The organism is Sinomonas sp. R1AF57 (assembly GCF_002224485.1).
GTDB classification, from domain to species: domain Bacteria; phylum Actinomycetota; class Actinomycetes; order Actinomycetales; family Micrococcaceae; genus Sinomonas; species Sinomonas flava.
This window is the reverse complement of the sequence record NZ_CP022463.1, coordinates 1,226,464-1,282,490: the sequence shown is the minus strand read 5'-3', so window position 1 is coordinate 1,282,490 and position 56,027 is coordinate 1,226,464. Positions and strand designations below refer to the sequence as shown.

Below are 56,027 nucleotides of genomic sequence, written 5' to 3'. Positions count from 1 at the left end.
CACGCGCATGCGCTGACCGCCTCGTCGTCGTAGGGTTGTGACGCAGTGCACCGCAACCCGGGAGGAAGGCGCGGCCATGGCCAAGGAGCTCAACAACATCGCGATCCCCGTGACAGACCTCGACGCGGCGAAGAAGCTGTACACCGCGCTGCTCGGCGCGGAGCCGTTCGCGGATTCCCCGTACTACGTCGGCTACATGGCGGAGGGCGTTCAGATCGGGCTCGACCCCAACGGCCACGCGCACGGCCACGCCGGCCCGATCGCGTTCTGGAAGACTTCGGACATCGCGGCCGAGGTGGCCACGCTCACGGCCGCCGGGGCGGAGGTGCTCGACAGCCCGAAGGACGTCGGCGGCGGCGCCCTCGTCGCGGTGCTCAAGGACGGCGACGGGAACCTCATCGGCCTCGTTCAGGGTTGAACCCGCCGGTTACCGGTGAGGGTCTTCACGGTCGGCCATTCGACGCGCGAGTTCGAGGAGCTGCTCGCCCTGCTGCGCCCCTACGGGATCACGCATCTGGTCGACGTGCGCTCGTTCCCGGCGTCGCGCAAGCATCCGCAGTGGGATCAGGACGCGATCGTCGAGGCCCTCCCACCCAGTCTGGAGTACCGGTGGATCCGTGCGCTCGGCGGGCGGCGGCACACCCCCGCCGGTGTCCCGAGCCCGAACGGCGGGTGGCGTGTGAAGGGCTTCCGCGACTACGCCGACTACATGGCGACGCCGCAGTTCGCCGCCGGGCTCGCGGAGCTGGCGGAACTGGCGCAGGAGTCCGTCCCGGCCATCATGTGCAGCGAGGCGGTGCCCTGGCGGTGCCACCGGAGGCTCATCACGGACGCCTTGATCGTCGCCGGGATCGAGGTCACGCACCTCATCTCCGCCACCTCGGCGGCACAGGCGGAGCTCACGCCCTTCGCCAGGGTGGCCGACGGCGGGATCACCTACCCTCCGGCGTGACGGGTGCCTACCCGAGGGTGCCGTGGGCCACGACCACCGCGGGTCCCGCGAGCTCGACATGCTCGCGGCCCTCGGGACCGGGCACGAAGGCAACCTCGACCCTGCCGCCGGGGACATTCACGTGCCATCGGTCCGGCGCCCCCGCGCCGGCCCAGTGGCGGATTGCGACGGCTGCGGCACACGCGCCCGTCCCGCAGGACTGCGTCTCCCCCACGCCCCGCTCGTGGACGCGCATCGTGATGGTGCCGGCGCCGTCGGCCACGAGCGGCTCCGCAGGGACCACGAACTCGACGTTGGTTCCGTGCGGAGGCGTGGGCTCGACCGCCGGCGCCGTGTGGAGGCCCAGCCCCACGAGCTCGGCAGCCTCGGCGAGCGCGACGACCGTGTGCGGGTTGCCCATGCTCACGCTCAGCGCGGGGCGCGCGACGTCGAGCCCGACCGCCTCGACCGTCGAGTCCGCGGCCTCCGTCTGGGCCTGGGCGGGGAAGATGAACTCCCACGGACCCATGTCTACGGCGAAGCCCTGGCCCCGCCGCTCCACCCGCTTCACTCCGGCCCGCGTCCCGATGGGAAGCACTTCCCCGGGTGCGAGGTGCACGAGCCCCTGGTCGAGGAGGAAGGCGACGAAGACGCGGACTCCGTTGCCGCACATCTCGGACAGGGACCCGTCCGCATTGCGGTAGTCCATGAACCACTCCGCGGCCGGCTCCTCGGCGAGGACAGCGCGGCCTTCGGGCAGTGCACTCGAGCGGATGGCGCGGATGAGCCCGTCGGCGCCGATGCCGAGGTGGCGGTTGCACAGGGCCGCGGCCTCGGCCTCCCCCAGCACGCGTCCACCGTCGGGGTCCGCCACGAGCACGAAGTCGTTGCCGGTCCCGTGGCCCTTGGCGAACGGCAGCCCGGCGAGGCGTTCGAGGGCAGCGATGGCGTCGGCGGCGGCCGTGGTGGCGGGTGGAGTCATGGTCCCAGCCTACCGGCCGGCCCTCTGCTGCAGCGGCGCGTGCCCGCGGGTGGCCGGCTGGTCGGGGCCTTCGCCCTGCGCGGCGGCGCGGTCGGCCTCGCGCACGACGGCGAGCGCCTCCTCCGCGAGGTGCGGCGAGAGGGCATCGAGCCAGTGCACCCGGGGGTCTGCGCGGAACCAGGTCAGCTGGCGGCGGGCGAACTGCCGCGTCGCGACGATCGTCTCCTCGGCGGCCTGTTCCGGGGTCGACTCCCCGTCGAGGACACGCAGGAACTGCCCGTAGCCCAGCGCCCGCGACGCCGTCCTGCCCTCGCGCAGCCCAGCCTCGGCGAGCCTCGCCACCTCGGCGGGGAGGCCGGCGTCGACCATGCGGCGGACCCGCGCCGCGAGACGTTCATGGAGGACCGCGCGGTCCAGGTCGAGCCCGATCTGGACCGCGGGTGCCGCGTACTGCCGCTCGGGCATGAAGGAGCTGAACGGCCGGCCGGTGAGTTCGTGGACCTCGAGCGCGCGGACGATCCGCCGCAGGTCCCCGAGACGGCCTGCGGACACGGGGTCGACCGACTCCAGACGGGCGCGGAGGGCTGCGATGCCGTCCCGCTCGGCCTCGGCCTCGAGGCGCGAACGCACGGCCGGGTCGGTGCCGGGAAACTCGAGGACATCGAGCGCCGCGCGCACGTACAGGCCCGAGCCCCCGGCAAGGATGGCGCGCCTGCCGCGGCTCTGGATGTCCGCGATCGCTGCGCGCGCCCAGCTCTGGAACGTCGAGACCGAGGCCTCCTCGGTCACGTCGAGGACGTCCAGCAGGTGGTGCGGGAGACCCCGGCGTTCCTGAGGCGTGGCCTTGGCAGTGCCGATGTCCATTCCGCGGTAGAACTGCAGCGCGTCGGCGTTGACCACCTCCCCGCCGAGGGCGAGCGCGAGCTCGACGGCGAGGTCGGTCTTGCCCGAGCCGGTCGGCCCCACGACGGCGACGATGGGCAGAGCCACGGGCTAGGCGGTGCGGACCGGAAGCGAGGGCATGCCCAGGCTCACGGAGCCCGCGCCTGGACCGGCCGCCGCGGGGCCCGGGACGCCGCACGAGTCCGCCTGCGCCCGATCCCAGGCGTCGCCGGCCCGGGAGCGGCGGAGCGCGTAGTCGGAGGCCGTTGCCGGGTCGGCGATCAGGTGGAAGGGCGCGGACTCGGTCACGGTGACGGTCACGAGGTCCCCAGGCCGGGGCGGTTCGGCGCCGGCGGGGACCGAGAAGTGGACGAGCCGGTTGTCCCGCGCCCGGCCGGACAGCCGATGCGTCTCACCGGCTTTGCGGCCGGCCTGCGCGGTCGCCATGACCTCGATGGTCCGGCCGACCTGCTGCGCGTTCTCCTCGGCGGCGATGCGGTCCTGGAGGGCGATGAGCCGCTCGTACCGCTCCTGGACCACCGCCTTGGGCAGCTGGGCCGGCAGCGACGCCGCAGGCGTGCCCGGCCTCTGCGAGTACTGGAAGGTGAAGGCGTTCGAGAAGCGGGACCGCTCGACCACGTCGAGGGTCGCCTGGAAGTCCTCCTCGGTCTCGCCGGGGAAGCCCACGATGATGTCCGTGGTGATGGCTGCGTGCGGGATGCGGGCCCGGACCTTGTCGAGGATGCCGAGGAACTTCGCGCTGCGGTAGGAGCGCCGCATCTCGCGCAGGATCCGGTCCGAGCCGGACTGGAGCGGCATGTGCAGCTGGGGCATGACGTTGGGCGTCTCGGCCATGGCCTCGATGACGTCGTCGGTGAACGCCGCGGGATGCGGGCTCGTGAAGCGCACTCTCTCGAGGCCCTCGATCTCCCCACACGCCCGCAGGAGCTTGCCGAACGCGAGCCGGTCGCCGAACTCCACGCCGTAGGAGTTGACGTTCTGGCCGAGCAGGGTGACCTCGATCGCGCCGTCGTCCACGAGCGCCTGCACCTCGGCGAGGATCTCCCCGGGGCGGCGGTCGCGCTCCTTGCCCCGCAGGCTCGGGACGATGCAGAACGTGCACGTGTTGTTGCAGCCGACCGAGATCGACACCCAGCCGCTGTAGACGGAGTCGCGCTTGGTGGGCAGGGTCGAGGGGAAGACCTCGAGCGACTCGAGGATCTCGAGCTGCGCTTCCTCGTTGTGGCGCGCACGCTCGAGGAGGGCAGGAAGGGCCCCGACGTTGTGGGTCCCGAACACGGCGTCCACCCAGGGCGCCTTCGCGAGGATCGTGTCCCGGTCCTTCTGCGCGAGGCAGCCGCCGACGGCGATCTGCATGCCGGGATGCTTCTCCTTGACAGGCCGGAGCTGGCCCAGATGCCCGTAGAGCCGGTTGTCGGCGTTCTCACGCACCGCGCAGGTGTTGAACACGACGACGTCCGGCTCGCTTCCGTCCGCGGCCTTGACGTAGCCGGCGGTCTCGAGCAGGCCTGACATGCGCTCCGAATCGTGCACGTTCATCTGGCAGCCGAACGTGCGCACCTCATAGGTGCGGGGAGCGGCGGTGGCAGCGGACGAGGGGGTCGCGGCGGGCAGGGTGGAACTCACCCATCAAGGGTACCGGGATCCGGGTGTGCTCGCCCTCGTCAGTACCAGCCGACCGCGTTCGAATGATCCCACGCGCGGCAGGGAGTCCCGTACCGGTCGGCGATGTAGCCGACGCCCCAGGACACTTGGGTGCGGTAGTTCGTGAGCCAGTCGCTGCCCGCCGAGGCATACTTCGATGCCGGCAGTGCCTGGGCGATCCCGTACGCCCCACTGGACGGGTTCGTCGCGTCAGTGAGCCAGTTCGACTCGCGCGTCCACAGCTGGACGAGGCATCCGAACTCTGCCTGGTCCCATCCGCGGCTGCCCATGAGGGACGAGGCAAAGGCCTGCGCCCCGGCTGGGTCGTTCACGACGCCCGCGCCTGAGCTGACGGGGTTGGTGGCGAGCAGCGCGGCGCCTGAAAGCCCTCCCTGCGCCTGCGCCGCGAGGCTCTTCGCCTTCTGCGCCGCCTCATAGGCTGCACGCGCCTCGACCCCCTCGCGGTACTTCCGCTCGACATCTGCCGAGGTGCCCTTGAGGTCGGCAAGCTGGGCGAGCAGCGTGGTCTCCTTGTCCTGGGCCTCGGCCACCGCCCGCTGCGCGGCCCGCTGGGCGGACTGGGCGGCCTGGAGGTCGCGTTCGGCCTTCGCTGCGAGCTGGGCTAGTTCGTCCCGTGCGGCCTGGGCGGCCTGATGGGCTGCCGAGGCCGCGTTCGCTGCCACGCGGTAGTCGGCCAAGGACTGCGCGGCCTGCTCGTTGAGGATCTGGAGCGCTTGCAGCTCATCGATCGAATCGGGGCGACTGAGCAGGCTGAACGTCTCGAAGGGGCCGATGCCGGGCCCGCCCATGTAGGCGGCAGCTGCGAGCTGCCCGGCTGCGTCCTGGGCGGCGTCGCGGTCGGTCGCCTGGCGGTCGGCCTCGGATTCGAGCCGCTCGACCACCCGTTCCTGGGAGCGCACGTCCTGCTGGGCTCTGGCGGCCGCGGCCCCTGCCGTGACTGCCGCGGCCGAGGCGTCAGCTGCGGTGGCCTTGACCTGCGCCAGCAGCGCCGAGATGCGATCGGCCTGAATCCGTGCGGCCTCCGCATTCGCCTTGGCGGCCTCCACGTCTGCCCACGTGGGAAAGCCCGACGGCGGGGCGTCATCCGCGGCGACCGCCATGGAGCCGGAGAGCGCGAGGGCAACGACAGCGGTGACGAGCGCGGCCACCACGCGGAGGGCCACCACGCGGATGACCATGGCGCCGAGGGCCACCCCGTGGACCATTGCCCCGCCGGACAGGTCCCCGCCGGGTGCTCGTGGGGCTCGGATTCGTGACATCCTGCGGGGAGTATCGGGGATGCACGGCATCCCCGTCTAGCACCAGCGCCGGACCCGTGGGATCCACGCCGTCGGCGCCGCGCAACCCGGGAAACGATGTTCTCCCCGTGCCGCCTGGTCCGTCCCGTGCGGCCTGGCGGCCGCGTCACTGGGGCGGTGCACCGCCGCCGGCGTCGAGGACCTCGGCTGCAATCCGGAACGCGGCTCCCGGTGAGTGCCCCTTGCGGGCGAGCATCCCGACGAGGCGCCGCAGTTCCCGGTCACGCGCCGCAGGATCGGAACGGTCCACGGCGCGCACCCGGCGTTCGAGCAGGCGCCTCGCGGCCGCCGCCTCGTCTTCGTCGCTGACCGCGGAGAGCGCATCCTCAGCGACCTCCCCCAGGATCCCCTTCTCACCGAGCTCCCGCCGCAGCGCCGCACGGCCCAGCGATTTGGACTCCCCGCGGCTGCGGACCCACATGCGGGCGAACTCCGCATCGTTGATGAGCCCCACGTCCTCGAAGCGTGCGAGCACTGCATCAGCGGTCTCTTCGGGGACATTGCGCTCGCGCAGCTTCCGCTCGAGCTGGAGCCGCGTCCGTGGACCGAGGGTGAGCTGCCGCAGGAGGATGGCGCGCGCCACCGACTCCGGGTCCGCCTCCGGATCCTCCTCAGGAGGCGGACCCGGGCGGCTACTCGCCGTCAACGGCCTTCAGGCGCGGCTGCTCTTCTGTGGCGGCCTTCACGCCCACGCCCAGCTTCTCCTTGATCAGGCGCTCGAGCTCCTCGGCGAGCTCAGGGTTGTCGCGGAGGAAGCGACGGGAGTTCTCCATGCCCTGGCCGAGCTGGTCGCCGTCGTAGGTGAACCACGAGCCAGACTTCTTGATGATGCCGTGTTCCACGCCCATGTCGATGATGCCGCCCTCGCGGGAAATGCCCTGGCCGTAGATGATGTCGAACTCGGCCTGCTTGAAGGGCGGTGCCATCTTGTTCTTGACGATCTTCGCCTTGGTCCGGTTTCCGACCGAATCGGCACCCTCTTTGAGGGTCTGGATACGGCGGACATCGATGCGCACCGAGGCGTAGAACTTGAGCGCCTTGCCACCGGTGGTGGTCTCAGGCGAGCCGAAGAAGACGCCGATCTTCTCGCGGAGCTGGTTGATGAAGATCGCCGTCGTCTTCGTCTGGTTGAGCCGGCCTGTGACCTTGCGGAGGGCCTGGCTCATGAGCCGGGCCTGGAGGCCCACGTGGCTGTCGCCCATCTCACCCTCGATCTCCGCGCGGGGGACGAGCGCGGCCACCGAGTCGATGACGATGATGTCGAGGGAGCCGGAGCCCACGAGCATGTCCATGATCTCGCGACACCAGGAGCGCGTCGGTGTCGACACCGAGCTTGGCCGCGTACTCCGGGTCGAGGGCGTGCTCGGCGTCGATGAACGCCGCGATCCCGCCGTTGCGCTGCGCATTCGCGACGGCGTGCAGGGCCACCGTCGTCTTACCCGAGGATTCCGGGCCGTAGATCTCCACGACACGGCCCCGCGGCAGGCCGCCGATGCCGAGAGCGACATCCAGGGCGATCGAACCGGTGGGGATGACCTCGATCGGTGCACGGGTGTCGTCACCCAAGCGCATGATCGATCCCTTGCCGAACTGCTTGTCGATCTGGGCGAGGGCCGCTTCGAGCGCCTTCTCGCGGTCTGGCGTTGCCGCCATGGTGCACCTCCGGTCGATTGGTACGGGCTCTGGCGTCCCCTGGTGACGAGGTGCGCCGTTAGATCCAGTCGCTACGCTACCGAGGCCCACCGACACTTCACGCAGCGCGCGGGCGTATGTGGACAACCCAGGCAGAAAGGCTGAATTCTCTCCTGTGGAGGAGAATACCCCTCCCCCGAACACATCTTCGAACGTTCGGCGGCGTGTCGCGGACGAGCGGGCCCCGGTGCGCACGCCTAGTCCCGGATCGGCCTGTCCCGGCCGAGGCGCCGCTCGTGGGGCACGTCCTGGAGGTCGCACACCGCAAACCACACGTCCCGTGGGTCGACGCCCGCCCGGAGCGCCTCTTCTGCCGTGCGGCCCCCCACCGCAGCCAGGACCGCAGACGACGCCAGATGGTAGGCGTAGCCGCTGCCGAACTCGTCCTCCATGAGGAGCCAGAAATCGCTGTTCCGCACTGATCCATTCTCCTGTAGAGGCGCCGGACAGTTCGCCCCCGCGCCTATGATGGGCCCATGCCCCCCTCGCACAGCGACTTCGATGCCGCCCTGCTCGACGTCGAGCAGCAGATCGCCCTCCTGTGGCGCCGCGGACGCGCGGCGTCACAGGCGCTCTCGAGGACGCTCCACCCGGACCTCGACTCGGCCGCATACGGCCTCCTGTCCATTCTGGACCGCGAAGGGCCTCTCCGCGTCACCGACCTCGCCGCAACCGTAGGGGTGGGCAAGCCCACCGTGAGCCGGCAGATTGCGCTCCTCACAGACCTCGGGCTCGTCCGCAAGGAAGCCGACCCGCACGACGGCCGCGCCCACAATGTCACGCTCACCGACTCGGGGACCGAGCATGTCGCATCCCTGCGCGTGCACCGGCACGAGTTCTTCCGCGACCGGCTCGCTGACTGGACCCCCGACGACATCCACGCCCTCGCGTCCTATCTCGGACGGCTCAACGAGGCCATGTCACCGCGCCAGTGACGCCTCCGGGAGCGAGGCCGCAGCGGCACACGAAAGGGGGCCGGGCATGATGCCCGGCCCCCTCAGGTCGGAGATGCCTCAGCTGACCTTGCTCAGCTCGGCATCGAAGTCGGCGTTGATGTCCCGGCCGTAGCGCTGGGCGAACTCCTGCGGCACGGTGTCCGGGATGGTGATGCCCTCGGCCACTGCCACCCTGTCGCTCACTTCACGCAGCATGACGGACAGCGGCACATCGAGCGCGCCGCAGATCGAGGAGAGCAGCTCCGAGGAGGCCTCCTTCTGTCCGCGCTCCACTTCGCTCAGATATCCGAGCGACACCCGGGCGTTGTGCGAAACCTCGCGGAGCGTGCGGCCCTGGCGCTGGCGAACGTCACGGAGGACGTCTCCGATCTCATGACGCAGAACAACCATCTTGCGCTCCTTCTGATCTGGCTTCGCGATTCCGGCCAAGCCCACATCGCGCCAGCGGACCACGCCATTGACGGACACGGGCTGCTTAACCATCTGTATCGACTCGCTCCTCAACTGGGGTTCCCCGGCTCCCCGGGGCTCCGGTCTGACTCATCTTAGTTGTGCCGCCGTTGGATGACGACACTATCCACAACTCGCTGTACAGGTGGTTTGTTCCCACCCAGTAACGACCCTACGCGGATTCACAGGGCGCTCCCAGCTTGGGGCTCTCCCGCCTCAGGGCGTGTCGGCCACCACAGCGCTGCGCAGAGCAGCCAGCGCGGCCTGCGTCGCGGCGGACCGGATGTCAGCGCGGCCTCCATGGAAGAGATGCTCCCGGACGCTGGTCGAGTGCGGGCCGGCGACGGCCACGAAGACCGTTCCCACCGGCTTCCCGTCGTGCGGCTCGGGACCAGCGGCTCCGGTCGTGGCGACGGCGTAGTCGGCGCCGCACGCCGCTCGGGCTCCCTGGGCCATCTGGCGGGCGACCTCGGCGTCGACGGAGCCGGCCTCTGCGAGCAGTTCCGGGGAGACCCCGAGCAGGGCGGCCTTGACCTCGCTGGCATAGCTCACCACGCCGCCCCGCAGCATTCCCGACGCCCCGGGCACCTCGGCCAGCGCCGCGGCGACCAGGCCTGCGGTAAGGGACTCCGCGGTGGCGGCTGTCGCCCCGCGGTCGAGGAATGCTGCCACGACCTCCTGCGGCGCCACAGCCGTCTCCGCCGCGTTCACGCCCCTCCCCCGAGCGCCGACGTGCGGAGGCGGATGGCCTTGACCACGTAGTCGACGCCGGTCACGACCGTCACGGCGAGCGCGAGCAGCATCACCACGAAAGCGATCGCGGTGAGCACAGGATTGCCGGGCGTGAGCGGGAACAGGTAGAGCAGGAGCGCCACCGTCTGCAGGATGGTCTTGAGCTTGCCGCCGCGCGAGGCAGGCATGACCCCGTAGCGGATGACCACGAACCGCAGGGCAGTGATCCCCCACTCGCGGCCGAGGACGACGACGGTGATCCACCAGGGCAGCTCGCCGAGCGCGGACAGCAGGACGAACGCCGCGCCGGTCAGCAGCTTGTCGGCGATCGGGTCCGCGATCTTGCCGAAGTCGGTGATCAGGTTGCGCTTGCGCGCGATCGCGCCGTCGAGCTGGTCGGTGTAGATCGCGACGGCGAACACGGCGAATGCGAGCCAGCGCAGGACTCCGTACCCGGAAGCGTCGGCCAGGAGGAACCACACGAAGAACGGCACGAGGACGATGCGGACCATCGTGAGGATGTTCGGAAGGTTCCACAGCTGCGAAGGCGCAGCCGCCGGCGGGGTTGTCACGGAGTCAGCCTAGCGTCCGGTGAGCTGCCACGCGTCCTCGCCGCCGCCGTCGTCCTCGCCGTCGTGGTAGTCCACGGCCTGCGGGCGGGCGTCGAGGTCACGGGCCACGAGGTCCTCGGCGTACGGCGAGTCGTTCTCGTACTCGCCCGTGCGGTGGTTGGCGCTGGCGTTGTCGGCCAGCGCGGCATCGGTCGGGTTGGATGCGGACGACGGCGCGTCGTCGCCACGGAGCGCGGCGAGCACGGCGGGCAGGTCGTCGGGCTTGACGAGGACGTCGCGCGCCTTGGAACCCTCGGAGGGGCCGACCACGCCGCGGGATTCGAGGAGGTCCATGAGGCGTCCCGCCTTGGCGAAGCCGACGCGCAGCTTGCGCTGGAGCATCGACGTCGAACCGAACTGGGTGGTGACGACGAGTTCCGTGGCCTGGATGAGGACCTCGAGGTCGTCGCCGATCTCCTCGTCGATCTGCTTCTTCTCGGGCTCGGCGGCGACGTCGTCGCGGTAGGTGACCTGCAGCTGTCCCTTGACGTGGTCGACGACCTTGTGGATCTCCGATTCAGAGACCCAGGCGCCCTGGACGCGCATGGGCTTCGAGGCGCCCATCGGGAGGAAGAGCGCGTCGCCCTGTCCGATGAGCTTCTCGGCGCCCGGCTGGTCGAGGACGACCCTGGAGTCGGTGACGGACGATGTCGCGAACGCCATGCGCGAGGGCACGTTCGCCTTGATCAGTCCCGTGACGACGTCGACGGAGGGACGCTGGGTCGCGAGCACGAGGTGGATGCCTGCAGCGCGGGCGAGCTGGGTGATGCGCACGATGGAGTCCTCGACGTCGCGCGGGGCGACCATCATGAGGTCGGCGAGCTCGTCCACGATGATGAGCAGGTAGGGGTAGGGCTTGACCTTGCGCTCAGACCCGGGCGGCGGAATGACCTTTCCCGCGCGCACTGCCTTGTTGAAGTCGTCGATGTGCTTGAAGCCGTAGTTGGCAAGGTCGTCGTAGCGCGCGTCCATCTCGCGGACCACCCACTGGAGGGCCTCGGCGGCCTTCTTCGGATTCGTGATGATCGGTGTGATGAGGTGCGGCACGCCCTCGTACGCGGTCAGTTCCACGCGTTTCGGGTCCACCATGACCATGCGGACTTCGTCCGGGGTGGCACGCATGAGGATCGAGGTGATCATCGAGTTCACGAACGAGGACTTGCCCGCGCCGGTCGCGCCCGCGACGAGCAGGTGCGGCATCTTGGCGAGGTTCGCCACGACGAAGCCTCCCTCGACGTCCTTGCCGACCCCCATCACCATCGGGTGGTCCGTGCGGCGCGCGTTCTGGCTGCGCAGGACGTCGCCGAGCGAGACCGTCTCCCGGTCGGTGTTGGGGATCTCGATGCCGATCGCGCTCTTGCCCGGGATGGGGCTGAGGATGCGCACGTCTGAGCTCGCCACCGCGTAGGCGATGTTCTTGCTCAGGGCGGTGACCTTCTCGACCTTCGTCCCCGGCGCGAGCTCGATCTCGTACCGGGTGACCGTGGGGCCACGGGAGAAGCCGGTGACCTCCGCGTCGACGTTGAACTGCGTCAGGGTGTCCGTCAGCGCGGCCACGACGGCGTCGTTCGCCTCGGTGCGCTCCTTCGGCGCGCTGCCCTGGACGAGGAAGTCCGAGGTCGGCAGCGTGTAGGCGACGTCGCCGGAGAGCTGGAGCTGCTCGGTGCGCTGCGGGATCGGGGTGGGCGGCGGGGTCGGCGCCACCGGGGTCGAGGGGACCTTGGGCACTGCGCCCGGGTTCGGCGTCGGGAGCCCGACTGTGGGAATTGCCTCGGTCGCGCCCTCGGGCGCCTTCTCCGGCTGCCCCGGCCGGCCCTGCGCGGCCCGGATCTTCTCGATTGCGGCCTCCGCCTGGGACCGGCCCGCGGCGGGAGCAGGCATCGCGGCCGTGGCGTCGTGGTCCTCCTCGTCCACGACCGCGCGCTCGTACGGCTCGTCGCCCGCGAATCCGTCGAGCGCCTCGGTGGGCTGCTCCTCGTCCTTCCCGAAGAGCCTGCGCTTCTTCTTGGGGCGCCCGGCCTTCGACGCCGCCTCGGCCCGGCGGTCGGAGTCGTAGAGGTAGCTGCGGTCGTGCCCGTCGCCCTGCTCGTCGCGCGGAAGGTCGACCCCCATGAGGTGTTCCCAGCCCTCGCGGATGCGGCGCGGAATCGCCGCGAAGGGGGTGGCGGTGACGATCAGCACCGAGACGAACGCCAGCACCGAGTACACGACGACGGGCACCGCCGGGTGGACGACGGCGAGCAGGGAGGACGCGAGGAATCCCAGCATCCCGCCGGCCCTGCGGAGCCCTTCGAACCCGGCAGAGGCCGACGGCAGTCCTCCGAGGACGTGCGCGAGTCCCGTGGCCGAGAAGGCCATGACGAGGAAGCCGATCCCCACGCGGTTGTTGCCGCGGTGGTCCGCCGGCTTCCGGAACAGGCGGAAGGCGCACACCCCGAGCATGAGCGGCAGCAGGAGGGAGACCCAGCCGAACGTGCCGTTGACCACTGCGTAGACGGCGTCCGGGAACCACCCCTGCCAGCCCCACCACGCGAAGGTCGCGATGAAGACGGCCAGCACCAGGTTGAACAGGGCGGCTCCGTCGCGGCGGTCCTCGGGCTCGAGGTCGCTCACGTCGGTGCCGATGCGCCGCACGCCGCCGCCCACCGCGTGTGCGAGGGCGAGCCAGGCGCCCCCGATCACCCGGGAGAGCCACGGCTGGCCGGCGTCGGTGCTCGTGACCCGGCCGCGCGCCGTCGTGCCTCCCTTGGCCGTGCCGCGTCCCCTGGCCGCGGCAGCACGGGAGGACCCGGAGCCGCCCGCACGGGACGAACCCGTCTTGGAGGCGCTGGCTTTAGAGGCGCTGGCTTTAGGCGTGGAGGAGGTGCGAGTCGCCATACTCGCCACCGTACCGCGAAAGGCCGCCGATTCCGCGGATCACCACGGAGTCGGCGGCCCTTCCGGCCTCAGGCGCCCGGGGGCGCCGAACGCGTCACGCCTCGAGCACCACGGGGATGATCATGGGGCGGCGGCGCAGCTTCCGGCTCACCCACGTCCCGATGACGCGGCGGACAACCTGCTGCAGCTGGTAGGCATTGTGGTCGGCCTTGGCGAGGATCGCCTCCTCGAGTGCGGCGTTGATCTTGGGAATGATGTCATCGAACACCGCGTCGTCCTCGGCCACGCCGCGGGCGTGGATCTCGGGTCCGGTCACCACCTTGCCGGTGGAGCGGTTGACGACCGTGATGACCGAGATGAAGCCCTCCTCGCCCAGGATCCGGCGGTCCTTGAGGTCGACGTCGGTGATCTCGCCCACGCTCGATCCATCCACGTAGACGAAGCCAACCTCGACCTGTCCGACGATCTTCGCGACACCCCCGGCCAGGTCGACCACGGTCCCGTTGTCGGCGAGGATCACGCTCTCGGGCTCCATGCCCGTCTCGAGCGCGAGGTTCCCGTTGGCGATGAGGTGCCGGGTCTCGCCGTGCACGGGCATCGCGTTGAGCGGCTCGATGATGTTGTAGCAGTAGAGCAGCTCGCCGGCAGCGGCGTGGCCCGAGACGTGGACCTTCGCCGTGCCCTTGTGGATCACCTTCGCACCGAGCTTGAGGAGCCCGTTGATGACCCGGAACACGGCGTTCTCGTTGCCCGGGATCAGGGACGACGCGAGGATGACCATGTCGTCCTCCCCCACCTGCACGCGGTGGTCGCCGTTGGCCATGCGGGACAGGGCCGCCATGGGCTCGCCCTGGGAGCCGGTCGACATGAGGACGAGACGGTGGTCGGGGATGTCGTCGATCGCCTTGATGTCCACGAGGATGCCCGGCGGGATGTCCAGGTACCCGAGCTTCGCGGCGATGCCCATGTTGCGCACCATGGAGCGTCCCACGAAGGCGACCTTGCGGCCGTGGTGGTGGGCGGCGTCGAGCACCTGCTGCACGCGGTGGACGTGGGAGGAGAAGCTCGCCACGATGATCCGCTTCCGCGCCTGGCCGAAGAGCCGGTCGAGGGTGGGGCCGATCTCCTTTTCCGCGGTCGTGAACCCCGGGACGTCGGCGTTGGTCGAGTCCGCCATGAAGAGGTCCACGCCCTCCTCGCCGAGGCGGGCGAAATGGCGCAGGTCGGTGATGCGGCCGTCCAGCGGGAGCTGGTCCATCTTGAAGTCGCCCGTGTGCAGCACCGTGCCGCCCGCGGTGCGGATGAACACGGCGAGGGCGTCCGGGATCGAGTGGTTGACGGCGACGAACTCGGTCTGGAACGGACCGAAGTCCAGCACCTGCCCTTCCTCGACGACACGCAGCCGCGGGGTGATGCGGTGCTCCGCGAGCTTGGCCTCGACGAGCGCGAGGGTCAGCTGCGAGCCGACGAGCGGGATGTCACGCCGGTGCCTCAGGAGGTAGGGCACGGCGCCGATGTGGTCTTCGTGGCCGTGGGTGAGGACCACGGCCACGACATCTGCCAGCCGGTCCTCGATGTACGAGAAGTCGGGCAGGATGAGGTCGACGCCGGGCTGGGTCTCCTCTGGGAACAGGACGCCGCAGTCCACGATCAGGAGCTTGCCGCCGAATTCGAAGACGGCCATGTTCCGTCCGACTTCGCCCAGCCCTCCCAGCGGGACGACCCGCAGTGACCCCGCGGGCAGCGGGGGCGGTGTGGTGAGGACGGGCAGGGCGCGTTGGGTCATGCTGTGCTTCTTCCTAGGCGAAGTCCATTCCGGCTTCGGCCAGATCGTTGCGGATAAGGGCGAGCTCCGCCTCACCGGGCTCCACGAGCGGGAGCCGGACGACGGAGTTGGGCAGGACACCCTGCCACTTGAGAACCTGTTTGGCTGCGACGGCACCCTGGACGCGTGTCATGATGCCGCGGATCGCGGGCTCGAGCTCGAAGTGGACCTTGCGCGCCGCCGCGAAGTCCCCGGCGAGCCCCGCGTCCACGAGCGCGCGGAACTGCTGGGTCGCGACGTGGGCCGTGACGGAGACGACGCCGAGCGCGCCGGCGGCCATCCACGGCAGCGTGAGACCGTCGTCGCCGGAGTAGACGGCAAGGTCCGTCTTGGCCAGGACAACCGAGACGGCGCCGAAGTCGGCCTTCGCGTCCTTGAGGCCGACGATGTTGGGGTGCTCCGCGAGGCGGAGCATCGTCTCGGTGGCGATCGGGATGCCCGACCGGCCGGGAATGTCGTAGAGCATGACCGGGAGGTCCGTCGCGGAGGCGATCGTCTCGAAGTGCGCCTGGACGCCGGCCTGGCTGGGCTTGTTGTAGTACGGGGTGACGAGCAGGAGTCCGTCGACGCCGATCTCCGCCGCACGGCGGGACAGGCTCACCGAGTGGCGGGTGTCGTTCGTCCCGGTGCCTGCGATGACCTTTGCGCGGCCGCCGACGGCGTCGAGGACCGCCTTGAACATGCCGAGGTTCTCCTCGTCGGTCAGGGTCGAGGTCTCCCCGGTGGTGCCGGTGACGACCAGGCCGTCGCAGCCGTCGTCGACGAGCTTGGCGGCCAGCTTGCCCGCTGCATCGTAGTCGACATCGCCGTCTGCAGTGAACGGGGTGACCATCGCGGTGAGGAGGGTCCCGAAAATGCGCGTGCGAATGTCCGTGTCAGCCATGCAAAGAACGTTACCCTGTGCGGCGCCGCTTTGGGCAACGCGGGCGGTTCAGGCGGAGCGGCGCTGGTGTTCGAGCGCTGAGCGGAACAGGAGCGCCGAGACGACTTCCGTTCCCGTCCCCGAAGCGCGCGAGATCCGGTGCCCGTCCGGCCCCCAGACCCCGCTCAGGCCGCAGGACCGGCCGAGGGCGCTCTCGCCGCCGGCGTTGGCGAGGAGCGCGAAGAACCGGCTGTCCATCGCGCGCGCCCCGAAGTGGAGGTCGAGCCTCCGCTCCTCGCCGACGACGTAGACCGCCGACGCCGCGTACAGGTCGGCGCCCGCGGCGGCCGCCTCGGCCGCGTGGCTGGGCTGGGCGACATCGAAGCACACCGCGAGGGCGAGGGACCAGCCGTCGACGTCGACGAGCGTCGGCTGGTCTGCGGGTTCGAAGAGCTCTGCCTCGGCGCCGTGGAGGTGCACCTTCCCGGCGATCAGGGGGGCGGCGCCGGGCCGGACGAGCACCGACGCGAGGCGCGGCGTGCCGTCGGGCTCGCGGACCGCGGCGCCCACGACGGCGATGATGCCCATGTCCTCGCAGGCTGCCTGGAGCTGGGCGAGCTGGGCGGAGGGGCTCGTCAGCCAGTTCGCCTCGTCCGAGAGGAGGGACAGGTCGTAGCCGGTGAGCGAGAGTTCGGGGAAGACGGCGAGCCGGGCGCCGTGGTCGTCCGCGTCCTCGAGGAGGCGGATGTGCTCGTCGATGTTCGCGGCGATCCCTCCCGGCAGGGGGACGGACTGCACTGCGGCCACGGTGAGCTCGGCGGACATAGGGCCCATCCTAGGACACGCTGCCGGGCAGCCCCCGGACCTCCTTCCCGGCTGCCGCCCTGCGGCCGCGAGGCGGTCGTCCGCCGCCCCGGGGGACAGGACCGGGGCGGCGGACGGGACTCTGGCCGTCCCGGCGCGGCATCCGGGATGACCATGCACCGCAGCCTACTCGAACATATATACGAACATCAAGGGTCTCCCTCGAAGGCGCGCAGCCCTCGCACATGCGCTCATGCGCTCATGCGCTCATGAGACGATCCCTGCATGGGTGGAAGGGGCACGGGCGCACGCGCGCCGCTCCCGGGCAGGCGCGGACCTGCCGCGGGCGCCTCGGGCACCCGTCTGGTCGGGCTCGACATGGCCCGGGGCACCGCACTCGTCGCGATGATGACGACGCACATCCTGCCCACCTTCCAGCAGGACCCCACGACGCTGCTCTGGTCTGCGACGTGGGTCGGCACTTCCCTGTCCGGGCGCGCCGCCGCCCTGTTCGCCGTCCTGGCGGGGGTCTCGCTCACGCTCGGCCGCGTCCCGGCCGCCCGCAACCGCCTCGGACTCGCGCTGCGCGCTGGGGTGATCGCCGTCGTCGGGCTCACGCTCGGCCTCGTCGAGGTGAACGTCGCGGTGATCCTCGTGCACTACGCGCTCCTGTTCTGGTGTGCGCTCCCGGTGGTCGGGCTGGGGCGCCGCGCGCTCGGGCTGCTTGCCGGGGCGTGGATCCTCCTCTCGCCGGTCGTCGCGTTCCTCGTCCGTCCGGTGCTCCTGGGTCCGGGGCCCTCCCCGCACCTCTCGCACAACCCGACCTGGGAGGACCTCGGGGACCCGGGTCGGCTCCTCGCGGACCTCATGGTGACGGGGTACTACCCGGTCCTCCAGTGGTTCTCCTACCTGCTTGTGGGCCTGTGGATCGGCCGCGCTCCCCTGGCCCGCGCGTCCACCCAGATCGGGCTGCTCGTGGGCGGCGCGGCCGTGGCGGTGGCGGCCAAGACCGCAGCATGGTCCTTCCTCGTGCCCCTCGGGGGGATCAACGCCCTCATGGCGACCGACCAGGCCGCAATCTGGCCCCTGCGGGCGATGCTGGAGGCGAACCTGAGCGGCGTCGACCAGCTGGGCACGTGGTGGTGGCTCACGACGGCGGCACCGCACTCGGGGACACCCCTGGACCTCCTGCACACCTCGGGGACCTCGGCGGCGGCTATCGGGGCGTTCCTGCTCGTGGCCCGCGTGGCACCGCTCATGCGTACCGGGTTCCTGGCCCCGCTCGCCGGGGCGGGCGCCATGACGCTCACGCTGTACTCGCTGCACGTCTGGGCCCTCTCGTGGCCCGCCGTGCAGGACGCCGGTCTGGAGCGGGAGCCCCTGCTGGCGGTGCACGTCGCTGCGGCGCTCGCGCTGGGCCTGCTCGTCCAGGCCAACGGGTGGCGCGGACCGCTCGAGGCGCTCGCCCACCGGGCCGCGCGCCTGGGCCTGGCCGCCGGGCGCACGACGGCGCGCGGCGGCCAGCGCGGGGCGCCCCCCGGACGCTCGGGCTAGTCGGCCTTGCGGTGCAGCGCGATCGCCTGGCGCATGGCTGCACGCGCCTGCTTCCGGTCGCCGGAGGCGTCGTAGGCCAGTCCGAGGCGGTACCACGCGCGCCAGTCCTCGGGCGCTGCCTCGGTCTCGGCGCGGTAGCGGCCGAACTCGGCGTCGGCCGCCGAGCGCACGATCCGGCCGCCCGGGGTACGCGGGAGGGTGTCCTCGGGCAGCGCGCCCTCGGCGTCGAGCTGGCGGCCGAGCCGCTCGAGGCGGGCCCCGAACATCAGCTCGCGCGCGAGCGCCCACGCCCCGACGACGGGGAGCACGAGGTAGGCCGCACCGATCGCCTTCGCGACCGGCTCCGGATCCGCGAGCAGGAGCCGCGCCCGGTCGAAGGTGACGACCAGGTAGAAGACGAGCAGGAGCGTGACGGCGGCGACGCCGACCTTGGCACGGTTCGCACGGAACCAGTCCGCGAGCCCTGACCCGGTCACAGGCCCAGATCCAGGTAGCCGTCGAGGCCGACCGTGAGGCCCGGGTGCGCGGCGACCTCGCGCAGGCCGAGGAGGACTCCGGGCATGAAGGAGGCGCGGTCGAACGAGTCGTGCCGGAGCGTGAGCTGCTCGCCGGGGCCGCCGAGGAGCACCTCCTGGTGGGCGACGAGGCCGCGCAGCCGCACCGCGTGCACGCGCACTCCCTCGACGTCCGCGCCGCGGGCTCCGTCGAGCTGCTTGACCGTCGCATCCGGGGACGGGCCCACGCCCGCCGCGGAGCGCGAGGCGGCGATGAGCTGGGCCGTGCGGACGGCAGTGCCGGAGGGCGCGTCCACCTTGTCCGGGTGGTGGAGCTCCACGATCTCGACGGACTCGAAGTACTTCGAGGCCTTCGCGGCGAAGGCGGAGGCGAGGACGGACCCGAGGGCGAAGTTCGGGGCAATGAGGACCCCTGTGCCGGCGTGCTCGGCGAGGAGGGCCTCGAGGGAGGCGAGCCTCTCGGCGGTCCATCCGGTCGTGCCGACCACGGCGTGGAGGCCGTGCTCGACGGCGAAGCGGACGTTCTCCTCGGTGGAGTCCGGAACGGTGAGGTCCACCACGTAGCGCGCGCCGGCGTCGAGCACGGCCTCGAGGGAGTCGCCGCGGCCGAGCGCCGCCACGAGCTCCATGTCGGGCGCCGCACCGACGGCCTTGACGGCCTCGGAGCCCATGCGCCCATTCGCGCCCAGCACTGCCACGGGAAGTCGTTCTGCCATGCCGCCAGAGTACCGGCGGCTGGGCGCCCCCTCAGAATCGGGGGATGCGCGGCCCGGTGCGCGGGGCTGGCCCCGCCGGTCCACGCCGCGACGTCAGCCGAGCGCCGCGACCCACTCGGTGCCGCCATCGTCGAAGAACTGCTCCTTCCAGATCGGCACCTCGGCCTTGACCCGGTCCACGAGGTCGGAGCAGAGGCGGAACGCCTCCCCGCGGTGGGCGGCCGAGACCGCGCACACGAACGCCGCGTCCCCGACCTTGAGGTCGCCGACCCGGTGCGCGATCCACACGCGCATCGCACGCTCGGAGGCCGGCTCCGAGGCGCGGTGCTCGGCGATGACGGTCTCCACGACCGTGCGCAGTGTGTTCTGGGCCGTGGGGTGCGCCGTGTAGGACAGCCGGCTCACGCCGCGGCCGCCGTCGTGGTCGCGGACCACGCCGGAGAAGAGGACGACGGCGCCGGCGTCCGGGGCGTCGACCGCGCCGCGCGCCGTGGCCTCGTCGAGCGGTTCGGTGCCGACAGCCGCGTGGACGACGTCGACGGGGTACGCGTGCTGGTCAGTGGCCATGGCCGGTGCCTCCGTGGTTGTGCTCGGCGCCGTCCTTTGCGCCTTCCGCCTGGTCGCAGATGTGCCCGATCAGGGGGTCGAGGACGGTGAGCCCGTCCATGACCCCGGAGGGGGATCCCGGCAGGTTGACGATGAACGTGCGCCCGGCGGTTCCTGCGTGGCCCCGGCTCAGGGGTGCGAGCGGCGTCTTGGCCGCGCCGGCCCGGCGAATCGCCTCCATGATGCCGGGCACCTCGCGGTCCAGCAGGGGGAGGGTCTCCTCGGGGGTGAGGTCGTCGGGGCTGAGGCCGGTGCCCCCGCTCGTGACGATGACCGCGGGACCCAACGCCAGGAGCGCGCGGACCGCGGCCCCCACGCTCGGCCCGTCGGGGACGACGGCGGCCGGGATCACCTCGAAGCCGTGGTCGGCGAGCCAATCCGCGATCACCGGCCCCGACCGGTCCTCGTAGACCCCGGTGGCGGCGCGGGTCGAGGCGATGACGATGCCTGCTCGCCTCATCGCGGCTCCGCTCCCCCGTGGCGCGGCACCCCTTGGCTGCCCTCCTCGAGGGCCCAGTCGCCGCTCTTGCCGCCGGACTTCGCGAGGACCCTGATGTCGGAGATGACCGCGTGCCTGTCAACCGCCTTGACCATGTCGTACACCCCGAGCGCGGCGACGGAGGCGGCCGTCAGGGCCTCCATCTCGACCCCGGTCACGCCGCGGGTCCTGACGCTCGCGACGACCCGCACGGACCCGGTGCCGAGTTCGAAATCGACCGTGACCTTGGAGATCGGGAGGGGGTGGCAGAGCGGAATGAGCTCGGGGGTCTTCTTCGCGGCCATGATTCCGGCCACGCGCGCGACGGCGAGCGCATCGCCCTTGGGAAGCCCGCCCTCGGCCAGGAGCTCGATGACCTGTGGAGTGGTCGTCAGGACCGCCTGGGCCGTCGCCTCGCGCGTGGTCTCGGGCTTGGCGCTGACGTCGACCATGTGGGCGCTGCCGTCGGCGCGGACGTGGGTGAGCCCGGAGGGGGTGCCCGCCTCCGGGTCGCTCTGTGGGATGTCTGTCACGTGAGCCATACTTCCACGTCGGCTCCGGCGGCCAGATCCGTGACGTCCTCGGGGACGAGCACGAGGGCGTCGGACACCGCGAGCGCTCCGAGCAGGTGGGAGCCCGGACCGCCTACGAGCGCGACGGACCCGTCCTGGCGGAGGCTCGCCCGGCGCACCTGGAGCTTGCCGTGGGGGGACTCGAGCGGCGCGGCGAGCGGCGCCGTGAGGCGCCTCCGGCACCGCGGCGCGCCGACCAGCTCGGCGAGCACCGGCCTCAGGAGCACCTCCCACGAGATCCAGCAGCTCACGGGGTTGCCGGGGAAGGCGACAACGGGGAGCCCCTCGAAGGAGCCGAGCCCCTGCGGGCCGCCGGGCTGCATCGCGAGGTGCGCGAACTCGACGTCGTGCCCGTCGAGCGCGAGCTTCGTGGCCTCGAACGCCCCCTTCGAGACGCCGCCCGTGGTGATGACGAGGTCGAGGCGGCCCTCCTCGGCCGCGCGGGCGGCCTCCGCGAGCTCGAGCCGGAGGGACGCGGGATCGTCCGAGCGGGAGACGGCGTTCTCGGCCTCGAGGCCGTCCTCACGCAGGGCCGAGGACAGGAGCCAGCCGTTCGCGTCGTAGATCTGGCCCGGCCCGAGACGGTCGCCACCGGGGGCCAGCTCGGCGCCGGTGCTGATCACCAGGACGCGCAGCGGGGCCCGCACCGGCAGCGCCGTGAAGCCGAGTGCCGCGGCGAGGCCGATCTGCCGCGCGCCGATCGGAGTGCCTGCGGGAAGCACGACGGCGCCCGCGGCCACGTCGCTCCCGGCCCGCCGCACATAGGTGCCCGCCTCGACCGCCGGCAGCGCCACGGTCGCCCCCGCCTCGGGGAACCGGGACGGGACGGCCCGCTCGACAGGGACGACGGCGTCCGCGCCCTCGGGGAGGAGGGCACCGGTCATGATGGGCGCCGCCTGCCCGGGTTGGAGAGGCGCTGGCACGTCCCCGGCGGCGATCGCCGCGGCGACCGTGAACTCCCGCCCGAGGTCACCCCCTGTGGCGCCGAGGTCACCCCCTGTGGCCCCGAGGTCACCCCGTGTGCCGCCGACGTCACCCCTGAAATCCGCCGAACGCACGGCGAAGCCGTCCATCTGGGAGTTGTCGAACGGCGGGAGGCTCACGGGCGCGACGAGGTCCGCCGCGAGCGCTGCGCCGAGCGCGGCACCCAGCGGCCGCTCCTCGGCCGGGCGCTGGGCGAGGGGCGCGAGGAGCTCGGCGAGCCGGGCCCGGTGCTCCTGCACCGTCCGGTGGCCGTGCGCTCCTCCTCGGCCGCGGGCGGGCGGCTCGGTGTGTCCTGTCATGTCACCTCGATCGTGATGGTGTGGTATCCCGTGGCACCGTCCGGGGCCGGCGGGGCGACGGACGCGGTCTGGACGTCGCCGTTCCCGTCCGTCGCGCGCACGGCGAGCCGGTGCGAGCCGGAGGGGAGGGCGATGCGGGCCATCCACTGGTACCACGTGTCGCGGGAGATCCCGGTTCCGAGCTGCGCGGGCTGCCACGCGCCGTCGTCCGCCTGCACCTCCACCGCTGTGATCCCACGGTGCTGCGCCCAGGCGACGCCCGCCACCGTGACCTCGCCGGCCGGGACGCGGGCGCCCCCTCGGGGAACGTCGATGCGGGAGGCGGTCTTGATGGGCCCGCGCTCACTCCAGCCGCGGGTGCTCCAGTATGCGGTGTCTGCGGCGAAGGAGGTGACCTTGAGCTGGGTGACCCATTTGGTCGCGGACACGTAGCCGTAGAGGCCCGGCACCACCAGCCGGACGGGGAAGCCGTGCTCGGGCGGGAGTGCCTCGCCGTTCATCCCGACGGCGAGGAGGGCATCGCGCCCCGGATCCGTCAGGGCCTCGAGCGGGGTCCCGGCAGTGAAGCCGTCGACGCTGCGGGAGAGCACCATGTCCGCGCCGGGCAGGGGCCGCGCACGGGCGAGCAGCTCGCGGACCGGCCACCCGAGCCAGAGCGCGTTGCCGACGAGGTCGCCGCCCACGGGGTTGGACACGCAGGCCAGTGTCACGTGGCGCTCCACGAGCGGCTGCGCCAGCAGCTCCGCCCACGTGAGCGTGACGGGCTCGGCGACCCTGCCGGTCACGTCGATCCGCCACCCGCCGGGGTCGACCGACGGCACGACGAGCGCGGTGTCGATCCGGTAGAAGTCCCGGTTGGGGGTCACGAGCGGGGCAGCGCCCGGAACCGACAGGTCCGCCGCTGGCGGGACCAGCTCGGCCGGGGACGCCGGGGCCGGGAGCCGCAGGGCGTCGCGAGCTGCCGCGGCAGCGAGCGAGGCTCCGCGCACGACGGCGGTCAGCGCGCCTCCCAGCGCGACGGCGGCGGCGGTGCCCGCGAGCGCCCGGAGGAAGCCGCGCCGGGCGAGGCGATGTGGCCTCTCGGGCGCGGCCGCGGCGACGGGCGGGGGGCCGGCGTCGTGCGCGCGGGATCCGAGCGGCTGCCCGGCGGACGCGGCGTCGCGGCGGAGCCGACCCACGAGCCACCGCACGAGCGACATCGCCACGATCCCGGCGGCGAGGGCGCAGGCGACGGCGCCAGGGGACGCGAGCGAGCGGGTCACGACCGCGAGCGCTCCGGCAGCGCCCACAAGTGCCGCCAGGCCCACCCCGAGGCCGGACCGGCGCAGTTCGAGGATTCCGGACACGGCACCCAGCACGACCACAGCGAGGGTGACGGAGACCACGAGAAAGGCCTTGTCCCCGGTGCCGAAGGTCTGGATGGCCCAGTCCTTGGCCGCGCCCGGGGCGAAGTCCACGACTGCTGCTCCCACAGCCAAGAGGGGGCTGAGCGATGGACTCACGAGACCGGCCGCGAACTCGCCGGCGAGGACGCCCGCGAGCGCGGCGAGGACGCCGGACAGTGCTGACCACCACCGGACGTTCGCAGCACCGACGGCACCGTGCCCGCGGCGCGGACCGGGCACGCCGGCGCGCGGTTCAGGCGCTCCCATGCGTCCAGAATAGTTCCGGCGTCGGGCCCGTGGCGCACCTCACCCTCGGACGTGACCGCCCGCACTGGCGTACGGTAGAAGGCATGACAGTCCAGCTCGGCATCCCCACGGTGAGGGGCGCAGCCCCGGGGTCGGGAACGGCCGGGCCATCGGGGGCCACAGGCGCTGACCGGCCCGCCTTCGAGGGCCTGCGCGACCGGTACGGCCGCGTCGCCACCGACATGCGCCTGTCCCTGACGGACAAGTGCAACCTGCGCTGCTCGTACTGCATGCCCGCCGAGGGCCTCCCCTGGCTCACGAAGGACTCGGTGCTCACCGCCGAGGAGGTCGTGCGGATCGTGGGCATCGGCGTGCGCCTCCTCGGCGTGCGGGAGCTGCGGCTCACGGGAGGCGAGCCGCTCGTGCGGGCCGACCTCGTCGACATCGTGGCCGCGCTGCGCGCCGCGCACCCGACCCTGCCGATCGCCCTCACGACCAACGCCGTGGGACTCGATGCGAAGGCGGCCGCCCTCGCCTCGGCCGGGCTCACACGCATCAACATCTCCCTCGACACGCTCCATCCCGAGACCTTCGCGCAGCTCACCCGTCGGCCGTTCTTCGACCGGGTCCTCGCCGGGATCGAGGCGGCAGACGCCGCCGGCCTCGGCCCGATCAAGATCAACTCCGTCCTCATGCGGGGCATCAACGACGCCGGTGCCGGGGACCTGCTCGCCTGGTGCCTCGAGCGCGGGTACGAGCTGCGCTTCATCGAGCAGATGCCGCTCGACGCCGACCACGGCTGGACCCGCGACGGCATGGTCACGGCTGCCGAGATCCGCACCCTCCTGTCGCAGCGGTTCGCCCTCTCCCCCGACCCGCGCGAGCGCGACGGCGCCCCCGCCGAGCGCTTCGAGGTCCGCACCCGCACGGGCCGCACGCACGACGGCGCCCCCTCCGCCCGCCTCCTGGGCACCGTGGGCATCATCGCCTCCGTGACGGAGCCGTTCTGCGCGGACTGCAAGAGGACGCGGATCACGGCCGAGGGCAAGGTCATGAGCTGCCTCTTCTCGCACGAGGAGGTCGACCTCCGCCAGCTGCTGCGCTCCGACACCTCCGACGAGGATGTCGCGGCGCGCTGGCAGGACGCGATGTGGCTCAAGCCCAGAGCGCACGGCATGGACCACACGGGGCTGGGGGCCGGGGACTTCGTCCAGCCGGACCGCTCGATGTCCGCCATCGGCGGCTGAGAGCCCCCCGGCCCCGACCCCGCCACGACCCTTCGACCCGCCGCGCCGTCGGCCACCACGAGCTGGAGGACACAGTGCAGATCACCCTGCGGTACTACGCCGCGGCCCAGGCCGCCGCGGGCGTCGCCGAGGAGCCGCTCACCGCGCCCGACGGCGCGAGCCTCGCCCAGGCGCTCGAGGCGGCCCTCGCCGTCGACCGCACCGCGGCCGTCAGCGACGCCGCGGCCAGCGCGCGCCGGGACGCCCCGGCGTTCGCCGAGGTGCTGCGGCGCTGCTCGTTCCTGGTCAACGAGGTCGCGGCGAAGGACCGCTCCCGGCCGCTTGCCGACGGGGACGTCGTGGACGTCCTCCCGCCCTTCGCTGGGGGCTGAGGGCCCGGGACAGCGGAGCGGCCGCCGACTCGAGATACTCCCGAGGGATGACGACACCGGCACGACGGCGGCGTAGCGTTGAACCAGACTCGTGAGGAGGTCGCCATGCAGCGCCGATGGCTCCGTTGGATTCCGGCAGCCGCCGTCCCGGCGGTCATCGCCGTGGGCGTGCTCGCCACAGGCGCGACAGCCGAGTCCCCTCCCCCGCCCGCGACCCCGGAGCAGGTCCTCGCACTCGCCGCCGGCCATCAGGCCCGTGCCTTCTCCGGCCAGGTGGAGCAGCGCGCCGACCTCGGGCTCCCGGCGATCCCGGCCCAAGCGCTCGGGCCTGCGACGAAGAGCTCGGCTCTCGGTTCGGAGGCCGCCGCGCTCGAGTTCCTCACGAGCGGCCACACCGCCAAGGTCTACGCCGACGGCCCGCAGCGGCTGCGCGTGCAGGTGCTGGACCAGCTCGCCGAGCGGGACGCGGTCCGCAACGGCCCGGACGCGTGGACGTATGACTCGAAGGCGAACACCGTGACCCATGCGGTGCTCCCCGCGGGAGCCGGCCAGCCGTCCCCCGATGCCGCGTCCGCCCTGATCCCTGACCAGCTCGCCCAGCGCTTCCTCGCCGCCGCAGGGCCGAGCACAGACGTGAGCCTCGGCGACGCGACCAGCGTGGCAGGCCACAGCGCGTACACCCTCGTCCTCACGCCCAAGGCCGCGGGAACCCTCGTCGGCTCGGTGAGGATCGCCGTCGAGGCGACCACCGGGCTTCCGCTGGCGGTGGACGTGTACGCGAAGGGCCAGGAGCCGGCCGCGCTGCACGCAGCCTTCACGCAGCTGTCCCTCGCGGCCCCGGACGCCGCCGTCTTCGCCTTCACGCCGCCACCCGGGGCGACCGTGACCGAGAAGCAGGTGCCGGCGCGGACTGCCCCGGCCAAGGACCACGCGCAGGGCGCCCCGCCAGCCGCACAGGCGCCCGGGTGGGACTCGGTCGCGGTGATCCCCGCCGACCGTGTGCCAGCCGGATTCGCCGACTCGCCGCTGGTCAAGCAGCTCGCGGCGCCGGCGGCGGGCGGCCGGGTGCTCACGTCGTCGCTCTTCACGGTCTTCCTCGCCGACGACGGGCGCGTCCTCGCCGGCGCGGTGCCGGCGTCGACCCTCGAGGCCGCGGCGGCCAGGTGAGCAGGGGTGCCGGGGACGCCCTGCAGCCGGCGATCCGCGCCCGCGGGCTCACGAAGCGCTTCGGCCACCACACTGCCGTGGACCGCCTCGACCTCGAGGTGCCGCGCGGCGCGGTGTTCGGCTTCCTCGGGCCCAACGGCTCGGGCAAGACGACGACCATCCGCATGCTGCTGGGCCTCGTCTCGCCCACCGGCGGCCACGCGGAGGTGCTCGGCGAGGACATGCCCCAAGGGTCCCGCGCGGTCCTGCCCCGGGTCGGGGCACTCGTCGAGGGGCCAGCGTTCTATCCGTTCCTGAGCGGCGCGGCGAACCTCGCCCGGCTCGACGTCGCCGATCCCCGGTCGCTGCCCCGGACGCGCGCCGCGCGGATCGGCGAGGCGCTCGACCGGGTCGGCCTCTCGCACGCGGCCCGCAAGCGCGTCCACGCCTACTCGCTGGGCATGAAGCAGCGCCTGGGCCTCGCGGCGGCCCTGCTCGCCCCCCGCGACCTGCTCGTGCTCGACGAGCCCACCAACGGGCTCGACCCCCAGGGGACCCGCGAGGTCCGTGGGCTCATCCGCTCGCTCGCCGAGGACGGCACCACCGTGTTCATCTCGAGCCACCTCCTGGCCGAGGTCGAGCAGATCTGCAGCCATGCCGCCGTCCTGCGCGCCGGGAAGCTGGTCGCGCAGGGCCCTCTGGACGAGCTGCGGGGGTCCGCCAGGGCCCGGATCGAGGTGCGCACCCCGGACACGGCCGGGGCCGCCGAGGTGCTGCGCCGGCTCGGGCTCGCCGTCGAGGCCGCGGGCCCGGGGGTAGTCGCCGCCGCGGTCCCGGACGGCGCCGCTGCGGCGGGCGGATTCGCGGCGGCGACGCACGACGGCGCGCCCGCACCGGAGGCGGTCGTCGCGGCGCTCGTGGGGGCTGGGGTGCGGGTGCGGGGCTTCACGGCAGAGACCGCGAGCCTGGAGGAGCGGTTCGTCGAGCTGACCGGCGAGGGATTCGATGTCGCGGGCTGAGGAAGCGCTCCCGGCTTCCCGGGGCACGGCAGCCAGCCCCGCCGCGCACACCGCGCGCCTGCTCGGCTCGGAGCTGCGGGTCCTGTTCGGGCGGTGGCGGACCTGGACGATGCTCGCGGCGCTCGCGGCCGTGCCCGTGCTGATCGGCCTGGCCGTCAAGTTCGCGCCGGGCCGGCCCCCGAGCGGCCGCGGTCCGGCGTTCCTCGACCAGATCACCGACAACGGGCTCTTCGCCGGCGTGGTGGGCCTCGTGGTGTGCACGCCGCTGTTCCTGCCGCTCACCGTGAGCGTCGTCTCCGGGGACGCGGTCGCCGGCGAGGCGAGCCTCGGGACGCTGCGGTACCTGCTCGTGGCCCCGGTCGGGCGGGTGCGGCTGCTCGTGGTGAAGTACCTCAGCGCCGCGGTGTTCTGCGCGGCCGCCGCGCTCGCCGTCGTGCTCGGCGGGGCCCTGATCGGGGCGCTGCTGTTCCCGCTCGGGCAGGCCACGCTCCTGTCCGGGGCGCAGGTCGGAGCGGCGGAGGCGTTCGGGCGGCTCCTCCTGATGGCGGCCTACGTGACCGTCTCGCTGCTCGGGCTGGCCGCGATCGGCCTGTTCGCCTCGACGCTCACGTCCGTCCCCGTCGGGACCATGGCCGCGACCGCGGTGCTCGCCGTCGTCTCCCAGATCCTCGGTGCGCTCGACCAGCTCGAGTGGCTGCACCCGTGGCTCTTCACCGACCAGTGGCTGGGCCTCGCAGACCTCCTGCGGGAGCCGATCTCCTGGGACTCGTTCGGGCAGAACGCGTGGCTCCAGGCCGGGTACGTCGCCCTGTTCGGTGCCCTCGCCTACGGCCGCTTCGCGACCAAGGACATCCTCGCCTAAGGGACATGACCCCCCATCAGGGACATGACCCCTCAACGTCACGGAGATGACCCCTCAGCCGCGAGGCGGTTGAGGGGTCACGTCGCTGTCGTGGAGGAGACAGCTCTCAGGCGAGGCCGAAGGTCTCCGTCTGCTCGAACGGGCCCACCACCGTGACGGTCCGCGGCGCGTTCGCGAGGAGGCGCGCGAGGTCCTGGACCTCGTCCGCAGTGACCGCGGAGATCTGCGCGAGGGTCTCCTCGATGTCCTGGAACTCGCCGGAGACGAGCTCGGCCCGTCCGAGCCGGGACATGCGCGAGCCCGTGTCCTCGAGGGCGAGCACGATCCCGCCGGAAAGCTGCCCGACGGCCTTGCGGAGCTCCTCCTCGGTGATGCCGTGCTCCGCGAGCTTCTCGAGTTCGGCGCCCATGAGGGCCAGGACCTGGGGGACCTTGGCCGGGGCGCAGCCGCCGTAGATCCCGAAGTACCCGGCGTCGGCGTAGGCCGAGGCGAACGAGTAGGTCGAGTAGACGAGGCCGCGCTTCTCGCGGATCTCCTGGAACAGGCGCGAGGACATGCCCCCGCCCAGGACGGCGTTGAGCACGCTCATGACGTACCGGCGGTCGTCGGTCGCCGTGATCGACGGGCAGCCCATGATGACGTTGGCCTGCTCGACCTGCCGCGTGATCACGGTGAGGCCGGGCCTCCCGCTGATCTCCGCGGCGACGGTCGAGCGCCTTCCGACGGGCGGGGCGCCTTCCGTCAGGTCCCAGCCCGCACCGTGGAGGGCGTCTAGCACGAGCCGGCACACGACGTCGTGCTCAAGGCCGCCCGCAGCGGTGACCACCAGCTCGTTCGGGCGGTAGTAGCGGCGGTAGTGCTCCCACACCGAGTCACGGGCGACGGCGCGGATCGCCTCGGGCGTGCCGCCGATCGGCCGTCCCAGCGGGTGCTCGCCGAGGACGGAGGCCACGAAGTGCTCGTGCGCGACGTCGGTCGGGTCGTCGCCGTCCATGGCGATCTCCTCGAGGATGACGTCGCGCTCCTGCTCGAGCTCGTCGGGGTCCAGGACGGCGGAGGTGATCATGTCCGCGATCACGTCGATCGCCATCGGCAGGTCGGTGTCGAGCACGCGCGCGTAGTAGCACGTGCTCTCCTTCGCCGTCGCGGCGTTCGACTCTCCGCCCACCTCGTCGAACGCCGAGGCGATCTCGAGCGCGGTGCGCCGCTGGGTGCCCTTGAACAGCAGGTGCTCGAGGAAATGGGTGGACCCGTGCTGGCCGGCGGCCTCGTCACGGGATCCCACCCCCACCCAGAAGCCGATCGCCGCCGACCGCTGGCCCGGCATCGCCTCCGTGAGGACGCGCACGCCCCCGGGGAGGACGGAACGGCGCACGACGGCGCCGCCCTCCTTCCCGAAGACGGTGGTCGACGCGGGGGCGCCGTCCACGAGCCGGCCAGCGGTCAGCGGCAGTTCGACAGTGGCCATCCGGTTACGCGTCGGCCGCTGCGGCGTCGGCCGGCTCGGCCGACGCCTCGGCCGCAGCGCCGTCCTCGGCCACGACGGGCGCGAGGGAGAGCTTGCCGCGGTCGTCGATCTTGGTGATCTCGACCTGGACCTTCTGGCCCACGGAGACGACGTCCTCGACGTTGTCCACGCGCTTGCCTCCCGCGAGCTTGCGCAGCTCGGAGATGTGCAGCAGGCCGTCCTTGCCCGGGGTGAGCGAGACGAACGCACCGAACGTCGTGGTCTTGACGACCGTGCCGAGGTAGCGCTCGCCGACCTCGGGCAGCTGCGGGTTGGCGATCGCGTTGATCGCGGCCCGGGCCGCCTCGGCCGAGGAGCCGTCGGTCGCGCCGATGAGCACGGTGCCGTCGTCCTCGATGGAGATGTCCGCGCCAGTGTCCTCCTGGATCTGGTTGATCATCTTGCCCTTGGGGCCGATGACCTCGCCGATCTTGTCCACGGGGATCTTGATCGCGATGATGCGCGGAGCGAACTCGGAGAGCTCGTCCGGGCCCTCGATCGCGGCGTTGATCACGGACAGGATGTGCAGGCGGGCCTCGCGCGCCTGCTTGAGCGCAGCCGCGAGCACCGAGGCGGGGATGCCGTCGAGCTTCGTGTCGAGCTGGATCGCGGTGACGAACTCGGACGTGCCGGCGACCTTGAAGTCCATGTCGCCGAAGGCGTCCTCGGCACCGAGGATGTCGGTCAGCGCCGCGTAGCGGGTCTGGCCGTCCACCTCGTCGGACACGAGGCCCATGGCGATGCCCGCGACCGGCGCCTTGAGCGGCACGCCGGCGTTGAGCAGCGACAGGGTCGAGGCGCACACGGAGCCCATCGACGTCGAGCCGTTGGAGCCGAGGGCCTCGGACACCTGGCGGATCGCGTAGGGGAACTCCTCGCGGCTCGGCAGCACCGGCACGAGGGCGCGCTCGGCGAGGGCGCCGTGGCCGATCTCGCGGCGCTTCGGGGAGCCGACGCGGCCCGTCTCGCCGGTGGAGTACGGCGGGAAGTTGTAGTTGTGCATGTACCGCTTGTGCGTCTCCGGGGAGAGCGAGTCGATCTGCTGCTCCATCTTGAGCATGTTCAGCGTGGTGACGCCGAGGATCTGAGTCTCGCCGCGCTCGAAGATCGCGGACCCGTGGACGCGCGGGAGCACCTCGACCTCGGCGGTGAGCTGGCGGATGTCCGTCAGGCCACGGCCATCGATGCGGACCTGGTCCTTGAGGATGCGCTGGCGCACGATCTTCTTGGTCAGCGAGCGGAAGGCAGCCGAGAGCTCCTTCTCGCGGCCCTCGAACTGCCCGCCCAGCTGGGCGAGGACCTCGTCCTTGAGCTGGTCGGAGGCGTTCTCGCGGGCCTGCTTGTCGGCGATCTGGAAGACCTCGGCGAGCTTGTCCGCGGCGGCCGCCTCGACGGCGTCGAACGCGTCCTGCTCGTAGTCGAGGAAGACCGGGAACTCGGCAGTGGGCTTGGCGGAGCGGTTCGCGAGGTCCTGCTGGGCCTCGCAGAGGGCGCGGATGAACGGCTTGGCGGCCTCGAGGCCCTCGGCCACAACCTCCTCGGTCGGGGCGGTGGCGCCCTCGTCCTTGATGAGGCCCCACGAGTGGTCGGTGGCCTCGGCCTCGACCATCATGATGGCGACGTCGTCACCGGCGATGCGGCCCGCGACGACCATGTCGAACGTCGCGCGCTGCAGCTGCGAGTGCTTCGGGAACGCGACCCACTGGGCGCCGTGCTCGTCGTGCACGAGCGCTACGCGGACGCCGCCGATCGGGCCGGAGAAGGGCAGGCCCGCGAGCTGCGTGGACATCGAGGCCGCGTTGATGGCGACGACGTCGTAGAGCTCGTCGGGGTTGATCGCGAGCACGGTCACGACGACCTGGACCTCGTTGCGCAGGCCCTTGACGAACGCGGGGCGCAGCGGGCGGTCCATGAGGCGGCACGCGAGGATGGCCTCGGTCGAGGGGCGGCCCTCGCGGCGGAAGAACGAGCCGGGGATGCGGCCCGCGGCGTACATGCGCTCCTCGACGTCCACCGTGAGCGGGAAGAAGTCGAAGCCCTCACGCGGGGACTTGCCCGCGGTCGTGGCGGAGAGCAGGGCGGTGTCGTCGTCGATGTACGCCATCGCGGCGCCGGCGGCCTGCTTGGCGAGGCGACCGGTCTCGAAGCGCACGACGCGCTGGCCGAAGCGGCCGTTGTCGATCACGGCCTCTGAGAACTGGATCTCGGGACCCTCCATGGGAGAGCCACCTCCGTTTCGTGTTGCTCGGAGGCGGCGGAACCCGGTCTTCGATCGAGGCCCTTCGCGCGGCCGGTGAGGACGCCCGCAAAGGCCACTACCGAGGACCGCAGATTGCCGGCGCCTCACGATGGATTGTCTTAGTCGGTACGAGAACGCTTGCTGGATGGTGATGCGGCCCGCCGCTTCCCTTGAAAGAAGAGGCGGGCCGCTCCACAGACTAGCGGCGGAGGCCGAGCCGCTCGATGAGCGAGCGGTAGCGCGCGATGTCGGTGTCGTGCAGGTAGGCGAGCATGCGCTTGCGGCGACCCACGAGCGCGAGCAGGCCGCGCTGGGTGTGGAAGTCGTGCTTGTGCTGCTTCATGTGCTCAGTCAAGTCCTTGATGCGCTTCGTCAGGACGGCGATCTGGACCTCCGGGGAGCCCGTGTCGCCTTCCTTGGTCGCGTATTCCTTGATGATCTCCTGCTTGACGGCGGGATCCAAAGCCATGTGGTTTCGGTACCTCTCGTGTCGTGCCGTGCGGCCCGCAGAACGCTGCGTCCTCGGGGAACGCCGGGCCTTCTCGCTGGTGGGCGGCAGATCCGGCGCGGCCCAGGCCGCCACGGACTGCAGCGAGGGCCACAGAGAATTCTATCGCTCCGCGCCGCGCCCTGTCGAAACGTGGTTCGGCGGGCGGTGCCGCTAGACCGAGCGCCCGGCGGCGGAGAGGATCGCGTGGGCCTGCTCGACGTCGAGCTTCATCTGGTCGATGAGGGCATCGGGCCCGCGGTAGGCGACCATGCCGCGCAGCCGCTCGACGAACTCGACGACGACGCGCTGGCCGTAAAGGTCGAAGTCCTCGGGTGCCTCGTCGGGGCGGTCGATCACGTGCGCCTCGACCTGTCGCGCCACGCCGGCGAACGTCGGGTTGGACCCGACCGAGATCGCGGCGGGCCAGCGGGTGCCCTTCTCGTCGACGAGCCAGCCGGCGTAGATCCCGTCGGCGGGGATGTGGCCCGCGGAGTCGTGGTCGAGATTGGCGGTGGGGAACCCGAGGGCTCTGCCGCGCGCCGCACCGTGCACGACCTCGCCGTGCATGGCGTGCGGGCGCCCGAGGATCTCCGCAGCGGTGCGGACGTCGCCGGCGTCGAGCGCCTCGCGGACCCACGTCGAGGAGCAGCGGCGCTCCTCGGCGTCGTCCGCCTGGCCGCGCTCGACGGGCGCGGCGGGCTCGGTGAAGTCCTCGACCACCACGACCTCGAAGCCGAACCGCTCCCCCAGCTCCTGCATCGTCGCCAGGTCGCCGGCGTTGCCGCGGCCGAAGCGCACGTCGTGGCCCACGACGACGTGGCTCGCCTTGAGCCCGTCGACGAAGACGCCGCGCACGAACTCCTCGGGCGTCTGCTGGGCGAACTCGAGCGTGTAGTGGATGACGAGGATCGCGTCGAGCCCGTAGGCCGCCAGGGCGGCGAGCCGGTCCTCGATGCCCATGATGAGGTGCGGCGCCGTGTCCGGGCGGTGGACCCGGGCGGGGTGCGGGTCGAAGGTCACGGCGACGGCCCGGCTGCCGGAGGCTGCGGCGGCGGCCTTGAGCCGGGCGAGGACCTGCTGGTGGCCGCGGTGGACGCCGTCGAAGTTGCCGATGGTGACGGCTGTCGGGCCGAAGTCATCGGGAACCTCGTCCACACCGTGCCAGATCAAGCCCATCGTCCTCGCCTCGTCGCCTGCATGTCGCGTCCCTAGCCTACCGGCTCGCGGACGGGGCCCCGCCGCGCCCGGCGGCCGGCGTGCGCGGACGGTTCACGAAGAGCCAGACGAGCCCCACGAGGGGCAGCACGAGCGGGACGTAGCCGTAGCCCCGGCCGAACCCGCTCCAGACGGTGTCGTGGGGGAACGCCGCCGCGTCGATGATAGTCGCGGTCCCGACCGCGAGGACCCCGATCAGCTCGACGACGATGGCCGCGAGCGTCACGTACCAGCTCGTCACCCCCCGCTTCGCCATCGCAACGGTCGCGACGATGTACACGGCGGCGGCTGCGGCGCTCAGGAGGTACGCGACCGGCGCCTCGGAGAACTTGGTCGCGATCTGGTAGCCGGCCCGCGCCGTCGAGGAGAGGGCGAACACGCCGTAGACGGCGACGATGATCCTGCCCAGCCCCACGCTGCGCGTCCTGGGCGAGTGCTCCGTGGTCCCGGTGGAGGGCTTGGTTCCCGAGGGGTCAGCGGTCATGACAGGGGGGCTCCGTCCCAGATCTGCTCCATCCGGAACAGCATCACGAAAATGGTCAGTGGCACCGCGGCGAGCACGGCGTTGCTCCAGCGGGTCTTGTCCAGGACGGCCCACCAGAACGCGGCGACGGGCAGGATCAGCGCCGTCGCGAGGTACCCCCAGAACTCCCACGGCTCGCCGCGCAGCGCCTCTCCGCCGGCCTGGCGGATGGCCGCCCCGATGCCGTAGGCGACGAGGAACAGCTCGACGGCGGCCACAGACACGATCGCGGCGTCGCCCGGGTACGTCTTGGTCGCGGCGGCGACGACGCAGATCACCAGCGACAGCGCGCAGATGGCGGCGCCGACGAAGAAGAAGGGGTCCGGGGTCATGCGTCGTCACCGTGGGCGGCGAACACGAGCTCCGGCTTGGCCTGCCCTCCCACGTCCTTCACGAGCGCAACGAGCGGGCCCTCGGGCGCGAAGGCCGCGGTGAGCCCGGAGGTCCCGGTCGCCGGGATGCGGCGCCCAAAGGAGAGCTCGACGGCCTCGTCGGCGCTCAGCTCGCGCACCGGCAGCAGCGACCGGGCCGCCGCGGAGAGGTCGAGGACGCGGAGGTCCTCGGCGAGCTCCTCGAGCGTGGCGGCCTCCTCGATGCCGTAGGGCCCCACCTGGGTCCGGCGCAGCGCCGTGAGGTGCCCGCCGACGCCCAGATCGGCGCCGAGGTCCCGCGCGAGGGCGCGGATGTAGGTGCCGGAGGAGCAGCGGACCGTGACGTCGACGTCCTGGAGCTTCCCGCCGCGGAGGCGGCGCACCTCGTGGACCTCGAACGAGTGGATCGTGACGGGGCGCGCCTCGAGGGCGACCTCCTCCCCCGCACGGACGCGCGCGTACGAGCGCTGCCCTGCCACCTTGATGGCGCTGACGCTGCTGGGCACCTGCAGGATCTCGCCCGTGAGGCGGGCGGCGGCGTCGTTGATCTGCTCCTCGGTCACCGCCGCGGCGATGCGTTCCGCGACGACCTCGCCCTCGGCGTCGTCCGTCACCGTGCTCTGGCCGAGCCGGATGGTCGCGGTGTACGTCTTCTCTGTGCCCACGATGTACGAGAGCAGACGGGTGGCCTTGTTGATGCCGACGACGAGGACGCCCGTCGCCATCGGATCGAGGGTCCCGGCGTGGCCCACCTTGCGCGTGCCCGCGAGCCTGCGGATCTTCCCCACCACGTCATGGCTTGTCCACCCACGCGGCTTGTCCACGATCACCAGTCCAGAAAGCACGCCTTCCAGTATATGGAGCCGGGGAGCCTCCGCTGTTCAGTACTCGATGCGGCCCTCGAACGCGTTCCACGCCTCGAACGGACGTTCACGGCCGACCACGGCGGAGCGGACCACCGGCATGAGGGAGCCGTCGCCGTGCGCGCCGCCGGCGGCGAAATACTCGTAGAAGATAGCGTCGTCGAATCCGACGGCGGCAGCGTCCTGCCTGTCCGCGGCGAATCGCACCGAGGCGACGCGCGCCCAGAGGGCCGCGGCGAGGCACAGGGGGCACGGCTCGCAGCTCGCGTACAGCGCCGCGCCGCTCAGGTCGAAGCCCGCGACCGCGGCGGCGCGCCGGATCGCGACGACCTCCGCGTGCGCGGTGGGGTCGTTGTCCCGCGTGACCCGATTCTCCCCCTCGAACACGCGCCCGTCGGGCAGGACCACGACGGCGCCGAACGGACCGCCGCCAGCGGCCACGTTCGCGACGGCCACGTCGATCGCCCGCTCGAGGTAGGTCTGGGCGTCGGCGGACTGCGCGTTCGCGTCAGGCTCGGTCATGGGGCCATCGTACGGAACGCGCGGAGCGGGCCCGGCCGATTCGGCCGGGCCCGCTCCGGAACCCGCTAGTGCCTGGTTGGTATCAGTATTGCTCGATCAGAGTCCGAGGAGATGGTTGAGCAGGTTGGCCAATCCGTTCAGACCGGTCCCGTTGTCGAGCAGGCCCGCGACGCTGCAGAGCAGGTTGCCGAGGAGGTTGCCCGGGCCGGGCTGCGCGGTGATGTCGAGCACGACCTCGTTCAGGTGCACCTGGAGGCCGAGGAGATCCAGATTCAGCGGGCCGAGGTCGAGGTGCAGGATGTCACAGGTGCCCGACGTGGTTGCATTACCGCCGACCGGAAGCGCGACCTGCTGGTCCACGTTCTGCACCGCGCCCGTGATGGGGTTAGTCAGCGTGCCGGTGAGGTTACCCAAGGCCATCAACTGGCCGTTCTGAACCACGAATTGGGTGAGGTTGAAAGACCCCACAAACGAGGTCACACCATTCGTCGTTCCGGTGATCGGCACAGTAGTCGGCGCTGTGGCTCGGGGAGTGGACGCGGCCTGCTGCGCCGTCGGTGCCGGCGCTGCCGACGCGGGAACGGCGGCTCCCATCAGCGCGGCTCCGGAAAGCGTCGCGGCAAGCACAGGGGCGATGATCTTGGCTTTCATGGGTGTTCTCTCCTTCGACGGGCGGTACCGATGAGGATGGAGCCCTCGTCGCCCGCGCCCGCGATCGGTGTTTGTTGTCCCTCTGAAGGTCCGGCCAGTGTGGTCTCGGACACGCCACCTCTTTCCCGCGGGCTCTTTTGAACAAACATCTTTCTGTGGGCCGACCCGCGCCACACCGTCAGATGACCCTGAAGAAGCGGGCACACGGCGTCGCCCATGGTGACGAACTCGGGCTGCGGATAAGCTCTCTGCCGGGGGAGCTGGCCAGCAGTCTCGGGGTTATCCCACGTGAGGAGTCAGTTCAATGAAGAAGTCGCTCGCACTGCTCGCGGCTGGAGCACTCATCGTTCTTCCCGCAGGGCCAGCCACGGCTGCGCCGCCATCCCCGCCGCCTTCTGTCGACGGTCTGGTGGGCCCACTCCACGTGTCTGCCGGGACCGGCAACAGTGTCATCGTCTCAGAAGAATTCGCCGGCAGGCTCACGCGCATCGAGGGGGGAACGAAGACCGTCCTGTACGCACCCCCTGCAGACGAGCAGTGGGACGTCGCTGGGACCGCTACTCAGGGCAGCACCACGTATGTCATCGAGAGCCAAGGCGCCGGACCGGAAGACCCGCGGCCGCTCGCTGGGCGCCTTGTGGCCGTCGACGCCAAGGGGAGAGCCAGGACGATCACAGACCAGATTGGTGCCTACGAGACCGCCCACAATCCTGACGGGGACGTGCATTACGGACTTGGACCGAACGCCCCGGCGGAGTGTGCCAGCCAGCTGACCAGTCTCGGCTTCCCGGCGTCCTACACGGGAGAGACCGATTCCCACCCTTACGCCGTCGCTGTTCGGGGCAACACCGCCTATGTGGCGGACGCGGGGGGCAACGACGTGCTGGCCGTCGATCTGAGCACCGGCGCCATCCAGACGGTGGCAGTGCTGCCTCCCCGGCCCGCAACCATCACGCAGGCTTTCGCCGAGCAGTACGGACTTCCGGCGTGTATCGGCCAGACCTACAACTTCGAACCCGTGCCTACCGACGTGGCGATCGGCTCGGACGGGTGGCTCTACGTCACCTCGCTCCCAGGTGGTCCCGAGGATGCAAGCCTCGGCGCGCGGGGTGCCGTGTTCCGGGTCAGCCCGTCAACGGGAGCTGTCCAACCCTGGATCCAGGGCATCATGTCCCCGACCGGTCTGGCCTTCGACGGCTCGGGCAACCTCTACATCGCTTCGCTCTTCGGCACGGGGGTTCTCAGGGCAGCGGCCGGGACGCAGACGGCGCAGCCGTTCCTGGACAAGCCATCCACCGCCGACGTGACGGTCCAGGGCAACATGCTCTACGCGACAACCGACGTCTTCGGAAACGGAACGCTCATCTCGCAGAGGCTGACACCCTGACGCTCAGGGCGGCAAGCAGAAGCGGGCGGCGCCGGATGGCACCGCCCGCTTCTCGCGTCCTCAGGTGAGGCTCAGTCCTGGGGCTCCTCGACGCCGTCGAACTCGCCCTCGTCCTCGTAGTCGTCGTCCTCCGGCTCGTCCTTGCGGTACGGGTCGGCGTCGCCGGCTGGCTGCGCGCCCGAGGCGAGCTTCGCCACCTCGGCGTCGCGGGCCTTGGCCTCGCGCAGGAGGTCCTCGAGGTGCGAGGCGTTGACGGGGATCTCGTCGGCGACGAACTCAAGGGTCGGGGTCAGCCTGATCGTCAGGTTGCGCCCCACCTCGCGGCGGAGCACGCCCTTCTTCGCCTCGAGGAGGTCGCGCGCGCCGTGGGCCGCGGCGGTGTCACCGAGGACGGTGTAGTACACGGTCGCATGCTGGAGGTCGTTGGTGACACGGGCGTCGGTGACGGTGATGGCCTCGGCGCGCTCGTCCTTGACGGCCTTGCGCAGGGCCTCGGCCACGACCACCTTGATGCGCTGCGCGAGCCGGGCGGCGCGTGCTGGATCGGCCATGTGGTTCTCCTTCGTGTGGTCGGGTCGGTCCGGGACATCTCCCGGGGGCACCGGGAAAAGGGGGCCCCGTGCGGGACCCCCTTCTCCTCGAGGCGACTAGGAGCGCGGCTTCTCGCGCATCTCGAACGTCTCGATGATGTCCTCGAGCTGGAGGTCGTTGAACGACCCGAGGCCGATACCGCACTCGAAGCCCTCGCGGACCTCGGTCGCGTCGTCCTTGAACCGCTTGAGCGACTCGATCGTCAGCTTGTCGCCCACCACGACGCCGTTGCGCAGGACACGCGCCTTGGCGTTGCGGCGGATCAGGCCGCTGCGGACGATCGAACCGGCGATGTTGCCGAACTTGGAGGACTTGAAGATCTCGCGCACCTCGGCGGCACCGAGCTGCACCTCCTCGTACTCCGGCTTGAGCATGCCCTTGAGGGCCAGCTCGATGTCGTCGATCGCCGCGTAGATGACCGAGTAGAAGCGCATGTCGACGCCCTCGCGGTCGGCCAGCTCGGCGACGCGCTCAGCCGGCTTGACGTTGAAGCCGATGATGATCGCGTTGTCGACCGTCGCGAGGTTGACATCGTTCTGGGTGATCGCGCCCACACCGCGGTGGATGACCCGCAGCTGGACGTCCTCGCCCACATCGATCTTGAGCAGCGAGTCCTCGAGCGCCTCGACGGCACCGGACACGTCGCCCTTGAGGATGAGGTTGAGGGTGTCGATCTTGCCCTCGGCCACAGCCTGGTCGAAGTCCTCGAGGCTGATCCGCTTGCGGCGCTTGGCCAGCTGGGCGTTGCGCTCGGCAGCCTCGCGCTTCTCGGCGATCTGGCGTGCGGTGCGCTCGTCCTCGGTCACGAGGAACGTGTCACCGGCGCGCGGCACCGAGGACAGGCCCAGGACCTGGACCGGACGCGACGGCGTCGCGGCCTCGACGGCCTCGCCGTCCTCGTCGAACATCGCGCGGACGCGGCCGTGGGCCGTGCCCGCGACGATCGTGTCGCCGACGTGGAGCGTGCCGGACTGGACGAGCACGGTTGCGACGGCGCCGCGGCCCTTGTCCAGGTTCGCCTCGATGGCGACGCCGCGCGCGTCCTTGTTCGGGTTCGCACGGAGGTCCAGCGCGGCGTCTGCCGTGAGGAGGATCGCCGAGAGCAGGTCGTCGATGTGCAGGTTCTGGCGGGCCGAGACGTCGACGAACATCGTGTCGCCGCCGTACTCCTCGGGAACGAGGCCGTACTCGGTGAGCTGGCCGCGGATCTTGTCCGGGTTCGCGCCCTCCTTGTCGATCTTGTTCACCGCCACCACGATCGGCACGTTCGCGGCCTGGGCGTGGTTGAGCGCCTCGACGGTCTGCGGCATGACGCCGTCATCCGCGGCCACCACGAGCACCGCGATGTCCGTGACCTGCGCACCACGGGCACGCATGGCGGTGAACGCCTCGTGGCCCGGGGTGTCGATGAACGTCAGCTTGCGCTGCCGGTCATCGTGGTCGAAGGCGATCTGGTACGCACCGATGTGCTGCGTGATGCCGCCGTGCTCGCCAGCCACCACGTTGGTGTTGCGGATGGCGTCGAGGAGGCGCGTCTTACCGTGGTCGACGTGGCCCATGACGGTCACGACGGCCGGACGCTTCTCGAGGTCCTCGTCGGTCTCCGCCTCGAGCTCAGCCTCGAGGTCGATGTCGAAGGACTCGAGCAGCTCGCGCTCCTCGTCCTCCGGCGACACGACCTGGATCTTGTAGCCGAGCTCCTCGCCCAGGACCGAGAACGTCTCCTCGTCGAGGGACTGCGTGGCGGTTGCCATCTCACCGAGGTGGAACAGCACCGTGACGAGCGACGCCGGGTTGGCATCGATCTTCTCGGCGAAGTCCGTGATGGACGCACCGCGGCGCAGGCGCACGATGGTGCTGCCGTCGCCACGGGGCACCGAGACGCCGCCGAGCGACGGTGCGCTCATCTGCTCCAGTTCCTGGCGCTTCGCGCGCTTCGACTTGCGCTGCTTGCCGCGACCGGCGCCACCCTTGCCGAAGGCACCCTGGGTACCGCCGCGTCCGCGGCCGCCCTTGCCGAAGCCGCCGCCAGCGGGACCGCCGCCACCGGGGCCACCACCGGGACGGCCCGGGCCGCGTCCGCCGGTGCCGGCGGGCCGGGCGCCCGGCTGAGGCCGGTCGGTGCGCGGGGGCATCATGCCCGGGTTCGGGCGGGGACCACCGGCGCCGCCGGGACGCGGGGCGCCCGGACGGGGAGCACCCGGCCGCGGAGCGCCGGGACGGGGAGCGCCGGGGCGCGGGATGCCGGAGGTGCCGCCGGGGCGCGGTGCCGCCGGGCGGGGACCACCCGGGCGGTCGCCGTCGCGGCCGCCGCCGGGACGGGGCATGCCCTGCGACGATGCGAACGGGTTGTTGCCCGGACGGGGGGCGCGATCGCCGTCGCGCCCCTGGCGCTGCATGCCCTGGGACGACGAGAACGGGTTGTTGCCCGGACGGGGACCGCTGGGGCGGGGACCCGGGGTCGCCTTCGGACGCGACGACGGCGCGCCCTCACCGCTGCGGCCACTCGGGCCGGGGCGGGCGGGAGCGCCGGAGCGGCCGCCGGGACGCGGGCCATCGGAACCCGGGCGGGGGCCGGAAGGCGCGGGAGCGGGCCGCGGCGCGGACGGCGCCGGGCGGGAGGCCTCGGCAGGGGCAGGACGCGAGGTCTCGGCGGGGCGGGCCGCCTCGGCGGAGCGCTGCGCGGGGGCGGGCGACGGCGCGGGGGCGGCCGGGCGGGCCGGGCCGGGCGCAGGCGCAGGGCGCGCAGGCGATGCGGGACGCGAGGACGACGACGGGCGGGTCGCCTTCTCGCCACCGGCGGGGTAGGCGTCGCGAAGCTTCTTCACGACGGGCGCCTCGATCGTCGAGGACGCAGAACGCACGAATTCGCCGAGCTCCGCGAGCTTGGCGACGGCGTCCTTAGAGGTGATACCGAGCTCCTTGGCGAGCTCGTGTACGCGGACCTTGGCCACATTTCTCCTGTCTCGGTCCGCGCCGAGCCAGGCACGGACCGTCTACTGCTTGCTGCAGGCTCCCTCGGCGCGGGGGTGCGCCTCAGAGCCCTTTGCGGTGCGCAACAGAGTGATCATTGCTACGCACTCATGGGACGGGGACTCATCGGGTGTCCATCAGATTTCTGACCCGCTTTCAACGTGGACCTCAGGGAGGTCATCGTCCGCCCCGGCGGGTGCCGGGACGGAGGTGCCGAAGTAGTCTTCGACGGGGCGGTGGTCCACCGCGCCCCGGAAGGCACGCTGGAACGCCCGCCGTCGCAGGGCTTGCTTCAGGCAGGCCCAGTCGGGGTGCAGCCACGCACCGCGGCCGGGCAGTCGGCGGCGCGGATCCACGACCACGCGCGCGGCGTCGTCGAGGTCCTTCACCAGCCGGAGCAGTTCCGACCGGGCTGCGGTCTGGCGGCAGCCGATGCAGGTGCGCTGGGGACGGGTTGCGGCCGGCGCGTCAGTACTGGCCCTCATCCCTGCTCTCCCACCTCGGCCGGGCAGTGCCCGGCGGGGACTCTCGTCCCGCAATGCCGCCGGGCGCAGACCCGGACTCATCTATTCTAGACCCTCCCCCCCGGGAACCGCCGAATGGCGGGCTCCCGGGCCCGGGACCTCACCCCGGACGGTCAGGACTGGGTGTCGGAGCCGATGTCGATGCGCCAGCCCGTGAGCTTCGCGGCCAGGCGGGCGTTCTGCCCTTCCTTGCCGATGGCGAGCGAGAGCTGGTAGTCGGGGACGAGCACGCGCGCCGACCTGGTGGCCTCGTCCACGATGGTCACGTTGGTGACCTTCGACGGCGAGAGCGCGTTCGCGATGAACGTCGCCGGATCGTCGCTGTAGTCGACGATGTCGATCTTCTCGTCGTTCAGCTCGGTCATGACGGCGCGGACACGGGAGCCCATCTCGCCGATGCACGCCCCCTTGGCGTTGACGCCCGGGATGTTGGCGCGGACGGCGATCTTCGTCCGGTGGCCGGCCTCGCGCGCGATCGCGACGATTTCGACGCTGCGCTCGGCGATCTCGGGGACCTCGAGCTCGAAGAGCTTCTTGACGAGGCCAGGGTGCGAGCGCGAGAGCGTGATCGAGGGGCCCTTGAGGCCGCGGTGGACGTCCACGACGTAGGCGCGGATGCGGGACCCGTGGAGGTACCTCTCGCCGGGGACCTGCTCGGGCGGCGGCAGGACTGCCTCGACGGCGCCGAGGTTGACCTGGACCATGTTCGGGTTGTGGCCCTGCTGGATGAGGCCCGCGATGAGCTCGCCCTCGCGGCCCTTGAACTCGCCGAGGACGTTGTCGTCCTCCACATCGCGCAGGCGCTGCAGGATGACCTGCTTGGCGGTCATGGCGGCGATGCGGCCGAACCCCTCAGGGGTGTCGTCGAACTCGCCGACCGGGTTGCCCTCGTCGTCGATCTCGGTCGCCCAGATCGTCACGTGTCCGCTGCGGCGGTCCACCTCGGCGCGCGCTCGGTCGATCGCCCCGGGGGACTTGTGGTACGCGAGCAGGAGCGCCTGCTCGATGGTGGGGATGAGCTTGTCGACGGGAATGTCGCGCTCGCGCTCCAGCAGGCGCAGCGCGCTCATGTCGATGTCCACTAGGCCTCCTCGGCGTTCTCGGTGTCAGCGTGGTCTGCGGCGCTGTCCGCGCCCGGCGCGGCGGCGTCGTCGAGGTGCGAGAACTCGATCTCCACCCTGCCGCTGCGGATCTGCTCGAAGGGAAGCCTGACCGGCTCTCCCGGCTTCGGCTTCACGCCCTTCTTCGCGGGCAGGTCGGGGACCACCACGACGCCGTCGTCGGCGACCTCGATGAGCCTGCCCGTGACGTTCTCCCCGCCGATCACGTTCACCTTGACGAGCCGGCCCCGGGCGCGCCGCCAGTGGCGCGGTTCCGTCAGCGGCCGGCTCACACCGGGCGAGGAGACCTCGAGGTCGTAGGGGCGGGTGTCCGAATCGGGGTCGGCGTCCAGGAGCTCGGAGAGCTCGCGGGAGACCTCCGCGATCGTGTCGAGGGAAACGCCCCCTGTCTCGTCATCCGGAAGGTCGACGACGACCTGGACGGTCCGGCGCTTCCCGGCGGTCTTGACGGACACGCCCTCGAGGACGAGTCGGCGGCTGAGGACGGAGGGCTCGAGCAGTTCCCGGAGCCGGGATTCCTCTCCGCCCGCGTGCGGCACCGGCTCTGCCTGCGTCGGGATGCCCGGCGAGGGCAGATCGGGCTCGGACATGGGGGTCCGCCTCCTTTAACTCAGTTGTCTCCCTAGCCTATCGGTTCCCGCCGCCCGCGCGCGGCAGCTCCCCGGGGCCGTGGGATCATCGAGACCGTGAATTCCACCACCCCTGGCCCCGCCCGTCCCGACGTGCGGCGACGGAGCCGCACCGGGATGTGGCTGGCCGCAGTCGGGGTGGCCCTCGCCGTCGGATCCGGAACGGCCCTACTCGCGGCGCCGCCCGCCGTCCCCCCTGGTCCGACGGCGAGCGAGACGGCGCTCGCCCACGCCGAAGCGGACGCCGCCGTCCTGGCCGCTGCCGCTGCGGGGCTGTCCACCTCTGGCGCCGCCGCGGCTCAGGTCGACGGCGTCCAGCAGGCCGCAGCGCGGGCCGCCGGGGTGCTGGACCTGCAGCGCGGCCTCCTCGCGGGGTCTCCCGGCCCGGCCAGTCCGACGGCGCCGGCGACCGCCGCCACGCCGCAAGCCGATGCCGCTGGCCTGGCGGAGGCCCTGGACGCGAGTGCACAGACCCGGCGCCGGGACCTGGGCGCGGTCGACGGGCCCACCGCAAGGCTGCTGGCATCGCTCGCCGCGGGCCAGCAGGTGGAGGCCGACCGCCTCCGCGCGGCCGTCCGCGGAGCGTCCGCGCCTGCCCCACCCCCGACGGCGCCGCCGGCCGCGCCCTCGGCGGAACCGTCGCCGTCGTCCGTCCCGTCGTGCAGCCGGGCGGGGGGCCCGTCCTCGGCGGGACCGTCGTCCGTGCGCGCACCCAGTGCCGGTTCGGCGCAGGGCAGCAGCGAGCTCGCGGCGACGGTGCGGGCCGAGCAGGCTGCGGTGTGGACCTACACGGTCCTGGCCGCACGGTCCCAGGGCGCCGTGCGCGCCGGGCATCTGGCCTCGGCGGCGGCGCATGCTTCGCAGGCAGACGCGGCGCGGGCCATCGCCGACGCCTCCTGCGTCCGGCCGCCGGCCGACGCGCCCGGCTTCGCCCTCGCCGCCGATGCCGCCAGCCCCGCATCGCTCACCGCGCTCGAGGACTCCGCAGCCCAGGCGTGGTCGCAGCTGGTCGGGGCCGCTGCCCCCCGGCAGCGGGAGGCGGCTGCCGACGGACTGGCCGCGGCTGCCCGACGGCTCGCCCCGCTCGGCATCACACCCGAGGAGGAAGCCTTCCCCGGCCACGCGGAGGCGCGCAGTGCGGCGTCGCGGGCGCCGCAGCCGTCGCCGGCCGCCACCCCCGGCGGCTGAGGCTAGGCTTGCTTCGCTGGCACGCCGGGGCCGCCGGTGCCACAGTGGGATCCATGAGCAGCGAATCTGTCACGCACCTCCACGCAGAGCCCCAGGGAACGGACCTTGCCGCCAAGCTCAACTGGCTGCGCGCGGGGGTCCTCGGTGCCAATGACGGCATCGTCTCGGTGGCGGCGGTGGTCGTGGGTGTCGCCGGCGCGACCGCCGAGACCGGCCCGATCCTCACCGCGGGCGCAGCGGCTGTGGTCGGCGGAGCGATCTCGATGGCTCTCGGGGAGTACGTCTCGGTGAGCAGCCAGAGCGACAGCCAGAAGCACCTCATCAAGAAGGAGACAGACGAGCTGCGCGAGCAGCCTGAGGCCGAACTGGCCGAGCTCGTGTCGCTCTACCGGGCCAAGGGGCTCAGCGAGGAGACGGCCACGAGGGTCGCGCACGAGCTCACCGAGAAGGACGCCCTCCGCGCCCATCTGGACATCGAGCTCGGGATCGACCCGGACGAGATCGTGAGCCCTTGGCACGCGGCCGCCGCTTCCGCCGTCGCATTCCTCCTCGGCGCGGTCCTGCCCATGCTCTCGATCCTCTTCTTCCCCGAAGGCATCCGCGTTCCCCTCACCTTCGTGACCGTGCTAGTGGCCCTGGCGATCACCGGGTGGGTCGGCGCGTGGATCGGCGGCGGATCCCGGCTCCGGGCCTCCGCCCGGGTCGTGCTCGGCGGCGCCCTCGCACTCGCGGCGACGTTCGGGCTCGGCAGCCTGCTCGGCGTCGCCGGTGTGGCCTAGGACCGGATCGGCTCGGCGCGCCTCGCCCCGGCCTGGAGGTGCTCAGAGCCCCTCGGTGGCGGCGAGCGCATCGCGGACCGCGGCGACCGAGACCTCGACGTCCGCGCTGTCCGTGGACCAGTTGGCCACGGAGATCCGCAGCACCGCGCGGCCCTGCCAGCGCGACGCCGTCATCCACACCCTGCCGTCCTCGATCAGCCAGTCGGCCACCGCTCGGGTCCGGGCATCGGACCCGAACGCGAGCGAGACCTGGCTGAAGACCACGTCATTGAGCACCTCGGCGCCGGGGAGTTCGCCGATGCGGCGCGCGAGCTCCTGGGCGTGCGCGACCAGACCGGCGACGAGGGCCTCGACGCCCGCGCGGCCGAGCGAGCGCAGGACCGCCCACACTGTCACGCCCCGCGCCCGCCGGGAGAGCTCGGGCACCTTCTCCAGCGGGTCCCCCGGCCCGTGGTCCCCGTGCGGATCGTGCATGAGGTAGTCGCCGTGCATCCCGAGGGCGGAGCGCAGCGCGACGACGTCGCGGCACGCGACGATGCCGCAGTCGTACGGCACGTTGAGGTTCTTGTGCGCGTCCGTGCCCCACGAGTCGGCGTCGGCCACGCCCGCCGTGAGACCGCGCGTCGCGGTCGACGCCGCGGCCCACAGCCCGAACGCGCCGTCGACATGGACCCACGCCCCGTGCTCCCGCGCCGCGGCGATGGCCTCGGCGAACGGGTCGAACGCCCCGGAGTGGAGGTTGCCCGCCTGGAGGCACACGATGGCCGGCCCCTCCCCGGCCGCGAGCTGCGTGCGCAGGGCCTCGGGATCGATCCGGCCCTGCCGGTCACTCGACACGGGGATGGGTGCTCCGAGCCCGAGGAAGCGCAGGGCCATGTCCACCGTGTCGTGGCGTTCGGCTCCGACGAGGACCCGGACGGCGGGAGCACCGGCGAGCCCGCGGACGCTGACGTCGCACCCCGCCTGCTCCAGGACGCGCCACCGGGCGGCCGCGAGGCCTGCGAAGTTGGCCATGCTCGCCCCCGTCGTGAAGCCCACGTCGGACGAGGACGGGAGGCCGAGGAGGTCCAGGACCCATCGTCCCGCGGCCTCCTCGGCCGCGGCGACGGCGGGCGTCGCGAAGCGCAGGCCGGTGTTCTGGTCCCAGGCGCTCACGAGCCAGTCGGCGGCCAGCGCCGCCGGAAGGGTCCCGCCGATCACGAAGCCGTAGAACCTCCCCGAGGCCATCGCCGTGAGCCCGGGCTCCGCGGTGGCGGCCAGGAGGTCGACGGTGGCGGCTGCGTCCAGGCCTTCCTCGGGCAGGCCGCCGCCGAACGCTTCGGCGAGCCGATCCGCCGTCGTGCGCGGTGCGACGTGCCGTTCGGGGACGCCGGCGAGCCAGCTCCGTGCGTGGTGCGCCGCGCGCTCCAGGGGAGCGCTGTAGTCGTCGGGACGCAGCATGGGTGCATGCTACGCCCGCGGCCGGAGCGCTCCCAGCGTGGGTTCAGGCGAAGTTCTCGCTCCAGACGTCAAGTCCGAGCTTGACGGCCAGCGCGGCGACCACCGCGAGGAAGACCCAGCGGATGAACCGGTTGCCGCGTGCCACCGCCATGCGCGCACCCGTGTACCCGCCGAGCATGTTCGCGGCGCCCAGAGCCAGCCCGAGGCCCCACAGGACCGCGCCGTGGGGCACGAACAGGATCAGCGCGCCGAGGTTGGTGGCCATGTTGACGATCTTGGCCTTCGCGCTCGCCTCGAGGAACGCGTAGCCCATCCCGGAGACGAGCGCGATGACGAGGAACGAGCCCGTCCCGGGGCCGATGAGCCCGTCGTAGAAGCCGATCGCTGCGCCCAGCCCGCAGGCCGCGGCGAGGTGGCGCCGGCCCTTGAGGCGCAGGTTCGTGTACTCGCCGAGCTGCGGCCTGAACACCGTGAACAGCGCGACGGCGACGATCGCCGCGAGGATGATCGGCTTGAACACCCGGGAAGGCAGCGCGGTCGCGAGCGCGGCGCCGCCGAAGGCGCCGGCAAGCGCAACGAGCGCCATGGGGATGGCGGTGGCAAGGTCAGGCCGCACGCGCCGCGCGTAGGTGAGGGCGCTCGTCGTCGTGCCGAAGATCGACCCCATCTTGTTCGTCGCAAGCGCCTGGACCGGGGTGATCCCGGGGACCGCGAGGAGGGCGGGCAGCTGGATGAGCCCGCCCCCGCCCACGACGGCGTCGACCCACCCGGCAGCGAACCCGGCGGCGACGACGAGGAGCAGGGTGAGCGGTTCGACCGCCTCGAGGCCTGAGACCACCCCGCGCGCGTCCTAGGCGCCGCGGACGGCGGCGACGACCCGGTCGACCACCTCGGCCACGGGGACGTCCTCGGCGGCACCGGACCGGCGGTCCTTGACCTCGAGGGTTCCCGACGCGAGCCCCTTGCCCACGGCGACAATGGTCGGGACGCCGATGAGCTCGGCGTCGCCGAACTTCACGCCCGGGGACACCTTGGGCCGGTCGTCGAGGATGACCGTCAGGCCCCGGGACTCGAGCTCGGCCGTGACGCGCTCGGCCTCCGCGAAGATCTCCTCGCCGCGGCCGACCGCGACGACATGGACGTCTGCGGGGGCCACGGACCGGGGCCAGATGAGGCCCCGCTCGTCATGGTTGGACTCCGCGAGGGCAGCGACGGCGCGCGTGACGCCGATGCCGTACGAGCCCATGGTCACCACGACCTGCTTGCCGTTCTGGTCCAGGACCTTCAGGTCCAGCGCCTCCGCGTACTTGCGGCCGAGCTGGAAGATGTGCCCCATCTCGATCCCCCGCGCGGTCTCAAGGGGCCCCGAGCCGTCGGGCGCCTCGTCCCCGGCGCGGACCTCGGTGCACTCGATGACGCCGTCCCAGCCGAAGTCCCGGCCTGCCACGAGCCCGTAGACGTGCTTGCCGTGCTCGTTCGCGCCGGTGATCCACGCCGTGCCGGAGACGACGCGCGGGTCCACGAGGTAGAGCAGCTTGGCCTTGCCCTCGAGGCCGAGGAGGGCGTCGTCGCGGTCGAGTCCCGGGCCGAGGTAGCCCTTGACGATGAGCGGCTGCTCCTTGAGCTGCTCGTCGTTGGCCGCCTCGATGGCGATCTCCCCGGCGATGGGGAGGAACGCGCCGATGTTCGCCTCGACGCGCTTGAGGTCCACCGCCCGGTCGCCGGGCACGCCGATGACGACGAGCTGGGTCTCGCCGGTGGGCAGCGTGACCGCCAGGACGACGTTCTTGAGCGTGTCCGCGGCGGTCCAGGGCCGCTCGGGGTTAGGGAAGATGGTCTGGGAGGCCTCGACGAGGGTGTCGATCGTGGGGGTGTCCGGGGTGTCGAGGACCTGGGCCGCCGGGGCGTCCGTGTAGTCGATCTCGGCGGGCACGACGGTCGTGACGGCCTCGACGTTCGCGGCGTACCCGCCCGCGGAGCGCACGAAGGTGTCCTCGCCGATCTCGGTCGGGTGGAGGAACTCCTCGCTCCTGGAGCCGCCCATCGCGCCCGCGGTCGCCTTGACCGGGATCACCTCGAGCCCGAGCCGGGAGAACACCTTCAGGTACGCCTCGCGGTGCCTGGCGTAGCTGGCGTCGAGGCCGGCGTCGTCGACGTCGAACGAGTAGGAGTCCTTCATGATGAACTCGCGGCCGCGCAGCAGGCCGGCGCGGGGACGCGCCTCGTCGCGGTACTTGTTCTGGATCTGGTAGAGCGCGAGCGGGAGGTCCTTGTACGAGGAGTAGAGGTCCTTGACCAGGAGGGTGAACATCTCCTCGTGGGTGGGCGCGAGGAGGTAGTCGGCCTCCTTGCGGTCCTTGAGCCGGAAGATGCCCTCGCCGTACTCGGTCCAGCGGTTGGTGGCCTCGTAGGGCTCCTTCGGCAGGAGCGCCGGGAAGTGGACCTCCTGGGCCCCGATCGCGCCCATCTCCTCGCGGATGATCTGCTCCACCCTGCGCAGCACGGCCAGGCCCAGCGGGAGCCACGTGTAGATGCCCGGGGCGGCCCGGCGGATGTACCCCGCTCGCACGAGCAGCTTGTGGCTCGCGACCTCGGCGTCGGCGGGATCCTCGCGCAGGGTGCGCAGGAACAGGGTGGAGAGTCGCAGGACCACGCGGGGCATCCGTTCTCGAATCTGGGCAGGAAAAGGTCAGCTACCAATGTAGCCCAGCAGCGGCCCTCTCACTTCGCGGCTTAGCGGAGCGCCGGCGCCGTGAGCACCCCGCCGGGCGCCCCACTTCTGGGGGTCACCTCCTGGGAGTCACGCTGGGGGTACGTCTTGCGGATGGTGGCCCAGCGAGGTGGCGTGGTCAGACGCACGACGGCGGCCGCGCGCCGTCGTGCGCCTGCGGCACCGGCGGCGACCCACAGGAGGTGACCTTCAGGAGGTGACCCTCAGGAGCTGACCTTTAGGAGGTGACCTTCAGGAGGTGACCTTCAGAAGGCGGCCTCGGTGGCTCCCGCGAGGAGCGGCGGCTCACTTCGGGGCAGCGACGGCGAAGACACCGTGCGCGCCCCGGTCAGCGTCCACCATGTAGTGGCTCACGAACGGGTAGTGGCCGGCCTCGGGGAACGAGAGGTCCACGAAGCCGCCCTGGGCAGGTGCGAGGTCCATCGCCTGGGACGCGCCCATCGGGGCGCCGCCCGCACCGGGCGCCAGGCGGTACGCGCCTTCGGCCCAGACGGAGCTGAACTGTGCGCCGACGACGTGGAACGACGTCGCGCGGTCCGGCCCCGCATCGAGGACCCATACCCGTACCCGCTCTCCTGCGCGCACGGCGAGCGGCGCGGCGTCGTACTGGTTCGGGTACCCGTTGAACACGACCGCGTCGGGTGTGCCCGCGGTGATCTTCGCCGAGTCCGCGATGCCGCCCTGCGCACCGCGGTACTGCTCGCTCTGCACGAGCACGAACTGGCGGTCCACCGGCGGGGCATCGGGCGGATCGATCACGACGGCGCCGAACATGCCGTTGGCGATGTGCAGGGACATCGGCATCGTGCTGCAGTGGTACATCCAGATGCCCGGCTGGGTGGCCGTGAACGTGTACGTCAGCTGCTGGCCCGGGTCGATGGTGCGCATCGGCCCGTCCGGCGCGAGCGCTCCCGCGTGGAAGTCGATCGAGTGCCCGGCGGAGGCGTCGTTCACGAGGGTGACCTCGAACCTGTCCCCCACCCTGCCGTGCAGGACCGGCCCCGGGGCGGTCCCGTTGTACGTCCACAGGGCCTGCTCGACGCCGGGGGCGACTTCCGTGACGGTGTCCCGCACCGTCAGGGTCACCTGATGGGTGATGCCGGCGGGCACCGGCGGGAGGTCGGCGGAGTACGGGGTGTGCTGCGTGGGTGAGGCGCTGGGCGGCGCGGCCGGGGCGTGCTGCATGCCGGGCATGTCCCCGGCGCCGGCCTGGGGCGCACCCGACGCGGGAGCGTCCGTCGTGTTGACCCGAAACACCATGCCCATCTGCCTGTGGCCCACCACCGAGCACCAGCCGTCGACCGGCCGGGTGACGACCCCGGCGTCGAGCTCGCCGCTCTGGCCCGGGTAGACGCGCGAGGAGTCCTGCCCCGTCGCGAGAACGAGGTCGTGGGCGGTGTCGTCCCGGTTCGTGAGGCGGATGACGAGCCGGTCGCCGGCGGGCACCGTCACCGTGTCCGGGACGAAGCGCATTCCGGACATCTGCACGTCCACCGTGGTCGTGTGGCCGGTGGGCACGACGGCGCCGCCCCCAGCGGCGGGCGTTCCGGCGGCAGGCGTTCCGCCGGCGGCGACGGGCAGGGCGGAGGGGTCGGCGGCGACGCCCGACACGACGGCGGCCACGAGGACGGCGAGTCCCACCGCTCCGGAGCCGAGCCGGCTCCGGAGGGAGGGGCCCGGACGCGCCGCGAGCGTGGCAGTGCGGGCCAGCACGGCGCGGAGCGCGAGCCACACGAACGCCGCGAGCGCGATGAGCCCGACGACTGCGGCCGCCACCCGGACGGTGCTCGGCACGGGAAGGAGGTAGAGGACCAGCGCGCCGTTGGCGAGCGCGGCGCGGAGCCAGGCGCCGGCGTCGAGCGTCTCCGTGCGGCGGCGGACCAGGGCCGGGCCCCCGCCCAGGACGACCGGAAGGAGGTAGGACAGCGCCCCGACGAGGACCTGCGCGGCGAAGCCTGCGGCCAGGACCGGGGTGAGGCCGCCGAGCGCGAGGTGGAGGGCATCCCAGTCCCGGGCCGTGGCACAGAGCCAGGCGAGCCTGGACAGGCCGGCCACGAGCCACACGAGGCCCGCGACCGCGGACAGCGGTGCGAAGGCCACCGGCGGCTTGCGCGCCACCGCGCGTGCAAGCGGCACCAGCGACACCACGGTCCCGGCCAGGTAGACGAGCACGCCGGCCGCGGCGGCGATCCGGTTCCCTTCGAGGGCCCCGATCGCGGTGGCGGCGACCCCGGCCAGGAGGATCCAGAGGGCGCGGCGGGACACCGGCTCCGCGGAGTCCTCGGCGCGCGTGCGCAGCATCGTCGGAAGGAGCGTGACGAGGGTTCCGAGCACACTCAGGCCCAGCCAGCCGAGGACGTTGATGGACTCGTGCGCGAGGAGGAGCCGTGCGTGGAGGTCGCCGGCGGAGTCGGTGCCCGGCAGCGCGAGCAGGGCGCCTGCCGCCGCGCCGAAGGGCAGCAGCGCGCTCGCGGCGAGGTAGTAGCGGATCGTGGAGGCGAAGCGCGAGGGAAGGGCCTTCCGGACGCGGACCAGCAGCGCTGCGCCGTGCCAGGCGGCTGCCGCGCCGACGGCTGCCGCCCCCGCGACGGCCGCCGGCCAGAGGGCGAGCACCACGCCGGCCATGGCGGCGGCCGCGCCGGCGTTGAGGAGGACGAGCCGGGCCGCGAGCGCGCGGCGGGACGGGACAGGCAGGCGCAGGAGGGCCTCGGCGAAGTGCCACGAGTAGACCAGGATCGCGTTCGTGGCGGCGCCCAGGAGCGCAAGGTGCGTCAGGAGCCATCCCGAGTCCGGCACGCTCCGATGGGCGCCGGCCAGGAGGGCGACGGCGAGCAGCCACCCGAGCGTCGGGGCGTTCGCCCAGCGGTGCCACGCTGCCCGCCCGGTCCCCGGACGCTCCCGACGACGGTCGGGGGCTGCGCTGATCGAGGGCGTCATGAGCCGGTCCTCTCCGCAGGGATCCCGCGGCGCGTCGGCACGGACCGACCCGTGCCGCGGGCGCCGGCCAGGCCGCCGCCGTGGGCTGCGGCGGAGTATGCCGCGACACCGGCGAACGCGAGCACCGCCACGACGTTGCCGGCACCGCCCCACTGCCACGCGGCCACGTCTCCGCGGGCGTCCCCGAGGGCGAGGCGCTGGACCACGGTCGCGTGCAGGAGCAGGGCCGGGCCCCACATCGCGGCGCGGTACGGGAGCGGCCGCCGCAGGATCGCCGGGAGGATGACGGGCGCGTGGGCCATGATCAACGACATCGCGAAGCCGAGGAAGACAGCGTGGAGGAACGCGTCGTAGGCCGCCCCTGCCGGCGGACCGGGCACGAGGAGACACACGGCCGCGGCCACCGCGAGCCACGCGTAGCCGGCCAGGAGGCAGGCGGCCACGAAGCGCGGCAGGCCAGTCGAACGGATAGTGGCGCGGGCGACGTCGTAGGCCACGAGCCATGCGGCGAGACCGAGCAGGGCGGCGCCGAAGAGCGGGTAGCCCGCCGCCGGCCACAGGAGCGTCGCCGGGCACAGCACCACGAGGGCCGACGCCGCGACGACGAGGAGCGGCTCGGCCCACCGGCCGCCGATCCTCACGCGCGCCAGCTCGAGCCTCTCCCCCGCGATCGTGGCAAGCACGAAGGCGGCGAGCCACGGCACGACGGCGGCGACCGGAACGCCCGCTGCCAGGAGGCCGGCCGCACCCGCGGCAACGACGGCGCCCAACGCCTGCACGAGCACGGCGGGGTCGCGCTGGCGCTGCCACAGCGGGACGTAGACAAGGGCGAACAGCACCGCACCGGCAAGCACGACGACGCGCGGCAGCCACTGTGGGAAGCCCCACGCAGGCGCGGCGAGCTGCGCGAGCGCCCCGAGACCGAGGAGCGCCGGGGCCGCGTACCCCCACGCCCGGCGCAGCGCGACCGCCCGCTCCAGCGCGATGAGCGTCCCGACGAACCCGAACACCATGAGGGCCCCGTGGGACGCGGGCAGGGCGGGGGTCCCGGGTCCCCCGACGGGAGCGGGCAGGCCCAGGAGGACGAGCGCCGCGTCGAGGCCCGCGGCCAGCGATGCCCCGCCAGCGACGAGGAGGAGCGCGCGCGGCCAGATGCGGGTGCGCGGACGCTCGGTGAGGTGCGGCGGATGCGCCGTGCCCTGCAGCGCCCGCGCTGCCCGGGCAGTCACCGCCGTCCGATCGTGAGGAGGCACGCCCCCGGCTCCGCGAACGGCTCGAGCCGCGAGGCGAGGTCGGGATGGCCGAGCAGCCGCAGCGACTCGTCGACCAGGCCTGCGTGCACAGCACACACGACGCCGGGCTCGTCCCTGGCGGCGGCGAGGAGGGGGCATGAGACGAGGCGGACTGTCTCGGACTCGTCCAGCGCGCTGACCCGCTCGGGCCGGGGCTCGACGCCGAACCCGAGGTCGTCCAGCTCGGCGAGCACGCGGCGTCGTGCGTCCGGGGCCGAGGCGGGCGCAGGCGCGGGACCGAGGCTGCGGCGCGCCCAGCGCCGGCCGGCGTCCTCGCCGGCGGCGACCGGGTCGGGGGCCAGGCGGGCGAGCTCCGCCGCGAGGACTCCCGCGAGGCCGGCGTAGCCCTCGGTGCGGGATTCGGGCTCGAGGGCGAGGTAGTGCTTCGCCGGCCGCCCGCGCTTCCCCGGACCCCGCTGCGGCGCCGGGCCGTCGACGACGGCGGCCAGCCCCGCGCCCACGAGCGCTTCGAGGTGCTCCCGCACGGTGTTGGGGTGCTGGCCGGTCGCCCTCACGAGGTCCTCGACGGTGCACGGGCCGCCGTGGGCGCGGATGAGGTCCAGGAGTGCGGCGCGCGCGCCGGAGAGGGGCGTCGCGGGGCCGGGGGACGTCGGTCGGGGACCCAGACTATTTTCCACGGAATTCATTGTAGTAAAGTCTGGGGCACAGGTCGTGACCGCGAAAGGACCGCCATGGACACCCAGCGCCAGCCCCTCACCCTGACCCCCACGTCTTCGTGCGCGTGCGGAGAGCACGACGGCGAGGGCTTCCCCGAGCTCGACGTCCGCCTGATTCCCCACGCCATCCGCCACGCGACGATCTTCGGTGCGCTGGACTCGCTGGCCGTGGGGGCGGGGCTCGTCATCATCGCCAACCACAACCCGCTCCCCCTGCTGGCCCAGGTGCAGCAGCGGTACCGCGAGGGCGCGTTCGAGGTGTCCTACCTCGCGGAGGGGCCGGAGGAGTGGAAGGTGCAGTTCCGCCGGGAGGCCTGACCACCCCCCGTCTCGGGTACGCCAAATTAGCGCCCTGACGCTCTCGGGTACGCGAAATCAGCGCCCCTGACGCTCTCGGGTACGCCAAATTCAGCGCCCTGACGCTGTGATGTCTCGTGAGTTCGTGGACGGTTCATGTCTCAGGTGAGTGTGGACTTTTCGTGTCTCAGGAGTCCGTGGACGGTTGGTCCGGTGCGGGACGCTTGAGGCCGCTGCGCGGGACGAATCTGGTGCCTCGGGGCGGTCGTGGGTGGGAGAGGATCTCGGTGCCTTCCTCGTCGTAGAAGGCGATGGTGCGGTGGTCGTGCAGTACGCGGACTTCCTTGCCGGCCCACGCGGCGCCGAGGAGGAAGTGGCAGTTGAAGACCGTGACGACGCCCTTGGGGCGGCTGCCGGTGCGGATGGTGGCCTCGCGCCCGTTCAGGGCGTCGGCGGTGGGCTGGGGCGGTTCCGGGGCGGCGGCTTTCGGGG

The 56,027-nt window shown here is 72.3% G+C and carries 54 protein-coding genes and 2 pseudogenes (1 of these 56 running past the window's edge); 14 read left to right on the top strand and 42 right to left on the bottom strand.

What is annotated here, in order from left to right; translation table 11 throughout:
• The 3 genes in view from CGQ25_RS05875 to CGQ25_RS05865 are tightly spaced (at most 60 nt apart) and all read left to right on the top strand, a layout consistent with a single transcriptional unit that may run on beyond the window.
• A protein-coding gene (locus CGQ25_RS05875; protein ID WP_208712233.1) for a class I SAM-dependent methyltransferase crosses the window boundary here: on the top strand, positions 1–16 show its 3' end. 596 nt of this gene lie to the left of the window's left edge; the window shows 16 of its 612 coding nt (coding positions 597–612); the start codon falls outside the window, past its left edge; the stop codon is at positions 14–16.
• Between the two features lie 60 nt (positions 17–76).
• A complete protein-coding gene (locus CGQ25_RS05870) occupies positions 77–418 on the top strand; it encodes a VOC family protein (RefSeq protein ID WP_208712232.1) in 342 nt (113 codons plus the stop codon).
• 15 nt (positions 419–433) lie between these two features.
• Positions 434–952, top strand: coding sequence for a DUF488 family protein (locus tag CGQ25_RS05865; protein WP_208712231.1), 519 nt, complete (start codon positions 434–436; stop codon positions 950–952).
• Between the two features lie 7 nt (positions 953–959).
• Here the strand turns inward: CGQ25_RS05865 and dapF are convergent, their stop codons facing one another.
• The 7 genes and pseudogenes from dapF to CGQ25_RS05830 all read right to left on the bottom strand — a co-directional run bounded on the left by dapF (position 960) and on the right by CGQ25_RS05830 (position 7,890).
• Positions 960–1,913, bottom strand: a complete 954-nt coding sequence (gene dapF, locus CGQ25_RS05860; protein ID WP_208712230.1) for a diaminopimelate epimerase — start codon at positions 1,911–1,913, stop codon at positions 960–962.
• A 9-nt stretch (positions 1,914–1,922) separates the two neighbouring features.
• Entirely contained in the window at positions 1,923–2,903 is a 981-nt protein-coding gene (miaA, locus tag CGQ25_RS05855; RefSeq protein WP_208712229.1) for a tRNA (adenosine(37)-N6)-dimethylallyltransferase MiaA, read from the bottom strand.
• Between the two features lie 3 nt (positions 2,904–2,906).
• Positions 2,907–4,442, bottom strand: coding sequence for a tRNA (N6-isopentenyl adenosine(37)-C2)-methylthiotransferase MiaB (gene miaB / locus CGQ25_RS05850; protein WP_208712228.1), 1,536 nt, complete (start codon positions 4,440–4,442; stop codon positions 2,907–2,909).
• 38 nt (positions 4,443–4,480) lie between these two features.
• Positions 4,481–5,740, bottom strand: a complete 1,260-nt coding sequence (locus CGQ25_RS05845) for a transglycosylase (protein ID WP_208712227.1) — start codon at positions 5,738–5,740, stop codon at positions 4,481–4,483.
• Positions 5,741–5,885: 145 nt separating this feature from the next.
• Entirely contained in the window at positions 5,886–6,362 is a 477-nt protein-coding gene (locus CGQ25_RS05840) for a regulatory protein RecX (RefSeq protein WP_255405604.1), read from the bottom strand.
• 49 nt (positions 6,363–6,411) lie between these two features.
• Positions 6,412–7,432: pseudogene (gene recA, locus CGQ25_RS05835) on the bottom strand (recombinase RecA).
• Positions 7,433–7,668: 236 nt separating this feature from the next.
• Entirely contained in the window at positions 7,669–7,890 is a 222-nt protein-coding gene (locus CGQ25_RS05830) for a DUF3046 domain-containing protein (protein ID WP_208712225.1), read from the bottom strand.
• Positions 7,891–7,947: 57 nt separating this feature from the next.
• Between CGQ25_RS05830 and CGQ25_RS05825 the strand changes: the two genes are divergently transcribed.
• Entirely contained in the window at positions 7,948–8,406 is a 459-nt protein-coding gene (locus tag CGQ25_RS05825; protein WP_208712224.1) for a MarR family winged helix-turn-helix transcriptional regulator, read from the top strand.
• Between the two features lie 78 nt (positions 8,407–8,484).
• Here CGQ25_RS05825 and CGQ25_RS05820 read toward each other — a convergent pair whose 3' ends face one another.
• From CGQ25_RS05820 to CGQ25_RS05790, 7 genes are all read right to left on the bottom strand, one after another.
• Positions 8,485–8,910 (bottom strand): helix-turn-helix domain-containing protein, encoded by a 426-nt coding sequence (locus tag CGQ25_RS05820; RefSeq protein WP_208712223.1) that lies wholly within the window; start codon positions 8,908–8,910, stop codon positions 8,485–8,487.
• 183 nt (positions 8,911–9,093) lie between these two features.
• The gene (locus CGQ25_RS05815; RefSeq protein WP_255405603.1) at positions 9,094–9,588 is read right to left on the bottom strand and encodes a CinA family protein; all 495 of its coding nucleotides are present in this window, start codon (positions 9,586–9,588) and stop codon (positions 9,094–9,096) included.
• The gene (gene pgsA / locus CGQ25_RS05810) at positions 9,585–10,181 is read right to left on the bottom strand and encodes a CDP-diacylglycerol--glycerol-3-phosphate 3-phosphatidyltransferase (RefSeq protein ID WP_255405602.1); all 597 of its coding nucleotides are present in this window, start codon (positions 10,179–10,181) and stop codon (positions 9,585–9,587) included. The genes CGQ25_RS05815 and pgsA overlap by 4 nt, the downstream gene beginning before the upstream one ends.
• Positions 10,182–10,190: 9 nt before the next feature.
• A complete protein-coding gene (locus tag CGQ25_RS05805) occupies positions 10,191–13,097 on the bottom strand; it encodes a DNA translocase FtsK (protein ID WP_208712222.1) in 2,907 nt (968 codons plus the stop codon).
• A 94-nt stretch (positions 13,098–13,191) separates the two neighbouring features.
• A complete protein-coding gene (locus CGQ25_RS05800) occupies positions 13,192–14,883 on the bottom strand; it encodes a ribonuclease J (protein WP_208712221.1) in 1,692 nt (563 codons plus the stop codon).
• 13 nt (positions 14,884–14,896) lie between these two features.
• Entirely contained in the window at positions 14,897–15,805 is a 909-nt protein-coding gene (gene dapA, locus CGQ25_RS05795; protein WP_208712220.1) for a 4-hydroxy-tetrahydrodipicolinate synthase, read from the bottom strand.
• A 48-nt stretch (positions 15,806–15,853) separates the two neighbouring features.
• Complete coding sequence (locus tag CGQ25_RS05790; protein WP_208712219.1) at positions 15,854–16,609, bottom strand: carbon-nitrogen hydrolase family protein; 756 nt, start codon at positions 16,607–16,609, stop codon at positions 15,854–15,856.
• 264 nt (positions 16,610–16,873) lie between these two features.
• On the opposite strand from CGQ25_RS05790, the gene CGQ25_RS05785 reads away from it, so the two are divergent.
• Entirely contained in the window at positions 16,874–18,142 is a 1,269-nt protein-coding gene (locus CGQ25_RS05785; RefSeq protein ID WP_208712218.1) for a heparan-alpha-glucosaminide N-acetyltransferase domain-containing protein, read from the top strand.
• Here the strand turns inward: CGQ25_RS05785 and CGQ25_RS05780 are convergent.
• The 7 genes from CGQ25_RS05780 to CGQ25_RS05750 all read right to left on the bottom strand — a co-directional run bounded on the left by CGQ25_RS05780 (position 18,139) and on the right by CGQ25_RS05750 (position 23,964).
• Positions 18,139–18,618 (bottom strand): tetratricopeptide repeat protein, encoded by a 480-nt coding sequence (locus CGQ25_RS05780; RefSeq protein WP_208712217.1) that lies wholly within the window; start codon positions 18,616–18,618, stop codon positions 18,139–18,141. The two genes, CGQ25_RS05785 and CGQ25_RS05780, sit on opposite strands and share 4 nt — an antisense overlap.
• On the bottom strand, positions 18,615–19,373 hold the full coding sequence (gene dapB, locus CGQ25_RS05775; protein ID WP_208712216.1) for a 4-hydroxy-tetrahydrodipicolinate reductase: 759 nt from the start codon (positions 19,371–19,373) through the stop codon (positions 18,615–18,617). The genes CGQ25_RS05780 and dapB overlap by 4 nt, the downstream gene beginning before the upstream one ends.
• A gap of 93 nt (positions 19,374–19,466) precedes the next feature.
• Positions 19,467–19,940, bottom strand: coding sequence for a molybdenum cofactor biosynthesis protein MoaE (locus CGQ25_RS05770; protein ID WP_208712215.1), 474 nt, complete (start codon positions 19,938–19,940; stop codon positions 19,467–19,469).
• Entirely contained in the window at positions 19,930–20,439 is a 510-nt protein-coding gene (locus CGQ25_RS05765) for a molybdenum cofactor biosynthesis protein B (protein WP_208712214.1), read from the bottom strand. Before CGQ25_RS05765 ends, CGQ25_RS05770 begins: the two co-directional genes overlap by 11 nt.
• Positions 20,436–20,999 (bottom strand): cyclic pyranopterin monophosphate synthase MoaC, encoded by a 564-nt coding sequence (gene moaC / locus CGQ25_RS05760; RefSeq protein ID WP_208712213.1) that lies wholly within the window; start codon positions 20,997–20,999, stop codon positions 20,436–20,438. The genes CGQ25_RS05765 and moaC overlap by 4 nt, the downstream gene beginning before the upstream one ends.
• Entirely contained in the window at positions 20,987–22,312 is a 1,326-nt protein-coding gene (gene glp / locus CGQ25_RS05755) for a gephyrin-like molybdotransferase Glp (RefSeq protein ID WP_208712212.1), read from the bottom strand. The genes moaC and glp overlap by 13 nt, the downstream gene beginning before the upstream one ends.
• Entirely contained in the window at positions 22,309–23,964 is a 1,656-nt protein-coding gene (locus tag CGQ25_RS05750) for a molybdopterin-dependent oxidoreductase (protein WP_208712211.1), read from the bottom strand. The genes glp and CGQ25_RS05750 overlap by 4 nt, the downstream gene beginning before the upstream one ends.
• 83 nt (positions 23,965–24,047) lie before the next feature.
• Here CGQ25_RS05750 and moaA point away from each other — a divergent pair, with 83 nt between their 5' ends.
• From moaA to CGQ25_RS05725, 5 genes are all read left to right on the top strand, one after another.
• Positions 24,048–25,190: a GTP 3',8-cyclase MoaA gene (gene moaA, locus CGQ25_RS05745; RefSeq protein WP_208712210.1), complete on the top strand. Its 1,143-nt coding sequence runs from the start codon at positions 24,048–24,050 to the stop codon at positions 25,188–25,190.
• 80 nt (positions 25,191–25,270) lie between these two features.
• Complete coding sequence (locus CGQ25_RS05740; RefSeq protein WP_208712920.1) at positions 25,271–25,561, top strand: MoaD/ThiS family protein; 291 nt, start codon at positions 25,271–25,273, stop codon at positions 25,559–25,561.
• Positions 25,562–25,666: 105 nt separating this feature from the next.
• Positions 25,667–26,728 (top strand): DUF2092 domain-containing protein, encoded by a 1,062-nt coding sequence (locus CGQ25_RS05735; protein WP_208712209.1) that lies wholly within the window; start codon positions 25,667–25,669, stop codon positions 26,726–26,728.
• Positions 26,725–27,726, top strand: a complete 1,002-nt coding sequence (locus CGQ25_RS05730) for an ABC transporter ATP-binding protein (RefSeq protein ID WP_208712208.1) — start codon at positions 26,725–26,727, stop codon at positions 27,724–27,726. Before CGQ25_RS05735 ends, CGQ25_RS05730 begins: the two co-directional genes overlap by 4 nt.
• The gene (locus CGQ25_RS05725) at positions 27,713–28,588 is read left to right on the top strand and encodes an ABC transporter permease (RefSeq protein WP_208712207.1); all 876 of its coding nucleotides are present in this window, start codon (positions 27,713–27,715) and stop codon (positions 28,586–28,588) included. The genes CGQ25_RS05730 and CGQ25_RS05725 overlap by 14 nt, the downstream gene beginning before the upstream one ends.
• Before the next feature lie 106 nt (positions 28,589–28,694).
• Here the strand turns inward: CGQ25_RS05725 and CGQ25_RS05720 are convergent, their stop codons facing one another.
• The 9 genes from CGQ25_RS05720 to CGQ25_RS05680 form a co-directional block, all read right to left on the bottom strand.
• Positions 28,695–30,056 (bottom strand): pitrilysin family protein, encoded by a 1,362-nt coding sequence (locus tag CGQ25_RS05720; protein WP_208712206.1) that lies wholly within the window; start codon positions 30,054–30,056, stop codon positions 28,695–28,697.
• 4 nt (positions 30,057–30,060) lie between these two features.
• A complete protein-coding gene (locus tag CGQ25_RS05715; RefSeq protein ID WP_208712205.1) occupies positions 30,061–32,313 on the bottom strand; it encodes a polyribonucleotide nucleotidyltransferase in 2,253 nt (750 codons plus the stop codon).
• Positions 32,314–32,533: 220 nt separating this feature from the next.
• Positions 32,534–32,803, bottom strand: a complete 270-nt coding sequence (gene rpsO, locus CGQ25_RS05710; protein WP_066497233.1) for a 30S ribosomal protein S15 — start codon at positions 32,801–32,803, stop codon at positions 32,534–32,536.
• Positions 32,804–32,995: 192 nt separating this feature from the next.
• Entirely contained in the window at positions 32,996–34,000 is a 1,005-nt protein-coding gene (locus CGQ25_RS05705; RefSeq protein WP_208712204.1) for a bifunctional riboflavin kinase/FAD synthetase, read from the bottom strand.
• Between the two features lie 37 nt (positions 34,001–34,037).
• Entirely contained in the window at positions 34,038–34,523 is a 486-nt protein-coding gene (locus CGQ25_RS05700; protein ID WP_208712203.1) for a hypothetical protein, read from the bottom strand.
• A complete protein-coding gene (locus CGQ25_RS05695) occupies positions 34,520–34,894 on the bottom strand; it encodes a hypothetical protein (protein WP_208712202.1) in 375 nt (124 codons plus the stop codon). The genes CGQ25_RS05700 and CGQ25_RS05695 overlap by 4 nt, the downstream gene beginning before the upstream one ends.
• A complete protein-coding gene (gene truB / locus CGQ25_RS05690; RefSeq protein WP_208712201.1) occupies positions 34,891–35,778 on the bottom strand; it encodes a tRNA pseudouridine(55) synthase TruB in 888 nt (295 codons plus the stop codon). Before truB ends, CGQ25_RS05695 begins: the two co-directional genes overlap by 4 nt.
• Before the next feature lie 36 nt (positions 35,779–35,814).
• Positions 35,815–36,318: a nucleoside deaminase gene (locus tag CGQ25_RS05685; RefSeq protein ID WP_208712200.1), complete on the bottom strand. Its 504-nt coding sequence runs from the start codon at positions 36,316–36,318 to the stop codon at positions 35,815–35,817.
• Between the two features lie 96 nt (positions 36,319–36,414).
• Positions 36,415–36,969 (bottom strand): ABC transporter substrate-binding protein, encoded by a 555-nt coding sequence (locus tag CGQ25_RS05680; RefSeq protein WP_208712199.1) that lies wholly within the window; start codon positions 36,967–36,969, stop codon positions 36,415–36,417.
• A 304-nt stretch (positions 36,970–37,273) separates the two neighbouring features.
• Here CGQ25_RS05680 and CGQ25_RS05675 point away from each other — a divergent pair, with 304 nt between their 5' ends.
• Positions 37,274–38,356, top strand: a complete 1,083-nt coding sequence (locus CGQ25_RS05675; protein WP_208712198.1) for a ScyD/ScyE family protein — start codon at positions 37,274–37,276, stop codon at positions 38,354–38,356.
• A 71-nt stretch (positions 38,357–38,427) separates the two neighbouring features.
• On the opposite strand, the gene rbfA is transcribed toward CGQ25_RS05675, so the two are convergent.
• The 5 genes from rbfA to rimP all read right to left on the bottom strand — a co-directional run bounded on the left by rbfA (position 38,428) and on the right by rimP (position 44,155).
• The gene (rbfA, locus tag CGQ25_RS05670; RefSeq protein ID WP_208712197.1) at positions 38,428–38,907 is read right to left on the bottom strand and encodes a 30S ribosome-binding factor RbfA; all 480 of its coding nucleotides are present in this window, start codon (positions 38,905–38,907) and stop codon (positions 38,428–38,430) included.
• A gap of 96 nt (positions 38,908–39,003) precedes the next feature.
• Complete coding sequence (gene infB, locus CGQ25_RS05665; protein WP_208712196.1) at positions 39,004–41,901, bottom strand: translation initiation factor IF-2; 2,898 nt, start codon at positions 41,899–41,901, stop codon at positions 39,004–39,006.
• 156 nt (positions 41,902–42,057) lie between these two features.
• Positions 42,058–42,405, bottom strand: coding sequence for a YlxR family protein (locus CGQ25_RS05660; protein ID WP_208712195.1), 348 nt, complete (start codon positions 42,403–42,405; stop codon positions 42,058–42,060).
• A 152-nt stretch (positions 42,406–42,557) separates the two neighbouring features.
• Positions 42,558–43,526, bottom strand: coding sequence for a transcription termination factor NusA (gene nusA, locus CGQ25_RS05655; RefSeq protein ID WP_208712194.1), 969 nt, complete (start codon positions 43,524–43,526; stop codon positions 42,558–42,560).
• Positions 43,526–44,155, bottom strand: coding sequence for a ribosome maturation factor RimP (rimP, locus tag CGQ25_RS05650; protein WP_208712193.1), 630 nt, complete (start codon positions 44,153–44,155; stop codon positions 43,526–43,528). The genes nusA and rimP overlap by 1 nt, the downstream gene beginning before the upstream one ends.
• Before the next feature lie 96 nt (positions 44,156–44,251).
• On the opposite strand from rimP, the gene CGQ25_RS05645 reads away from it, so the two are divergent.
• Entirely contained in the window at positions 44,252–45,382 is a 1,131-nt protein-coding gene (locus tag CGQ25_RS05645; protein WP_208712192.1) for a DUF4439 domain-containing protein, read from the top strand.
• Between the two features lie 53 nt (positions 45,383–45,435).
• On the top strand, positions 45,436–46,161 hold the full coding sequence (locus CGQ25_RS05640; protein ID WP_208712191.1) for a VIT family protein: 726 nt from the start codon (positions 45,436–45,438) through the stop codon (positions 46,159–46,161).
• Positions 46,162–46,203: 42 nt separating this feature from the next.
• Here the strand turns inward: CGQ25_RS05640 and CGQ25_RS05635 are convergent, their stop codons facing one another.
• The 6 genes from CGQ25_RS05635 to CGQ25_RS05610 form a co-directional block, all read right to left on the bottom strand.
• Positions 46,204–47,601 carry an aminotransferase class V-fold PLP-dependent enzyme gene (locus CGQ25_RS05635; RefSeq protein WP_208712190.1) on the bottom strand — a complete coding sequence of 466 codons (1,398 nt, stop codon included), beginning with the start codon at positions 47,599–47,601 and terminating at the stop codon, positions 46,204–46,206.
• A gap of 43 nt (positions 47,602–47,644) precedes the next feature.
• Positions 47,645–48,439: a TSUP family transporter gene (locus CGQ25_RS05630; protein WP_208712189.1), complete on the bottom strand. Its 795-nt coding sequence runs from the start codon at positions 48,437–48,439 to the stop codon at positions 47,645–47,647.
• A 12-nt stretch (positions 48,440–48,451) separates the two neighbouring features.
• A complete protein-coding gene (locus tag CGQ25_RS05625) occupies positions 48,452–50,254 on the bottom strand; it encodes a proline--tRNA ligase (protein ID WP_208712188.1) in 1,803 nt (600 codons plus the stop codon).
• A gap of 363 nt (positions 50,255–50,617) precedes the next feature.
• Positions 50,618–53,269 (bottom strand): multicopper oxidase domain-containing protein, encoded by a 2,652-nt coding sequence (locus CGQ25_RS05620; protein WP_208712187.1) that lies wholly within the window; start codon positions 53,267–53,269, stop codon positions 50,618–50,620.
• Entirely contained in the window at positions 53,266–54,498 is a 1,233-nt protein-coding gene (locus CGQ25_RS05615) for a hypothetical protein (protein WP_208712186.1), read from the bottom strand. The genes CGQ25_RS05620 and CGQ25_RS05615 overlap by 4 nt, the downstream gene beginning before the upstream one ends.
• The gene (locus CGQ25_RS05610) at positions 54,495–55,199 is read right to left on the bottom strand and encodes a metalloregulator ArsR/SmtB family transcription factor (protein WP_208712185.1); all 705 of its coding nucleotides are present in this window, start codon (positions 55,197–55,199) and stop codon (positions 54,495–54,497) included. Before CGQ25_RS05610 ends, CGQ25_RS05615 begins: the two co-directional genes overlap by 4 nt.
• A 54-nt stretch (positions 55,200–55,253) precedes the next feature.
• On the opposite strand from CGQ25_RS05610, the gene CGQ25_RS05605 reads away from it, so the two are divergent.
• Entirely contained in the window at positions 55,254–55,556 is a 303-nt protein-coding gene (locus CGQ25_RS05605) for a DUF2249 domain-containing protein (protein WP_208712184.1), read from the top strand.
• Between the two features lie 166 nt (positions 55,557–55,722).
• Here CGQ25_RS05605 and CGQ25_RS05600 read toward each other — a convergent pair.
• Positions 55,723–56,027, bottom strand: a pseudogene (locus CGQ25_RS05600) (hypothetical protein); the annotation flags it as partial.

Coding starts and splice junctions, on each gene's coding strand:
- CGQ25_RS05870 (WP_208712232.1), top strand. CDS start 77: ATGGCCAAGGAGCTCAACAACATCGCGATCCCCGTGACAGACCTCGAC.
- dapF (WP_208712230.1), bottom strand. CDS start 1,913: ATGACTCCACCCGCCACCACGGCCGCCGCCGACGCCATCGCTGCCCTC.
- CGQ25_RS05845 (WP_208712227.1), bottom strand. CDS start 5,740: ATGTCACGAATCCGAGCCCCACGAGCACCCGGCGGGGACCTGTCCGGC.
- CGQ25_RS05825 (WP_208712224.1), top strand. CDS start 7,948: ATGCCCCCCTCGCACAGCGACTTCGATGCCGCCCTGCTCGACGTCGAG.
- CGQ25_RS05820 (WP_208712223.1), bottom strand. CDS start 8,910: ATGGTTAAGCAGCCCGTGTCCGTCAATGGCGTGGTCCGCTGGCGCGAT.
- CGQ25_RS05805 (WP_208712222.1), bottom strand. CDS start 13,097: ATGGCGACTCGCACCTCCTCCACGCCTAAAGCCAGCGCCTCTAAAGCC.
- CGQ25_RS05800 (WP_208712221.1), bottom strand. CDS start 14,883: ATGACCCAACGCGCCCTGCCCGTCCTCACCACACCGCCCCCGCTGCCC.
- dapA (WP_208712220.1), bottom strand. CDS start 15,805: ATGGCTGACACGGACATTCGCACGCGCATTTTCGGGACCCTCCTCACC.
- CGQ25_RS05790 (WP_208712219.1), bottom strand. CDS start 16,609: ATGTCCGCCGAGCTCACCGTGGCCGCAGTGCAGTCCGTCCCCCTGCCG.
- CGQ25_RS05785 (WP_208712218.1), top strand. CDS start 16,874: ATGGGTGGAAGGGGCACGGGCGCACGCGCGCCGCTCCCGGGCAGGCGC.
- dapB (WP_208712216.1), bottom strand. CDS start 19,373: ATGGCAGAACGACTTCCCGTGGCAGTGCTGGGCGCGAATGGGCGCATG.
- CGQ25_RS05770 (WP_208712215.1), bottom strand. CDS start 19,940: ATGGCCACTGACCAGCACGCGTACCCCGTCGACGTCGTCCACGCGGCT.
- CGQ25_RS05765 (WP_208712214.1), bottom strand. CDS start 20,439: ATGAGGCGAGCAGGCATCGTCATCGCCTCGACCCGCGCCGCCACCGGG.
- moaC (WP_208712213.1), bottom strand. CDS start 20,999: ATGGCTCACGTGACAGACATCCCACAGAGCGACCCGGAGGCGGGCACC.
- glp (WP_208712212.1), bottom strand. CDS start 22,312: ATGACAGGACACACCGAGCCGCCCGCCCGCGGCCGAGGAGGAGCGCAC.
- CGQ25_RS05750 (WP_208712211.1), bottom strand. CDS start 23,964: ATGGGAGCGCCTGAACCGCGCGCCGGCGTGCCCGGTCCGCGCCGCGGG.
- moaA (WP_208712210.1), top strand. CDS start 24,048: ATGACAGTCCAGCTCGGCATCCCCACGGTGAGGGGCGCAGCCCCGGGG.
- CGQ25_RS05735 (WP_208712209.1), top strand. CDS start 25,667: ATGCAGCGCCGATGGCTCCGTTGGATTCCGGCAGCCGCCGTCCCGGCG.
- CGQ25_RS05725 (WP_208712207.1), top strand. CDS start 27,713: ATGTCGCGGGCTGAGGAAGCGCTCCCGGCTTCCCGGGGCACGGCAGCC.
- CGQ25_RS05720 (WP_208712206.1), bottom strand. CDS start 30,056: ATGGCCACTGTCGAACTGCCGCTGACCGCTGGCCGGCTCGTGGACGGC.
- CGQ25_RS05715 (WP_208712205.1), bottom strand. CDS start 32,313: ATGGAGGGTCCCGAGATCCAGTTCTCAGAGGCCGTGATCGACAACGGC.
- rpsO (WP_066497233.1), bottom strand. CDS start 32,803: ATGGCTTTGGATCCCGCCGTCAAGCAGGAGATCATCAAGGAATACGCG.
- CGQ25_RS05705 (WP_208712204.1), bottom strand. CDS start 34,000: ATGGGCTTGATCTGGCACGGTGTGGACGAGGTTCCCGATGACTTCGGC.
- CGQ25_RS05700 (WP_208712203.1), bottom strand. CDS start 34,523: ATGACCGCTGACCCCTCGGGAACCAAGCCCTCCACCGGGACCACGGAG.
- CGQ25_RS05695 (WP_208712202.1), bottom strand. CDS start 34,894: ATGACCCCGGACCCCTTCTTCTTCGTCGGCGCCGCCATCTGCGCGCTG.
- CGQ25_RS05685 (WP_208712200.1), bottom strand. CDS start 36,318: ATGACCGAGCCTGACGCGAACGCGCAGTCCGCCGACGCCCAGACCTAC.
- CGQ25_RS05680 (WP_208712199.1), bottom strand. CDS start 36,969: ATGAAAGCCAAGATCATCGCCCCTGTGCTTGCCGCGACGCTTTCCGGA.
- CGQ25_RS05675 (WP_208712198.1), top strand. CDS start 37,274: ATGAAGAAGTCGCTCGCACTGCTCGCGGCTGGAGCACTCATCGTTCTT.
- rbfA (WP_208712197.1), bottom strand. CDS start 38,907: ATGGCCGATCCAGCACGCGCCGCCCGGCTCGCGCAGCGCATCAAGGTG.
- CGQ25_RS05660 (WP_208712195.1), bottom strand. CDS start 42,405: ATGAGGGCCAGTACTGACGCGCCGGCCGCAACCCGTCCCCAGCGCACC.
- rimP (WP_208712193.1), bottom strand. CDS start 44,155: ATGTCCGAGCCCGATCTGCCCTCGCCGGGCATCCCGACGCAGGCAGAG.
- CGQ25_RS05640 (WP_208712191.1), top strand. CDS start 45,436: ATGAGCAGCGAATCTGTCACGCACCTCCACGCAGAGCCCCAGGGAACG.
- CGQ25_RS05635 (WP_208712190.1), bottom strand. CDS start 47,601: ATGCTGCGTCCCGACGACTACAGCGCTCCCCTGGAGCGCGCGGCGCAC.
- CGQ25_RS05620 (WP_208712187.1), bottom strand. CDS start 53,269: ATGACGCCCTCGATCAGCGCAGCCCCCGACCGTCGTCGGGAGCGTCCG.
- CGQ25_RS05605 (WP_208712184.1), top strand. CDS start 55,254: ATGGACACCCAGCGCCAGCCCCTCACCCTGACCCCCACGTCTTCGTGC.